Origin of the sequence: Microbulbifer elongatus (genome assembly GCF_021165935.1) — a bacterium.
Lineage (GTDB): Bacteria > Pseudomonadota > Gammaproteobacteria > Pseudomonadales > Cellvibrionaceae > Microbulbifer > Microbulbifer elongatus.
The window spans coordinates 57,672-115,342 of the sequence record NZ_CP088953.1; the positions used below are offsets into that span (position 1 = coordinate 57,672).

At 59.1% G+C, this 57,671-nt stretch carries 52 protein-coding genes (2 of these 52 cut by a window edge); 22 read left to right on the forward strand and 30 right to left on the reverse strand.

The window, feature by feature from the left end; genetic code table 11:
• On the reverse strand, positions 1–38 hold the 5' portion of the coding sequence (locus tag LRR79_RS00250) for a DUF6314 family protein (RefSeq protein WP_231758443.1). Its footprint begins 433 nt before the window's first position; 38 of the gene's 471 nt are visible here — the first part of the coding sequence; it begins with the start codon at positions 36–38; its stop codon lies beyond the left edge, outside the window.
• Positions 39–56: 18 nt separating this feature from the next.
• On the opposite strand from LRR79_RS00250, the gene LRR79_RS00255 reads away from it, so the two are divergent.
• The 3 genes from LRR79_RS00255 to LRR79_RS00265 all read left to right on the forward strand — a co-directional run bounded on the left by LRR79_RS00255 (position 57) and on the right by LRR79_RS00265 (position 3,849).
• Positions 57–917, forward strand: a complete 861-nt coding sequence (locus LRR79_RS00255) for a carboxylate/amino acid/amine transporter (protein ID WP_231758444.1) — start codon at positions 57–59, stop codon at positions 915–917.
• A 122-nt stretch (positions 918–1,039) separates the two neighbouring features.
• Positions 1,040–2,590 (forward strand): efflux transporter outer membrane subunit, encoded by a 1,551-nt coding sequence (locus LRR79_RS00260; protein ID WP_231758445.1) that lies wholly within the window; start codon positions 1,040–1,042, stop codon positions 2,588–2,590.
• Entirely contained in the window at positions 2,590–3,849 is a 1,260-nt protein-coding gene (locus LRR79_RS00265) for an HlyD family secretion protein (protein ID WP_231758446.1), read from the forward strand. Before LRR79_RS00260 ends, LRR79_RS00265 begins: the two co-directional genes overlap by 1 nt.
• 47 nt (positions 3,850–3,896) lie before the next feature.
• Here LRR79_RS00265 and LRR79_RS00270 read toward each other — a convergent pair whose 3' ends face one another.
• Entirely contained in the window at positions 3,897–4,394 is a 498-nt protein-coding gene (locus LRR79_RS00270) for a hypothetical protein (protein WP_231758447.1), read from the reverse strand.
• Positions 4,395–4,635: 241 nt separating this feature from the next.
• Here LRR79_RS00270 and guaD point away from each other — a divergent pair, with 241 nt between their 5' ends.
• The 6 genes from guaD to LRR79_RS00300 all read left to right on the forward strand — a co-directional run bounded on the left by guaD (position 4,636) and on the right by LRR79_RS00300 (position 10,937).
• Positions 4,636–5,970, forward strand: a complete 1,335-nt coding sequence (gene guaD / locus LRR79_RS00275; protein ID WP_231758448.1) for a guanine deaminase — start codon at positions 4,636–4,638, stop codon at positions 5,968–5,970.
• A gap of 47 nt (positions 5,971–6,017) precedes the next feature.
• Positions 6,018–7,043 carry a DUF2955 domain-containing protein gene (locus tag LRR79_RS00280; RefSeq protein WP_231758449.1) on the forward strand — a complete coding sequence of 342 codons (1,026 nt, stop codon included), beginning with the start codon at positions 6,018–6,020 and terminating at the stop codon, positions 7,041–7,043.
• A 215-nt stretch (positions 7,044–7,258) separates the two neighbouring features.
• Positions 7,259–8,332, forward strand: a complete 1,074-nt coding sequence (gene cax, locus LRR79_RS00285; RefSeq protein ID WP_231758450.1) for a calcium/proton exchanger — start codon at positions 7,259–7,261, stop codon at positions 8,330–8,332.
• Between the two features lie 9 nt (positions 8,333–8,341).
• Complete coding sequence (locus tag LRR79_RS00290) at positions 8,342–10,144, forward strand: DUF1538 domain-containing protein (RefSeq protein WP_231758451.1); 1,803 nt, start codon at positions 8,342–8,344, stop codon at positions 10,142–10,144.
• Entirely contained in the window at positions 10,141–10,530 is a 390-nt protein-coding gene (locus tag LRR79_RS00295; protein ID WP_231758452.1) for a P-II family nitrogen regulator, read from the forward strand. The genes LRR79_RS00290 and LRR79_RS00295 overlap by 4 nt, the downstream gene beginning before the upstream one ends.
• Positions 10,527–10,937 carry a hypothetical protein gene (locus tag LRR79_RS00300; protein WP_231758453.1) on the forward strand — a complete coding sequence of 137 codons (411 nt, stop codon included), beginning with the start codon at positions 10,527–10,529 and terminating at the stop codon, positions 10,935–10,937. Before LRR79_RS00295 ends, LRR79_RS00300 begins: the two co-directional genes overlap by 4 nt.
• A 19-nt stretch (positions 10,938–10,956) precedes the next feature.
• Here the strand turns inward: LRR79_RS00300 and LRR79_RS00305 are convergent, their stop codons facing one another.
• From LRR79_RS00305 to LRR79_RS00345, 9 genes are all read right to left on the reverse strand, one after another.
• On the reverse strand, positions 10,957–12,588 hold the full coding sequence (locus tag LRR79_RS00305; RefSeq protein WP_231758454.1) for a long-chain-fatty-acid--CoA ligase: 1,632 nt from the start codon (positions 12,586–12,588) through the stop codon (positions 10,957–10,959).
• 27 nt (positions 12,589–12,615) lie between these two features.
• Positions 12,616–13,194: an RBBP9/YdeN family alpha/beta hydrolase gene (locus LRR79_RS00310; protein ID WP_231758455.1), complete on the reverse strand. Its 579-nt coding sequence runs from the start codon at positions 13,192–13,194 to the stop codon at positions 12,616–12,618.
• Positions 13,195–13,281: 87 nt separating this feature from the next.
• The gene (locus LRR79_RS00315) at positions 13,282–15,645 is read right to left on the reverse strand and encodes a TonB-dependent receptor (protein ID WP_231758456.1); all 2,364 of its coding nucleotides are present in this window, start codon (positions 15,643–15,645) and stop codon (positions 13,282–13,284) included.
• 313 nt (positions 15,646–15,958) lie between these two features.
• Positions 15,959–16,918: a YeiH family protein gene (locus LRR79_RS00320; RefSeq protein WP_231758457.1), complete on the reverse strand. Its 960-nt coding sequence runs from the start codon at positions 16,916–16,918 to the stop codon at positions 15,959–15,961.
• A 73-nt stretch (positions 16,919–16,991) separates the two neighbouring features.
• Complete coding sequence (locus tag LRR79_RS00325; protein WP_231758458.1) at positions 16,992–17,207, reverse strand: hypothetical protein; 216 nt, start codon at positions 17,205–17,207, stop codon at positions 16,992–16,994.
• Positions 17,204–18,481 carry an MFS transporter gene (locus LRR79_RS00330; protein WP_231758459.1) on the reverse strand — a complete coding sequence of 426 codons (1,278 nt, stop codon included), beginning with the start codon at positions 18,479–18,481 and terminating at the stop codon, positions 17,204–17,206. Before LRR79_RS00330 ends, LRR79_RS00325 begins: the two co-directional genes overlap by 4 nt.
• A 109-nt stretch (positions 18,482–18,590) precedes the next feature.
• Positions 18,591–19,643: a BKACE family enzyme gene (locus LRR79_RS00335; RefSeq protein ID WP_231758460.1), complete on the reverse strand. Its 1,053-nt coding sequence runs from the start codon at positions 19,641–19,643 to the stop codon at positions 18,591–18,593.
• A gap of 45 nt (positions 19,644–19,688) precedes the next feature.
• Positions 19,689–20,537 (reverse strand): TauD/TfdA dioxygenase family protein, encoded by an 849-nt coding sequence (locus LRR79_RS00340; RefSeq protein ID WP_231758461.1) that lies wholly within the window; start codon positions 20,535–20,537, stop codon positions 19,689–19,691.
• Positions 20,538–20,547: 10 nt separating this feature from the next.
• Entirely contained in the window at positions 20,548–21,528 is a 981-nt protein-coding gene (locus LRR79_RS00345; protein WP_231758462.1) for a quinone oxidoreductase family protein, read from the reverse strand.
• A gap of 155 nt (positions 21,529–21,683) precedes the next feature.
• Between LRR79_RS00345 and LRR79_RS00350 the strand changes: the two genes are divergently transcribed.
• The 4 genes from LRR79_RS00350 to ilvD all read left to right on the forward strand — a co-directional run bounded on the left by LRR79_RS00350 (position 21,684) and on the right by ilvD (position 27,502).
• Positions 21,684–22,703, forward strand: a complete 1,020-nt coding sequence (locus LRR79_RS00350; RefSeq protein ID WP_231758463.1) for an AraC family transcriptional regulator — start codon at positions 21,684–21,686, stop codon at positions 22,701–22,703.
• A 51-nt stretch (positions 22,704–22,754) separates the two neighbouring features.
• Complete coding sequence (gene argE / locus LRR79_RS00355) at positions 22,755–23,909, forward strand: acetylornithine deacetylase (RefSeq protein WP_231758464.1); 1,155 nt, start codon at positions 22,755–22,757, stop codon at positions 23,907–23,909.
• Positions 23,910–24,159: 250 nt separating this feature from the next.
• Positions 24,160–25,473, forward strand: coding sequence for an amino-acid N-acetyltransferase (gene argA, locus LRR79_RS00360; protein WP_231758465.1), 1,314 nt, complete (start codon positions 24,160–24,162; stop codon positions 25,471–25,473).
• Positions 25,474–25,666: 193 nt separating this feature from the next.
• Positions 25,667–27,502, forward strand: a complete 1,836-nt coding sequence (ilvD, locus tag LRR79_RS00365) for a dihydroxy-acid dehydratase (protein WP_231758466.1) — start codon at positions 25,667–25,669, stop codon at positions 27,500–27,502.
• An 85-nt stretch (positions 27,503–27,587) separates the two neighbouring features.
• On the opposite strand, the gene LRR79_RS00370 is transcribed toward ilvD, so the two are convergent.
• The 10 genes from LRR79_RS00370 to lgt all read right to left on the reverse strand — a co-directional run bounded on the left by LRR79_RS00370 (position 27,588) and on the right by lgt (position 36,251).
• Positions 27,588–28,253 (reverse strand): energy transducer TonB, encoded by a 666-nt coding sequence (locus LRR79_RS00370; protein WP_231758467.1) that lies wholly within the window; start codon positions 28,251–28,253, stop codon positions 27,588–27,590.
• A 226-nt stretch (positions 28,254–28,479) separates the two neighbouring features.
• Complete coding sequence (locus LRR79_RS00375) at positions 28,480–29,817, reverse strand: tetratricopeptide repeat protein (RefSeq protein ID WP_231758468.1); 1,338 nt, start codon at positions 29,815–29,817, stop codon at positions 28,480–28,482.
• A 14-nt stretch (positions 29,818–29,831) separates the two neighbouring features.
• Entirely contained in the window at positions 29,832–30,452 is a 621-nt protein-coding gene (locus tag LRR79_RS00380) for an energy transducer TonB (RefSeq protein WP_231758469.1), read from the reverse strand.
• Positions 30,453–30,457: 5 nt separating this feature from the next.
• Positions 30,458–30,859, reverse strand: coding sequence for an ExbD/TolR family protein (locus tag LRR79_RS00385; protein WP_043319449.1), 402 nt, complete (start codon positions 30,857–30,859; stop codon positions 30,458–30,460).
• 154 nt (positions 30,860–31,013) lie between these two features.
• Entirely contained in the window at positions 31,014–31,541 is a 528-nt protein-coding gene (locus LRR79_RS00390; protein WP_231758470.1) for a MotA/TolQ/ExbB proton channel family protein, read from the reverse strand.
• Positions 31,542–31,555: 14 nt separating this feature from the next.
• Entirely contained in the window at positions 31,556–32,926 is a 1,371-nt protein-coding gene (locus LRR79_RS00395) for a MotA/TolQ/ExbB proton channel family protein (protein WP_231758471.1), read from the reverse strand.
• Positions 32,923–33,705: a DUF3450 domain-containing protein gene (locus tag LRR79_RS00400; RefSeq protein WP_231758472.1), complete on the reverse strand. Its 783-nt coding sequence runs from the start codon at positions 33,703–33,705 to the stop codon at positions 32,923–32,925. The genes LRR79_RS00395 and LRR79_RS00400 overlap by 4 nt, the downstream gene beginning before the upstream one ends.
• 272 nt (positions 33,706–33,977) lie before the next feature.
• Positions 33,978–34,496, reverse strand: coding sequence for a dihydrofolate reductase (locus LRR79_RS00405; RefSeq protein ID WP_231758473.1), 519 nt, complete (start codon positions 34,494–34,496; stop codon positions 33,978–33,980).
• The gene (locus LRR79_RS00410) at positions 34,496–35,329 is read right to left on the reverse strand and encodes a thymidylate synthase (RefSeq protein WP_231758474.1); all 834 of its coding nucleotides are present in this window, start codon (positions 35,327–35,329) and stop codon (positions 34,496–34,498) included. Before LRR79_RS00410 ends, LRR79_RS00405 begins: the two co-directional genes overlap by 1 nt.
• 37 nt (positions 35,330–35,366) lie before the next feature.
• Positions 35,367–36,251 (reverse strand): prolipoprotein diacylglyceryl transferase, encoded by an 885-nt coding sequence (gene lgt / locus LRR79_RS00415; protein ID WP_231758475.1) that lies wholly within the window; start codon positions 36,249–36,251, stop codon positions 35,367–35,369.
• A gap of 67 nt (positions 36,252–36,318) precedes the next feature.
• Here lgt and LRR79_RS00420 point away from each other — a divergent pair, with 67 nt between their 5' ends.
• From LRR79_RS00420 to LRR79_RS00440, 5 genes are all read left to right on the forward strand, one after another.
• Complete coding sequence (locus LRR79_RS00420) at positions 36,319–37,149, forward strand: NRDE family protein (RefSeq protein WP_231758476.1); 831 nt, start codon at positions 36,319–36,321, stop codon at positions 37,147–37,149.
• A 346-nt stretch (positions 37,150–37,495) separates the two neighbouring features.
• Complete coding sequence (locus LRR79_RS00425) at positions 37,496–39,493, forward strand: L,D-transpeptidase family protein (protein ID WP_231758477.1); 1,998 nt, start codon at positions 37,496–37,498, stop codon at positions 39,491–39,493.
• Positions 39,494–39,852: 359 nt separating this feature from the next.
• On the forward strand, positions 39,853–41,109 hold the full coding sequence (locus LRR79_RS00430) for a L,D-transpeptidase family protein (RefSeq protein ID WP_231758478.1): 1,257 nt from the start codon (positions 39,853–39,855) through the stop codon (positions 41,107–41,109).
• Between the two features lie 15 nt (positions 41,110–41,124).
• Positions 41,125–42,516: a L,D-transpeptidase family protein gene (locus LRR79_RS00435; RefSeq protein WP_231758479.1), complete on the forward strand. Its 1,392-nt coding sequence runs from the start codon at positions 41,125–41,127 to the stop codon at positions 42,514–42,516.
• 511 nt (positions 42,517–43,027) lie between these two features.
• Complete coding sequence (locus LRR79_RS00440; RefSeq protein WP_043319465.1) at positions 43,028–43,561, forward strand: DUF882 domain-containing protein; 534 nt, start codon at positions 43,028–43,030, stop codon at positions 43,559–43,561.
• A gap of 87 nt (positions 43,562–43,648) precedes the next feature.
• On the opposite strand, the gene LRR79_RS00445 is transcribed toward LRR79_RS00440, so the two are convergent.
• Together LRR79_RS00445 and LRR79_RS00450 are read right to left on the reverse strand one after the other, a co-directional pair.
• Positions 43,649–44,851, reverse strand: a complete 1,203-nt coding sequence (locus tag LRR79_RS00445; protein WP_231758480.1) for an imelysin family protein — start codon at positions 44,849–44,851, stop codon at positions 43,649–43,651.
• A 61-nt stretch (positions 44,852–44,912) separates the two neighbouring features.
• A complete protein-coding gene (locus tag LRR79_RS00450; protein WP_231758481.1) occupies positions 44,913–45,605 on the reverse strand; it encodes a histidinol-phosphatase in 693 nt (230 codons plus the stop codon).
• A gap of 443 nt (positions 45,606–46,048) precedes the next feature.
• On the opposite strand from LRR79_RS00450, the gene rppH reads away from it, so the two are divergent.
• Both rppH and ptsP read left to right on the forward strand, forming a co-directional pair.
• Positions 46,049–46,552: an RNA pyrophosphohydrolase gene (rppH, locus tag LRR79_RS00455; protein WP_231760057.1), complete on the forward strand. Its 504-nt coding sequence runs from the start codon at positions 46,049–46,051 to the stop codon at positions 46,550–46,552.
• Between the two features lie 105 nt (positions 46,553–46,657).
• Positions 46,658–48,937, forward strand: coding sequence for a phosphoenolpyruvate--protein phosphotransferase (ptsP, locus tag LRR79_RS00460; protein WP_231758482.1), 2,280 nt, complete (start codon positions 46,658–46,660; stop codon positions 48,935–48,937).
• 220 nt (positions 48,938–49,157) lie between these two features.
• Here ptsP and gcvH read toward each other — a convergent pair whose 3' ends face one another.
• Complete coding sequence (gene gcvH / locus LRR79_RS00465) at positions 49,158–49,544, reverse strand: glycine cleavage system protein GcvH (RefSeq protein ID WP_231758483.1); 387 nt, start codon at positions 49,542–49,544, stop codon at positions 49,158–49,160.
• 78 nt (positions 49,545–49,622) lie between these two features.
• Positions 49,623–50,711 carry a glycine cleavage system aminomethyltransferase GcvT gene (gcvT, locus tag LRR79_RS00470; protein WP_231758484.1) on the reverse strand — a complete coding sequence of 363 codons (1,089 nt, stop codon included), beginning with the start codon at positions 50,709–50,711 and terminating at the stop codon, positions 49,623–49,625.
• Positions 50,712–51,051: 340 nt separating this feature from the next.
• Here gcvT and LRR79_RS00475 point away from each other — a divergent pair, with 340 nt between their 5' ends.
• Entirely contained in the window at positions 51,052–52,830 is a 1,779-nt protein-coding gene (locus tag LRR79_RS00475; protein WP_231758485.1) for an SLC13 family permease, read from the forward strand.
• Between the two features lie 139 nt (positions 52,831–52,969).
• Positions 52,970–53,671, forward strand: coding sequence for a 2OG-Fe(II) oxygenase (locus LRR79_RS00480; protein ID WP_231758486.1), 702 nt, complete (start codon positions 52,970–52,972; stop codon positions 53,669–53,671).
• 170 nt (positions 53,672–53,841) lie between these two features.
• On the opposite strand, the gene LRR79_RS00485 is transcribed toward LRR79_RS00480, so the two are convergent.
• The 5 genes from LRR79_RS00485 to LRR79_RS00505 form a co-directional block, all read right to left on the reverse strand.
• On the reverse strand, positions 53,842–54,405 hold the full coding sequence (locus LRR79_RS00485; RefSeq protein ID WP_231758487.1) for a CBS domain-containing protein: 564 nt from the start codon (positions 54,403–54,405) through the stop codon (positions 53,842–53,844).
• Positions 54,406–54,551: 146 nt separating this feature from the next.
• Positions 54,552–54,836, reverse strand: coding sequence for a hypothetical protein (locus tag LRR79_RS00490; protein WP_231758488.1), 285 nt, complete (start codon positions 54,834–54,836; stop codon positions 54,552–54,554).
• Between the two features lie 89 nt (positions 54,837–54,925).
• Positions 54,926–56,134: a hemolysin family protein gene (locus tag LRR79_RS00495; protein WP_231758489.1), complete on the reverse strand. Its 1,209-nt coding sequence runs from the start codon at positions 56,132–56,134 to the stop codon at positions 54,926–54,928.
• Positions 56,135–56,140: 6 nt separating this feature from the next.
• Positions 56,141–57,217: a rhomboid family intramembrane serine protease gene (locus LRR79_RS00500; RefSeq protein WP_231758490.1), complete on the reverse strand. Its 1,077-nt coding sequence runs from the start codon at positions 57,215–57,217 to the stop codon at positions 56,141–56,143.
• Positions 57,218–57,318: 101 nt separating this feature from the next.
• A protein-coding gene (locus tag LRR79_RS00505; protein WP_231758491.1) for a UbiH/UbiF/VisC/COQ6 family ubiquinone biosynthesis hydroxylase crosses the window boundary here: on the reverse strand, positions 57,319–57,671 show its 3' end. The gene runs 883 nt beyond the window's last position; only the last 353 of its 1,236 coding nucleotides appear in the window; its start codon lies off the right edge, out of view — the gene reads right to left on this strand; the stop codon is at positions 57,319–57,321.

Here is a 57,671-nt window from a genome sequence, read left to right on the forward strand (position 1 = left end):
AGCGCCGACAAAGCTTTGTAATCCACCAGAGCATTCACCAGACACCACACCTATTCATGATTTTACTGATACTCGTCACCCTCCTGTGGGCCTTCTCGTTCAGCCTGATCGGCGTCTATCTCGCCGGTCAGGTAGACAGTTACTTTTCCGTACTCACCCGGGTACTGCTCGCCACCCTGGTATTTCTGCCCTTTCTCAACTGGCGTACCCCACCGCGCACCGCCCTGACATTGATGGCCATTGGCGCCATACAGCTGGGATTGATGTACCTGTTTTACTACCAGTCCTTCCTGCTGCTCAGCGTACCGGAAGTCCTGCTGTTCACCATCTTCACCCCGGTGTACATCACCCTGATCTACGACCTGATGGCGCGCCGGTTCTCTACCTGGAACCTGCTGGTGGCCGCCATCGCCGTACTCGGTGCCGCCATCATCCGCTGGAATCATCTCAGCGGGGACTACTGGACCGGCTTTCTCGTGGTACAGGGCGCCAACCTGTGCTTTGCCACCGGTCAGGTGGCCTACAAGCAGTTTATGCAATCCAGGTACAACAGCGGGTCTGCACTGGCGCCCCGGCAGACCTTCGGCTGGTTTTTTATCGGCGCCAGTCTCGTGGCTGCCTGTGCCTGGCTGATACTCGGCAAGCCACAGTACCCGAGCAGCGGTGTGCAATGGGGCATCTTGCTGTGGTTGGGTGCCATCGCCTCGGGCGTCGGATATTTTCTGTGGAACAAGGGCGCGACCCAGGTCTCCCCCGGTACCCTGGCCGCCATGAACAACGCCCTCATCCCCGCCGGGCTGCTGGTCAACCTGCTGATCTGGAATCGGGATGCAGATCTGCCACGGCTGGCGCTCGGCGGCGCCATCATTGTCGCCGCGGTGGCCCTCAGTGAGTGGCGCGGCCGGGCGCGCAAATGAGCGTGGGCACCGACTGCTATAATTGCTGCCGGATGCGCGGCGCGGGATAGCGCCGGACTTGTTCGCATCTACCGCGCACAAGGAATTGTGAATGATGGACGCAGCGGAAAGCCCTCGCAGCGATGCCACCGAGTGAATCATCCCGCCTGTGGCCCCGCTGCAACCACCTGTTACTCGCCTCTGTGCTGGCGGGAGTGACTGCCTGCGCCCCACTGGGACCGGATTTCCGCGAACCGGACATGACCTGGCTGTCTGCCTGGCAGCCGGATCTGTACGGCCAGACCTACCAGGACCCCAATGCCGCCGATATCAGCCAGTGGTGGCAACGCCTGGGCGACCCCATTCTGAACAATCTGATCGCCCTTGCCCGCAGGGAAAATCCGGGCCTGCAGCTGGCTGGCCTGAGCATTCTGGAAAGTCGCGCCGCGCTGGGAATTGCCGTGGGTCTGAAATATCCACAGGTCCAGCGCATAGACGGCGCCGGCGCTTATGTCTCCGAATACCTGCACGGGGGACCGGACGACGATCACCGGGACTACCGCACCGGCGACATCGCCTTCAATCTGCAGTGGGAGATGGATTTCTGGGGCCGTTTCCGGCGCGGTATCGAATCTGCTGACGCCGCCTTTTTTGCCTCCATCGCCAACCAGCGGGACGGTCAGGTACTGCTGGCCGCGGAAGTGGCCACGCTCTATTACGGCTACAAGACCACCCTGCAGCGTATTGATATTGCCCAGCGCAATATCGCGTTGCAGGAACGCAACGTGGAAATCACCCGCGAGCTGTTTGCCAGCGGCCAGCAATCCGAGCTGGACCTGCAGCAGGCCCGTACCCAGTATCTCGCCAGTCTCGCCACCATCCCCACACTCCGGCTGACCCAGACGCTGCAACGCAACGCGCTCTGTGCCCTGCTGGGGCGGGCACCGGGGGACCTGCCAGAACTGGCCGGCGCCGATGAGCGACTGCCGCACATTCAACAGATTCCCCTTGGGCAGATGCCGGTGAACCTGCTCCTGCGGCGGCCGGATGTGCGCGCCGCGGCGTGGGACGCCGCCGCGCAGTCAGCGCAGATCGGCGTCGCCATGAGTGACCTCTACCCGGCGATTTCCCTGTTCGGCACCCTGGGTTGGGCGGGCACCAGCCTCAAGGGACTGCCGGATGTCTCCACACTGGCCGCCGGCCCCGCGCTCACCTGGAATATTTTCAACTACGGCCGCCTGAAAAATAACGTGCGGGTGCAGGATGCGCGCCTGCAACAGCAGTTGGAAATCTTTCGCGCCACGGTACTGGAGGCCGCGCGGGAGATCGACGACGCCGCCAGTCGTATCGCCCAGACCGACGCCCGCCAGGGCATTCTCGACGAGTCCCTGGAGGCCGCACAGCGCTCCCTGGAAATTGCTAGTCGCCGCTACCAGGAGGGCTATTCCGATTTTCAGCGGGTACTGGATGCCCAGGCCGCCGTATTTGCCCAGTCGGATCTGGTGGTGATCAACCGCGGTGACCATGTAGCTGCCATTATTGAACTGTACCGATCCCTCGGCGGCGGCTGGCGCGACGCCACCGTCGACGACCTGATCCCCGCGGATACGCGCTACCAGATGCTGGAGCGCACCGACTGGGGCGAACTACTTGAGGAACCACTGCCCGCCATCGATGCGGGCACAACGCCGTAATGAATCAACGCGAACCGGCCAGTTCCAACCCACCGGGGCAACAAACCCTGGACGAGATCGCCGCGGCACAATCGGCCGGCGGGGAGCCGCCGGTGCCCACCGATACCACGGCTTCCTCCGATGAACGGCCTACCGGGACCAGCGCAGCAACTGCGTCAGAATCTTCCCCTCCGGAAAACCCCGCCCGCGCCGTGGGGCGCGGCGCAAAACTGTTGCTGGCGCTGATTCTCGCGTCCCTGTGTCTGTACCTGCTCGCCGACCGCTTCACCCCCTACACTTCGCAGGCGCGTGTGCAGGGCTATGTGGTCGGGGTTGCTCCCAAGGTCGCGGGGGTGATTACCGAGGTATGGGTGGAAAACAATCAGCAGGTCCAGCAGGGGCAAAAACTCTTCGCCATCGACGCCACCCAGTACGAACTGGCGCTGCAAACCGCGCGCGCCAATCTCGACAACGCCTGGCAGCAGGTGGCCGCCGGTGATGCCGTGGTGGAACAGGCGCGCGCCAACCTGCGTGCCGCCATTGCCGGCCGCCTGGAAGCAGAGCAGGACTACACGCGTATGCGCCACCTGCGCGCCAGTGACCCGGGTACCATTTCGGTCCGCCGCCTGGAAATATCCCGGGCCAATCTGGAAAAAGCTCGCGCCAATGTCGTCGCCGCCGAGGCAGCCATACAACAGGCCATCGAACAGAAAGGTGGCGATTCCGAGCACAGCAACTCGCTGTTGAACGTTGCGCGCGCGGCGGTGAACGAAGCACAACTCGATCTCAACAACACCACGGTAATCGCACAAAAGGATGGCATCATTACCGATCTGCGCGCCGAGGTCGGACGCTATGCCGGCACCGGTAATGCAGTACTCACCTTGATATCACGGGAAGATTTCTGGATCAGCGCGGACTACACCGAAAACAATCTGGGACATCTGCAAAAAGGCACGCCGGTAGAAATTCTGCTGGATTCCCTGCCGGGCAGGGTACTGAAGGGGCGCATCCTGGATATCGGCGCCGGCGTCAATGCCGGACGCACGCCAACGCCGGGGGCACTGCCGGAAATCCGCAACAACCGCGACTGGCTGCGACAGGCACAGCGCTTCCCGGTGCGGGTAACCTTTGACGAAACACCCCCACCGGAGGTGCTGGCGCAGTTGCGCATTGGCGGCCAGGCCTCGGTAATAGCCTACAGTGACGACCACTTTATCCTGCGCCAGCTGGGAAAACTCTATATTCGTATCATGAGCTACCTGTCGTACGCCTACTGACCCGGATTGCGTTTACAACGGACCCCTCGCACGGCAGAGTGAAGTATTTATTCCGCGCCCTCCTCCCCGCGCGGGCTGCGCAAGCGCAGCCGGCGAAAGCCGCGCACCACCAGTTCTTCCACCACCAGCATCACCACTACCACCACAATCAGGGTGACCACCCCGTGCCACGCCCCATGGAAGCGGACATCCTCGTCAAACACAAACGCGATCGCCTCCAGAATCACAAACTTGGAACCAAATAGAACCAGCCAGGCACAGAAATAGCGCAGAAAACGGGCAAATCCACTGGAGTACTGTTTGAAAAATTCCGCCACCCGGTGCTCTACCGCAATGGTCAGTTTTAGCAGCAATTGCAGCAGTACCGCAGCCAGCAGCGAGATACTGAACGACTTGATTTCAACGTTATCGGAAAACTCCGCGAACAGATTGAGCACCACCAGGTCCACAAGGACACCGTTGTAATACAGCAGAAACAGCCGCTGCGCATTGGTCGGCGTTTCCGCCAGCTCCGCACGCAGAAACGACATCGTGGATTTGGTCATTGATAGACTCCGCAGACATGCCCCGAAAATACTCGTATTGCGGCAAAGCGAACGCAATATGGCCTCAATTCGAGCCGAGGAAAGAAAATTGATGCTTAACTACTAGAGTAGCTTCTTCTTTCGCGATGCCGGGCGTGTACCCACCTCTCCAACGCGACCTGGTGACTCATGCGAGACGTCCGGTAACCTGGAAGCACAGAAAAAGTGTTCAGTTCAGGGCGAGAAAGTGGAGAAATATCAAATGCCCTCTTCCCCCCCGGTTCCGGACAACGCCATCCGTGGACCAGTACTGACATTCACCGGCGACCCATTCGCTTCCAGTGTGGAAGAGACCATGCGCTATGAGTCGGACGCCATCGTGGCATTTGGCGATGGTGTCATTACGCACTTCGGTCCCGCGGAGCAGATTCAGTCGCAGCTGCCGGAGACGGTAAACGTACGCAACTTCGGAGCGGACGCGCTGATCACCGCGGGCTTTCTCGACAGCCATGTACATTTTCCCCAGACACCAATGATTGCCGCGTTTGGCGAGCAGCTGCTGGACTGGCTGAACCGCTACACCTTTCCCACAGAACGGAAATATGCCGACAAGGCCTTTGCCGCTTCCGTGGCAAAGGTGTTTCTCAATGAGTGTCTGAAAAACGGTATCACCACCAGTTGCGTGTACTGCACCGTATTTCCTCAATCCGTCGATGCGCTGTTTCAGGAGGCGGAACGCCTCGGTATGCGTATGGCGGCGGGCAAGGTATTGATGAACCGCAACGCTCCGCACGACTTGCTGGATACCACCCAGAGTGGTTACGACGATTCCAAGGCGCTGATCAACAAGTGGCACAATCGCGGTCGCCTGATGTACGCGATTACCCCCCGCTTCGCGCCCACCAGTACCGCGGATCAACTGGATTCCGCCGGCGCACTGTGGGACGAGTTCCCGGACTGCTATATGCAGACCCATGTATCGGAGAATATGGACGAGGTGGCCTGGGTAAAAGAACTGTTTCCAGACCGCAAAGGCTATCTGGATGTGTATGACCACAGCAAGTTGTGTCGCCCACGGGCGGTGTTCGGACACGGGATTCATCTGACCGAAGACGAGCTCTGCTGTATGCATCACACCGGCTCGGCCATCTCCCACTGCCCCACGTCCAATTTTTTCCTCGGCAGCGGTTATCTCGATGTGTATCGCGCGAAAGATCCCAGACGCCCGGTGCGCGTAGGCATTGGCACCGATCTCGGTGCCGGCACGTCGTTTTCGATCCTTGCCACACTGAACGAGGCGTACAAGGCGGCGCAGCTGAATGGCAAGGCACTCACCGCGGGGCACGCCTTTTACGTGGCTACCCGCGGCACGGCACACGCCATGTATATCGACGACAAGGTGGGCAGTATCGCTCCGGGAATGGAAGCGGATCTGGTCGTGCTGAATATGAAATCCACGCCACTTATTGATTACCGTATGCAGTTTGCCGACAGCATCCACGAAGCATTATTCGTACAAATGACACTGGGTGACGATCGAGCGATCCAAGCCACCTATATCGCCGGCAAGTTACAGTATCAGCAGGCCAGCATCTGAGTCCGCCGATGTGTATTCACCACGGGAGCGACTACAGAAGTCACAACTTGCCACTGGCCGCCCGTCGTTGCTATCGGCTCGCTTTCGTCACCACGCTGTCACTGGCATTGTGCTATGGGCTCGATATTGGTATTCCCTTTGTCGCCCCGGTATTTGCCGTACTGGTAGCGTCCGCGCCTACGCCGCCTCCGGATGCGCGCGCGGCCCTCGGCCTGGTGCTGTTTATGGCCGCAGCGCTGACCATCGGTATTTTGATTGGCCCACTACTTCAGCAGGCGCCATTCACCGCGCTGCTGATCATTACCGCAGGTACCTACTTCAGTCACCGCCTTGCCATCAGCGGCGGCAAACCATTGCCCGCCACCCTGCTCGCACTGGGTTTTACGGTCATTCCCGCAGCCGACGTGGCGAGCTCGGCCCTTGCGTCGGCCCTGGTGGAGGCGCTGGTACTCGGGCTGGCGATTGCCATTTTCAGTCTTTGGATGGTGTACCCCTTTTTTCCCGAAGACACGGCTCCGGCCCGCCCGGAAAAATCGGGTACGGTTTCCGACGATCACTGGTTATGCCTGCGCGCCACCCTGGTGGTCCTGCCCGCCTTCGCCTTTACCCTCACCAACCCCACCACCAATCTGCCATTTCTGGTGAAGAGTATCCTGCTGGGGCGGGAGGCTAGTGATTTGCAGTTGCGCCACGCGGGCCGCGAACTGGTCGGGTCGACACTGGCCGGCGGTCTTCTGGCCATTGCGGTCTGGTGGTGCCTTGGCGTTGCGGTGGAGCTGTGGTTCTTCTGTGGCTGGATTCTGCTGGTGAGCCTGTTCGTGGCCGCAGGCTGCTACCAGGTATTCCGCAACCGCTTCAGTCCCGGCTTCTGGAGCAACACGCTGATGAATATGCTGATATTGCTCGGCGCCGCGGTCCAGGACAGTGTGGTGGGCAACGATGTGTACCGGGCATTTCTGGTGCGCATGTCGCTGTTTCTGCTGGTCGCGGTGTACGCACTGATTGCCATGCAACTGCTGGAATGGTGGCGAAGGCGTCGCAGGCAGGCACGCAACTTCCGCCGCAGCCAGTAACACCACAAAAAAATGAAAACGCCAAGTGGTAAAACTAAAAGTGATTCAGGAAGACGGGAATCATCAGGGTATTGGCCAAGTCATACCGGTAATGCGCGGCACCTATTCCATAAAACCGGGGTTTTCACGGACAGATAAAGAAGGTTTAACGCCGCTTGCCACCGTCGGAATTATTCCGCGTCTACGCTTGAAGGAGTCTTGCGCGAGGTTACCTTTTGCTGAATCTGCTGCTGATTTTTATTCCGGTCGCGGTCGCCCTGGAATACCTGGCACCGGGCCAGCACCTGCTGGTGTTTGCCGCTTCGGCCCTGGCGATTCTGCCCCTGGCCGGCTGGCTCGGTCGTGCCACGGAGAATCTGGCGGAGCACGCCGGCGAGGGAGTGGGTGGACTGCTGAACGCCACTTTTGGCAATGCCGCAGAATTGATCATTGCACTGGTGGCCCTGAAAGCGGGACTGCACGATGTGGTCAAGGCTTCCATCGCCGGCTCGATTATCGGCAACATTCTTCTGGTGCTTGGGGCTTCGATGCTGGCCGGCGGCATGAAGCACCACCAGCAGCAATACAGCTCCGAGGGCGCCCGCTCTCAGGCGACCATGCTTACCCTCGCCACCATCGGCCTGATATTGCCCGCGGCCTACTCCTTCTCCGTTGCCGAGCAGGTTCCCCGGGGGCTCGGCTTTATCAGCATCACCATTTCCGTGGTGCTACTGGCGGTCTATGTACTGTTTCTTCTCTACTCCCTGATCACCCACCGCGCACTGTTTGCAGGCTCGGTGGACTTTTCTGACGACGGCGCTCACAAGCAACCCTGGTCGGTAGGCAAGGCGCTGGGCGTGCTCGCCATTGCCACAGTTTTTATTGCGTGGATGAGCGAAATTCTGGTGGGTGCCGTGGAGCCCGCCGCAGAAGAGCTGGGCCTCAGCAATATTTTCGTGGGCGTGTTTATTGTTGCGATTCTTGGCAATGCGGCGGAACACGCGTCGGCGATTACCGCGGCGATAAAAAACCGGATGGATCTGTCGCTGTCGATCGCCATCGGCTCCGGTGTGCAGGTGGCACTGTTTGTGGCGCCACTGCTGGTATTGCTCAGCCTGACCATCGGCCCGCAGCCGATGGATCTCGCATTTTCCGGTGGGCTGGTATTGAGCATGCTGCTGGCGGTGCTGATCACCGGACAGATTGCCGGGGACGGACGCTCGGACTGGCTGAAAGGGGTGCAGCTACTCAGTGTGTATCTGATCCTGGGGCTCACCTATTTTGTTATTCCCGATCAGATGGCACCTTGAGGGCCGCGTATGCCACAGAATGACAAGGGCCGGAAAACATACCGCTACGGCGATCTGCTGAATGCCAGCGGCGCAGGCCGCCGCACCCTGGATATCCACGCCGTGCTCCCGGAACCCGAGCGGGACGAACAAGGGCGTATTGTGCGTCTTCCCCAACCGCCCGTCTCTCTCACATCCAGTGAAGTTTCCAGAATTCTGAAGCCGTATTTTTCCGTGCGCTTTCGCGAGCAGCTGCGCGCGGTGGTGCCCCTGGCCGCCTATCTGGCGCTGTTCCAGATTATCGTGCTGCGGCAACTGGTGGAAGACCCGTGGCTGGTCACCGGTGGCCTGCTGGCCGTGATTGTGGGCCTGATGTTTTTTATGGAAGGGCTGAAACTCGGCCTGATGCCCTTTGGTGAAGTGATCGGTGCAACCCTGCCGCGCAAGGCAGCGCTGCCGGTCGTTCTGCTGATTACCCTGCTACTGGGTATTGGCGTGACCTTTGCCGAGCCCGCCATTGGCGCACTGAAAACCGCGGGACAGAATGTCAGCGCGGACAAGGCGCCCTACCTGTATCTGGTGTTGAACCAGATGGCCGACACCCTGGTACTGGTAGTGGGGGCCAGTGTCGGGCTCGCCGCAGTGATCGGCACACTGCGTTTCCTCTATGGCTGGAGCCTGAAACCGCTGGTCTATACCGCGCTGGTACCGGTGCTCGGCCTCAGTCTCTACGCCGCCAGCCAGCCGCAGCTGGCGTCCGCGATCGGGCTGGCCTGGGATACCGGAGCGGTCACTACCGGGCCGGTCACGGTACCGCTGGTCCTTTCCCTCGGCATCGGTATTGCCACCGCTGCGGGCAAAGGCGACTCGGGGCTTTCCGGATTTGGCATCGTCACCCTGGCGTCGCTGTTCCCGATCGGCGGGGTACTACTGTTGCTGATTACCCTGTCGTTCACCACCTCACCGGCGGAAATCAGCCAGCTCGCCGCCAGTGTCAGCACCACGGAAAATCTCACTCCGCCCTGGTATGCGCGCAGCCCGGGTGTGGAAATCCTCATGGGTATCCGCGCCATTCTGCCACTGGTGATCTTTCTCTTCCTGGTGCTGCGGTGGATGCTGAAGGAGCCCCTGAAAAATCGTCGGGAAGTATTTCTCGGTATTTTCCTCACCATTGTCGGCATGTGTATTTTCAATATCGGCCTCACCTACGGACTGTCGAAACTGGGGGGCAGTGCCGGCGGCATGATGCCAATGGCATTTATGGCGATTCCCGGTCAGGAAGACTCACCACTGTACACCTATGCGGTGGGACTGGCACTGGCGCTGGTGTTTACGTGGGTGCTGGGCTTTGGCGCCACCATTGCGGAACCGGCACTGAATGCGCTGGGTATCACCGCGGAAACGCTGACCAACGGTGTATTCCGCAAACGCACATTGATTCTCTCGGTTTCCGTGGGCGTGGCCTTCGGGATCGCGCTGGGGCTCGCCAAACTGATTTTCAATCTCCCACTCCTGTGGTTGATTCTGCCCTGCTACCTGGTGGCGGTGATTCTGACCTGGCTGTCCAGCGAGGCGTTTGTGAACGTCGCCTGGGATAGTGCGGGTGTCACCACCGGGCCGATCACCGTGCCACTGGTGCTGGCACTGGGGCTGGGCTTTGGCAGCGCGGTGGATGCCGTGGAAGGTTTCGGCATTCTTTCCATGGCCTCGGTGGGACCGATTATAACGGTCATGATATCCGGGCTCTGGTCGCGCTACTGCGCCCGTGCTCAGGCCCGGGCCGCACAGAAAAAGGAGCCATCCGCTGTTTCCACACTTGAGGAAATAACATGACCGATAAAACCATCACTTACCTGACCGATGCGGTGCAGATCACCGCGGTAGTACAGAAGGGTCGCAGCGACGACATACTGCGCGCCTGCCGCGATCTCGGTGTCGCCGGCGGTGTGGTGCACCTGGCCCGCGGCACCGGTGCGCGCGAGCGCCTCGGCCTGTTGGGCATTGCGGTGGAAACGGAAAAAGAAGTGGTGACCATGGTGGTGGCCGCCGACCTGCGCGAACTGATCGCCGAGACGATCTACCACACCGGCGGCCTGGACGCACCCGGTGGCGGTTATCTGTATATCAGCCAACTGGAACGCCTGGCCACCTATATTCCACAGGAAATTCTGGCGCGCATGGACGACGCAAAAAATGTCAGCGCGGATAGTCCCTCATGACAGCGACAGCAGTGAAGACCTCACCAACACTGGAACCCGCCTTTTGCATTCGCGTGATTGTGCCCGATGACGGTACCGATCTGCGATTGATGAAAGCGCTGTTGGAGGAGAAAGGCATCACCCGTGCCCACAGTGTGTCCTTGCGGGCGGTGGGCATGTTGCGGGAGGCCCGCAGCAAGCGCGGACACCTGCCGGAATCCGCACTCGCCAGGCTGGTGGTTACGGTTGTGGGGGAAAGTGAAGCCGAGGCACTTTTCGCATTTATCTGCGAGACCGCGCACCTAAACCGCAATGGTGGCGGTCTCGCATCTATGCAGAAATTACAGGGAGCGAGTATCTATGCCCTTCCCCGGGACCTGCCCCTGGACCTGCCCAAGGAAACCGGGCATAGCGCGGAGCCTCTGTAGCGCCGACTAGTCAATACAATCAGACCTTCGGCCATGCATAACCTGCAAACTGCGCCCGCAAATCCTTTTTACTGACCTTGCCGGTGGCGGTGTGCGGAATCTCCGCGACAAATTCACAGGCTTCCGGAATCCACCAGCGCGCCACCTTGCCGGTAAAATGCGCCAGTAACTCGGCCGGATCCGGTGACTCGCCTTCTTTGGGTACCACCACCAGCAGCGGGCGCTCGGTCCATTTTTCGTGGTAAATTCCGATCACCGCCGCTTCCGCTACCTGCGGATGGGTCATGGCACAGTTTTCCAGTTCAATGGAAGAAATCCACTCGCCACCGGATTTGATCACGTCCTTGGTGCGATCGGTAATCTGCATATAGCCATCGGCATCAATGGTGGCGACGTCTCCAGTCTCAAACCAGCCTTCGGCGTCACAGGCATCGGTGTCCGCCTTGAAGTAACGCTGAATCACCCAGGCGCCGCGGACTTTTACCGCGCCGGATGCTTTGCCATCCCAGGGTAAGGCCACATCATTTTCATCGACAATTTTCATGTCCACGCCGTAAACCGGGCGCCCCTGTTTAAGTCGAACCCGGGTTTTCTCTTCTTCGTCCCAGCAATCCATATGAGGCTTCAGGGTATTGTAGGTTCCCAGCGGGCTCATCTCGGTCATTCCCCAGGCCTGCTGTACGTCCACGTTGTAGTGTTCGCGGAATTTGTCGAAGACGGGTTGCGGACAGGCGGCACCACCGGTGGTCAACCGCTGCAGGCTCGGCACCTTGTGCCCGGATTTTTCCAGATAGTCCAGCAGTGCCAGCCAAACGGTCGGCACGCCGGCGGATACCGTCACGTTTTCTTCATTGATCAGTGTACACAGGGTCTGACCGTCTCCCATTTTCGGCCCCGGCATCACCAGTTTGGCACCCACCATGGGGCCGCTGTACACCAGGCCCCAGCCATTCACATGGAACATGGGGACAATAGGCATCACTACATCCCGTCCGGACAGGCCAAACGAATCCGGTAGCGCAGAGCCGTAGCAATGCAACACGGTGGAGCGGTGGGAATAAAGAACACCTTTCGGGTTTCCCGTGGTACCCGAGGTGTAACACAGGGAGCAGGCGGTTTCCTCCTCCAGTTCAGGCCATTCGAATTCGTCATCTTCATCCTCAATCAGACTTTCGTAACAAATCAGATTGGGCAGACGGGATTTTTCCGGCATATGCGCTTGGTCGGTCAGTACCACAAAGCCTTTTACCTGGGGCAGCTTCTCAGCCAGTTTCTCCAGCACCGGTACAAACATCACATCCACAAACAGGTACTGGTCTTCGGCGTGGTTGATGATGTATTCCAGCTGCTCCGGAAAAAGCCGGGGGTTGATGGTGTGACACACCATACCCGAGCAGGAGATCCCGTAGTACAACTCCAGATGACGGTAGTCGTTTAACGCCAGGGTGCCGACGCATTCACCGCGTTTTATACCCAGTTTTTCCAGTGCATTGGCCAGTTTGCGTGCGCGCCCGAAGGCCTCGGCGTAGGTATATCGGTGGTAAGGGTTATCGGCGGTCACCGACACAATTTCGCTACCGCCATAAACCTTATCGGCAAACTGCATAATATTGGTAATGGTCAGGGGCAGGTTCATCATCTGGCCGTACATGGGGTTTCCTCTCGTCAAATTTTTTATTCACAGACAGCAGGGGGTCAAGCAGCTGTCCAGCTCTTCAATAAAAACGTCTGCCATCGGCCAGGGCCCATAGCCCGACGCCGGGTTCAGGTGGCCCACGTCACCGAGGTTGACCAGCTTGCTGCCCCATGTAGCCGCCATGTGTCCGGCAGCATTGAAGGACGCCAGATAGTCATTGGTGCTGGCGGCAAGGATGCTGGGAAATGGCAGTGGCTGTTGCGGGAGCGGTTCCCAGCCCTGTTCGCGCAGGGTATCCGGTGTCGGGTACTGGGGTGGCCAGTCTGCCTGCATATCCGGTGGCGCCGCCAGCAGTGCACCCTTGATCTCGCGGGTGTAACGGGCCGCCCAGTGGGCAACCATCAGGCACCCGGCGCTGTGGGCAACCAGGATGATGTCACCGCTGATACGTTCAATCTGTCGCTGGATATTTTCTATTCGCGCATCGCAGTCCAGCCGGTTTTCTGTGAGTGGCGGCACACTGCACACGCGCTGCAGTCTGCTCTCCAGGTGTGTCTGCCAGTGCTCTTCCACGTGATCGCGCAACCCCGGCACGATCAAAACGGTCGCTTGTGTTTCCATTGTTCACCATGCAAAAAAGTGGGGCCTCCACAAAATTTTGATCCGCCCCAAAAATGAAGATTTATTTATTTAGATAAGTGGCAAGCCTCAGAAGTGCATACGCGCAGTCAATCCGAAGGTGCGTGGCGTTCCGGTGTAGGCTTGATAGGAAGCGCCGCCATCCAGCTTCGATGCGATCGGCGAGGCGGTTTTCTGGACGAAATACACCTCGTCGTGCAGGTTGCGCACCCAGGTGGAAATATCCCAGGTATCGTTGCGCCAGCCAGCACGCAGGTTGCCCACCCAGTAGGCGTCTTCCTGGTGACGGGGATCCAGTTCCGAGCTGTAATTGGCATCACCGGTAAAGCGGTAGTCCACCCGGGAATAGAAATCCCCCCCTGCCAGAGGCTGCTCCCACTCCAGCGCGAGGTTACCGGTCAGTTTTGGCGCAAACGGCAGTAACTCGCCGCTCAGGTCACACTGGCCAAGAGCATTTTCTGGCGTGCGGCCGTAGTAACACTGTCCACCGGTGTAGGTATCGTATTTGGCCTGGATGTAGGCGAGGTTTGCCACACCAGTTAGGTTTTCACTGAACAGCCAGGTGGAGTCCAGCTCAATGCCATCCACCACCACTTTTTCCGCATTGTTTACCGCAAAGGCGAGGCCGATAAAGGTGGCATTCTGGAAATTGGTGTATTCGGTATGGAATACACTGCCGTTGATACGCGCACGGTTATCCCAGGTTTCGGTTTTCCAACCGAGTTCAACGTTGTCGATGTCTTCCTCATCGAATGGCCGCGCTTCCTCGGTGAAATCCCCCCACTGCAGGCTGTAGCCGCCCGCCTTGAAGCCGCGGGAGTAGGTGCCGTAAATCATGGTGTCGTCGTTGGCAAACCAGCTCAGGGTGACGTTTCCGGTCACGGCAGACCAGCTGTCGCTGTCTTCAAAATCGCTGGCGTCCGGGGTAAGCGAGCAGACAAGGTTGTTAAGCACACATCCCTGCGCGGTGGTAGTGTATTGCTCGACTTTGCCGTCTTTCGCATCCATCGAGTAACGCAGGCCAGTGTCCAGTTTCAGGCTGTCGTTGATGTGATACCCGAGGGTGCCGAAAATGCCGTAGCTCTCGGTATCCTGCTCGGCCAAGACATCGCCAGTATCCCCTTCACTGCCGAACAGCGTCGGGCGGAATTGCTCGGGTACCCCGAGTACCGAACCGACCACGTTGCCGAGCATGGCAATATCCGACTGCAGCTCAAATTCCGCGCCGTTGCGGTCGCCGCGGGTAAACCCGTTGTTGTAATAAAAACCACCGAGCAGCCACTCGAGGCTGCTACCGGTAACGGACATCAAGCGCAACTCCTGAGAGAAAGAGCGCCCTTCCTGCATGTCATTGAAGACCAGCAGATCCGATGGCATCTGCTCCACGCCATACATGAAGTTGCTGGAGGTATAGTCCTCGAACCCGGTAATGGCATTGAACAGATAGCCATCCCCGGAATACTCAAATTGCAGTACGCCGTCGGTCACCTGCTGATCAAAATCATTGGTGCCCATCTGTTCGATGATGCGATCGGACGGATCGTTATTGATCACCGGACTGCCAGCCCCAAACTGGGACATGGCTCCGGCCACGGTCACTACCGTGGGGCTGTACCAGGTGTCTCCCAGCATGGTGTTCATATGCCGCTCCATGCGGCTGAGGATCAGTCGGGATGTCAGGTTGTCGGAGAGGTCCGCACTCAGCTGGACCCGCAGCGCCTGTCCGTCCTGACTGTCGCCACCTTCGCCCAGGGTGTTTTCGATCATCTGGTCGCGGCGCGTACTGGAAACACTGACGCGACCATTGACGCCATCGCTGATCGCGCCATTGACGGAACCCTTGAACTGACTCAGACCCTCGGAGCCAAAACCGTATTCCGCCATACCGGCAAAGTCTGGGGATGGCGCTTCGGTATTGACGATGATGACGCCAGCGCTGGCATTTTTTCCGTACAGGGTACTCTGGGGGCCTTTCAGTACTTCCACCGACTGCACATCGACAAGTTCCCCCAGGCCCACGCCGGAACGGGAGCGGAAGGCACCGTCGATGATCAACGCAGTATCCGGTTCAAAGGTGGGAATATTGCCCTCGTTGCCAATCCGACGAATCCGGAAGGTGGCATTGAGCGGGGAAAGGTTGCTGGTCACAATCAGCGAGGGAATCTGCGCGGCCACGTCGTCGACATCGCGGAATCCCGCTTTGCTCAACTGGTCTCCGGTCAGCGCATCCACCGCAACGGGAACATCCTGCAGGCTTTCGCTGCGCTTCTGTGCCGTCACCGTGACTTCTTCTATTTTCAGGTCTCTCGTATCGCCAGTTTCAGCCAACCCACTCAGGGGGTGAATCGCCAGGCCAACAGCAAGAGCCAGCAGCGACGGCTGTACCAGTCCAGTGGAATTATCTTTACCAGGATTGGTGCGTATCGATTTCATTATTGTCTCCTCAATTTGCTTCGGTGCCTTACACCAAAGCGTGACTGACCGAAACAAAATATCGACTTCAGTCAGCGTGTGGGGTGGTCCAGAACGCTCGGCCACGAAGTCACTCTAAAAGAGGGCGTACATTCGGACTTTTCCTGAGGCGACAGGGATTTTTCATTTGATGACACAACACCATTTTTTTGCATAGTTTTTGTGCGGGACAGTCACCAGAAAACCCCGGAGAGTGCGCTGACTTTTCGGGGTAGAGAAGAGGATAGTTATCGGAAGCGTTAAGGACTCTGTGATTAAGTCGGGCAGCTTACGGTTAGCTGAAATAGAGAATTGCCAGAACCATTGCCGCAAGTATTACGGTCTCAATCAGCATCAGCAGTATTGGCTTGAAACCCACCGTGGCCAATTCTTTCAATTGGGTTTTCATACCCAGTGCACTGATCGCAATAACCAGACACCAGCGTGAAAGATCATTGCCAAACTGCTGAACCGTCTGTGGCACCCACCCAGTGCTGTTAATGGCAGCAAGCAGTACAAACACCACAGCGAACAGTGGCAGTAGCGGCGGGCGCTTGCCGCCATCCTCCGCACCCTGCGCCCGTGCAATCATCACCACGCACAGAATGACCGGCAACAGCATGGCGATCCGCATCAGCTTTACAATAGTGGCGGTATCGCCGGCTTCCTGGGAAATACTGTAGCCGGCGCCCACTACCTGAGCCACGTCGTGGATGGTCCCGCCAAGGAAAATGCCTGCCTCCACATCGTCCAGCCCAAACCACTGCACGATCATCGGATAGGCAATCATTGCCATGGTGGACAGCGCGGAGACTCCCACCACGGTAAACAGGGTCGCGCGCTCTTTTGCCGGATGCGCCGGCATCGCCGCGGACAGTGCCATCGCCGCCGATGCACCACAGATCGCGGTGGCACCGCCGGTCAATACACCGAACAGAGACTGGAAACCAAAGGCGCGAGCAAGTAGAACCGAGACACAAATGGTTGCCGTAACAATACCGACAACCAGCACCACCGGGCCCCAGCCCAGTGACGCCACCTGCTCGAAGGTGATCCGCATCCCCAGCAATGCAACACCGATACGCAATATAGAGCGTGCAGTGAACTCAATACCTTCTTTACAAGCTCCGTCCGCGGCGAGGAAGTTCATCGCCATCCCCAGCAGCAAGGCAAACAACATCACCGGCGCAGCATAATGCTCGGATAGAAAACTTGCCGCAGCGGCGACTATGGTACTGGCAATGATTCCTGGCAACAGAACCTGCGTTCGCGACCGCACAGAAATCCAGGTAGCAGCTATCATGGGACAATCTCTCGCAGTTCGCGCGTTACACAGTTACTTCGCCGATTGCCGGCAAAGCGCGGTGTAAATTTTCTTCGAGGGTTAAATGCGTGAGTAACTGAATACCCTTCCGGTTTACATTAATCTGTATCTGAGGGAACGTTTCCTGAACCGTACCGACAGAAACTTCCAGATTCCGTTTCCCGCTAAAGCACCATGGGCAGACGAGTTCAAACACAACGTCGATCTGCAGATTATTCATACCGCGACAGCCTCATCACTGGCCAGGCGTACGCCATGTACATCGCGCAGGTAGTGGCGCTTGGCAAAAAAGAAAACCAGTGCAGACGCCAGACTCATAATCGGCACCAAAGCGAGTGCGTTCTCCAGACCGATTCCATCGGCGAGCATGCCGATAATAAACGGGCCGGGTGCCAGGCCGAGCAGATTGTTCATCAGTGTCAGGGTTGCAAATGCCGTCCCGTGAATTGCCGCATGGGTAAGATTCGCTACCATGGCGCCGGCGGGCCCGGTGGTCCCCGCCACCAGAAACATACCAAGGCCAATAAATACCAGCTGTACAGCGCCGGCTTCCAGGCGGAAACCGATGGCCAGAAGCAGGCAGCACAGCAGACAGTAGATAATCGCGAGGGAAATTTTACGTTCGGCGCGGTCACGACACAGCCGATCACACAGGCTACCGCAGACCACCATACCCGCGCCGCTGATCAACACAAAGACCGCTGCGGCCATACCCGCCTTGTCGGTGCCGAGATCGTAGTAACGGTTCATGAAACTTGGAATCCAGGCCATCAGTGATGCGGCGACAAATAATTGCAGACCACTGGCAACATAGGTGCACAATACAGAAGGGTTGTTAAACAGGCCGCGCAGGGATGGGCGCTGTTTGCCGCTCGCAGGCACTGCGGGCGTCACGCGTTTTTCGCGAATAATAATGGGATAGATGAGCGCGAGGACGATACCAAAAATGGCCATGCCCGCAAATGCCCACCGCCAGCCCAGGTGCTCTGCGAGCACGCCCCCCAGGGCCATACCTAACACCGAACCCAACATGCCGCCGGCCATAAAGGCTCCTGCCAGAGTGGCGCGCAGACTCGGCGGGAAAACGGAAATCACCAAGGCGATTCCCACACTGCCATAGGCGGCTTCACCAATCCCCACCAGAAAGCGCGCCGCAAACATTTCGGCGTAGCTATCGGAGAGAGCGCACATCAAGGTGGCGAGACTCCACAGCAACGCCATCAGGGTAAGGCTTTTTACCCTGCCCCAGCGATCGGCAAGAATGGAAAGCGGTACGGTGAGCAGGCCAACCATCAGGGCGACAATGCCCGAAAGGGAACCCAACTGGGCGTCGGTCAGCTGCCACTCGAGTTTGAGCAGCGGAAATACGGCATTGAGAACCTGCCGGGACATATAGTCGGAAATCAGCAGGCCAAAGGTAAGCGCAAAAATAATCCAGGCGTAGCGGCGCGAGACCGATACTACGGGTATATCACTGTCGGCATAGTGGGCCATGGCGGTTCCTCGCAGAATGCCGGCGTACAGAATGTGCGCGGTCGGTTCGTCACTGGCGGCACAGGGCCGCCAGTGCGAGGCTCAACAGCTGCGTTGCGGGATTGTGTGATCAATACCCGGGCAGCGGGACATTCTTCTGCCCCAGTTTGCGATTGGGGGCCATGCCATGGGCCGCAAGTGTTTCATTGGTATCCTTGTACCAGGTGCCAATACGGTAAATTTCCCGTGCTTCCTGTGCGTTGGCGACTTCGCGACCCAGCTCGTGAGAGAGGCGCACCAGTTGCTGGATCTGCGCCACCGAGGTCATGCGGTTGCCGTGCTGGTCGATCAGGGTATCCTCAATACCGCAGCGTGGGTGCAGACCCAGTGCCATGGCGATGGTGTTGATTGGCAACACATTTTTCATCAGGGATTCGAGGGTCAGACAGGCGCCGTCCGGCGCACGGCGGATGAACTCCATAAAGTTGTAGGGGTTGGGGCCGTCGAAACCGCCGGCAATGCCCACCCAGGTCAGGTTCAGCGGGCCGCGGTAGACTCCACGGCGCACCAGGCGCTCCAGGGTTTCCAGCGAGTGCATACCGGTAAGCTGGAAGTGCGGCTGGATTTCTGCCGCCTGCAGACGTTTCAGGTGTTCCTCTACCCAGCCCGGACCTGCGGGCACGGTCATTTCGCGATACGCTTCCCAGTAGGCTGGCTCACAGATGCTGGTGCCGGCGACATCTTCTTCATGCATCAACTCGGTGATGTTCATCTGCACGGTGTTGATGGCCACGGTCACCTGATCCGGCTTCGGCGTCAGTTCCGCGAGCATATGGCGAGTGTCGTCGGACAACCATTTGGCCTCCTGTCCCTCTTCCGGGGCAAAAGAAATGGAGCCACCCACCTGAATAATCATGTCCGGCACCGCTTCGCGCACCCCGGCAATCAGCTCATTGAATTTGGACAGGCGCTTGGAGCCTTTGCCATCAAGTTCACGCACGTGCAGGTGCAAGACAGTGGCGCCGGCTTCATAACAGTCCACGGCTTTCTGGATCTGTTCCTCCATGGTCACCGGAATGTCTTCCGGGAAATCTTCCGGCATCCACTCCGGACCGTAGGGCGCCACGGTGATAACAACTTTGTCTTGGTTCTGCGGGTGCAGGGAATCGTCTAGAAACTGCATAATTCACTCCTCATCTTTCGCAATTTATTTTTTTCGAATAATGATTCAGTAAGGCTTATCGCCCACGATGCCGGCGCGCTCCATCTTGCGGTGGCAGGCCGGATAGTCCATCACGGCGTAATGTTGGGTACTGCGGTTGTCCCAGATGGCGACACTGTGCGGCTGCCAGCGCCAGCGCACCTGGTACTCGGGAATCATTGCCTGACTGATCAGGTAGCGCAGAAGATCCGCACCACCCGGGTTCGCATCCTGCCCGAAGCGCACCCGCTCCGGGGTATGAAAGTTGGTAAAGTGCGTGGTGAAGGCATTCACAAACAGTATTTTTTCTCCCGTATCCGGGTGCGTGCGTACCACCGGGTGTTCCGCATCGGGAAACTGCTCTTTCAACGCGAGTCGCTTGTCGATGGGCATAGCCGCACCGAAAGACGCTTCGATGGAGTGCCGTGCACGCAGACCGTCGATCTGTTGTTTCACGTGCGCGGGCAACATTTCATAGGCTTTCACCATGTCGACCCACATGGTGTCTCCACCTACCGGTGGGCACTCGATGCAACGCAATACACAACCAAACGGGGGGGCCTCGCGCCAGGTGGCATCCGTGTGCCAGGCATTTTCATAGCGGTCTGCAGGCTGGTCCGGGCTTTTATAGATTCGCACCAGTCCCGGGTGGTCGGGATCCGACCCGGCTACCGGATGATCTTCCAGCTCTCCGAATCGCTCGGCAAACGCCACATGCTCCGCGCGGGAAAAAATCTGGTCGCGCAGAAAAAGAACCTTGTGCTCGACCAGAAGCTGTCGAATTTCCGCGAACAGCCCGTCATCGCCAACGGCGTCGGCGAGATTGATTCCAGAGAGTTCGGCGCCGATACTGCAGGTAAGCGGTTCAATGCGCATGATCGACACCTCAGATAACGAAAATCGATGAGCCGGTGGTCTTGCGCGCTTCCAGATCCCGGTGCGCCTGCACCGCATCCTCCAGCGCGTAATGCTGATTGATACCGATCTTCAACCGGCCGCTGCCCACCAGGTCGAACAGCTCGCCGGCCAGTGCTTCTTTCTCCGTCGGATCTGCAATGTAGTCGGCCAGTGCCGGACGCGTCATATACAGCGATCCTTTCATCGCCAATAGCTGCGGATCGAACGGTGGAATGGTGCCCGATGCGGTACCCACACAAACCATCAGTCCGCGGCGCTTCAGCGAGTCGAGAGACGCCATAAAGGTGTCTTTGCCAACACTGTCAAACACCACATCCACGCCCACGCCACCGGTCAGGTCGCGCACACCGGTCACCACATCTTCACAGCTGTAATTGATCACGTGATCGCAGCCGTGTGCCCGCGCGACTTCTGCCTTGGCTTCCGACGATACGGTGCCAATCACATTCAGGCCGAGCAGCTTGGCCCACTGGGAAACAATAAGGCCGACACCACCAGCGGCGGCGTGCAGTAAAATGGTATCTCCGGCCTTGAAGTCATAAATACGGCGCATCAGATAGGCGGATGTCAGACCGCGCATGGTCATGGCCGCCGCCGTTTCGTAGGCGATGGTTTCCGGCAGCTTGATCAACGGTGCGGCAGGAATCAGGCGCTCCGTCGAATAGGCGCCAAGGGTGTTCAGGAAACCGGTGTAGGTGACCCGGTCACCTACAGCCACATTGGTCACACCGGCACCCACTTCCATCACCACACCGGCCGCTTCCACACCGATACCGTTGGGCATGGGGATGGGATAGGTGCCATTGCGAAAATAGGTATCCGCGTAATTCAGGCCCACCGCTACATGGCGCAGACGCACCTCGCCAGGGCCAGGGTTCCCCACTTCCACGTTTTCAAGTCGCAGGACTTCCGGCCCCCCGGTTTCATAAAATCGAACAGCCTTGACCATTCCCAGGCCTCCTCTGATGCTTTTGCGTTTCGGTTAATCTGGCTTCTGGTATCTACTGTATGGTTTCCCCCTTTCCCTATCTTCACTTCCAGCGACATATACTTTTCTTTTCATGACACACTAAAATGGAAGAAAAACCGTCCGAGGATGGATAAATGACGAGCCAAATTCGCGCCGCCACGCTCAATGACTATGCCGCGCTGTCCCAGCAACTGGGCCTGAATTATCAAAGGCTGATGCATGAGGTTGGCTTGCGGCCCACGGTACTGGGGCAGGCGGATACGCGTATTTCGGCGGATGCCGTAGTGGATTTACTGGAGCGTTCGGCGGAGGAAAGTCAGTGCCCGACATTCGGCCTGCGGCTGGCGGAGTTTCGGCAGCTTTCCGATTTCGGCGTTATCAGTCTTTTATTGCCGCATTTGCGTACTCTGCGTGATGCGTTGAATACCACCATAAAATATCGCCATTTAATGAACGATGCTCTGGTGATGCATCTGGAGGACGCGGGCAATGTGGTGATCGTGCGCGAGGAAGTCGTAACCAGCAGCGCCCGCCCGTCGCGCCAGGCTACCGAACTCGCGATCGGCGTGTTGTTTCGATTGTGCGGTGCACTATTGAGCGGCCAGTGGCATCCGATCAGCGTCAACTTCACCCACAGCGCGCCGGCGGATCTGCAGGTGCACAAACGCATTTTCAATTGCAAAATCGAGTTCGGTTCCGACTTCAACGGTATGGTCTGCCCCACGGCAGATCTCGACAGCCCCAACCCCACCGCCGACCCGGCCATGGCCAAATACGCGGAAACCTATATCGCCTCACTACCCGGCTCCAAACAACTGCCGTTTTCCCATGAAGTGCGTCAGGCAATTTATCTGTTTCTCCCCATGGGCCGGGCGAATATCGAGCAGATCTCTCACGCTCTCGGTGTCAATGTGCGCACCCTGCAGAGGAAGCTCGAAGAAAGTGGCGAAACCTTTTCCGACCTGATCAACGAGGTGCGCCGCAATCTGGTGGTGCACTATATGGCCAACCCCAACTATTCACTCGGGAGAATTGCGGATATGCTCGGGTACTCGGTGGCAAGTTCCTTTACCCGCTGGTTTTCCAGCCAGTTTGGCATGTCCCCGGCGCGCTGGCGCGCGGAACACGACACGGATGAAAGTACACCGAACTAATCGTTGAAAGCTGTAGTTCAAATAAATTGCCACTCACAAAGGACGTACACCATGAGCGCTCGCAACCTGCCGGGAATTCAGCAACAGCTGCAGCAGCTGGTGGCCAGTCCCAGCGTCAGCGCCACCAATCCCAAACTGGATATGGGGAACCGCGGCGTTATCGACCTGCTCGCTGCCTGGTTGGAAACCCTGGGCTTCAAGATTGAAATCATGCCCATGGAAGACCAGCCCCATAAAGCCAACCTGATCGCCACCCTCGGTCGGGGCGACGGCGGACTGGTGCTTGCCGGGCACACAGACACGGTGCCCTACGACGACGATCGCTGGCAATCAGACCCCTTCAAACTGAGCGAGCGCGACAATCGCTTTTACGGGTTAGGCAGTACAGATATGAAAGGCTTTTTCCCGCTGGCGATTGAAGCCGCGAAAGCCTTTGCCGACAAAACTCTGCAGCAACCGCTGATCATTCTCGCCACCGCGGACGAGGAAACCTCCATGTCCGGTGCTCGCGCCCTGGTCAAAGCCGGGCTCCCCAAAGCCCGCTACGCCATCATCGGCGAGCCCACCGGCCTCAAGCCCATCCGCATGCACAAAGGCATGATGATGGAGCGGCTGCGCATCACCGGCCAGGCAGGCCACTCCTCCAACCCCGCGTATGGCGCCAGCGCGCTGGAGGCGATGCATACCGCGATGGGAGAAATTCTGAAACTGCGCGGAGAGTGGCAGCAACGCTACACCAATCCCGGGTTCGCCGTTCAGGTGCCCACCCTCAACCTCGGCTGCATACACGGCGGCGACAACCCGAACCGTATCTGTGGGCACACGGAACTACAGTTTGACCTGCGCCCGCTGCCGGGCATGCCGATGGACGAATTGCGCGGCGAACTGCATCAACGCCTGAAAAGCGTGGTTGGCGGCGAGAAAATCCATCTGCAAATGGATTCCCTGATCGGCGGCGTGGAAGCCTTTGAAGAACCCGCGCAATCCGAGCTGGTGCAGGCGGCCGAAACGCTGACCGGACACAGCGCCGAGAGCGTGGCCTTCGCCACCGAGGCGCCCTTCCTGCAAAAGCTCGGTATGCAGACAATCGTTCTCGGCCCCGGGGATATTGATCAGGCCCACCAGCCGGATGAATACCTCGGCCTTGAGCGGATTGATCCGATGGTCGAGGTGTTGAAGGGGATGATTGGTCGATTCTGTCTGTAGTGGCCCCAAAGTAAAACGCCTTGTGGCGGCGCCGCTACCGGGTACGGGCTTGTGAGACACGCCGTGAACCCATCCCTGGGGGCTCTTCTAAAACATCCCTGTTTTAGAAGGTCTCACAAGCCCGTACCCGGCATCGACGCCTTCGCGCGAACTATTGATACTTTTTCAGCCAAGAAGTAATAGGCGGAAAACCGCATAAAATACGGTATATTGAACCGACTTACGATTAATCTGCAGAACACAAAAGCTCGTGAATACAGAAACCACCACCCTCAATTGGTTCAGAAACGCCGCGCCCTATATCAATGATCTGCGCGGGCGAACCCTGGTGGTTGCGATTCCGGGGGAAGGGTTTGAGCACGAGAACTTTCGCAACCTGGTACACGACCTCACTCTGTTTATCAGCCTGGGGGTAAAGTTGGTGCTGGTGCACGGGGCCCGCGCCCAGGTAAACCGCGCATTGACGGCCGCCGGTATCGAAAGCCGTTTTCAGGGCAACACCCGCATTACCGACCGCGAAACCCTGGAGGTGATCAAGGCGGTGGTGGGCAAACTGCGCTTCGAAATTGAAGCCGCATTTTCCCAGGGGTTGCCGGATTCCCCCATGGCGCGCTCTGCGCTGAAAGTGGTTTCCGGCAACTTCGTCACCGCGCGTCCGGTGGGCATTATCGACGGCGTGGATATGCGCTGGACCGGACAGGTGCGGCGGATGGAGGTGCAGGCAATTGGCCGCGCACTGGACGAAAACTCCCTGGTGCTGCTGTCACCCTTTGGCACATCGCTGACCGGTGAGCTGTTCAACCTCAACTATCTGGATCTCGCCGCCGAGGCGGCCAAGGCACTCCAGGCGGAGAAACTGATCCTGTTTCGCGACCTGCCTCAGCTGGAAGTCGAGGGTGACGCGGTGTATGACCTCAGCATTCACCAGGCGGAGGACGTTGCCGACAACCTCGATAGCGAGACGCTCAACTGTGCCATCAAAGCCTGCAATGCGGGCACACAGCGTGTGCACTTGCTCAGCTACGCGGATAACGGCGCCCTGTTACAGGAGCTGCTGAGCCGCGAAGGCGCCGGCACCATGATCTACCGCGACAGCTATGAGGTGATCCGGCGCGCGCGTATCAACGACGTCGGTGGCATTCTCGGCCTGATTCGACCGCTGGAAAAACAGGGCATTCTCGTGCGCCGCTCGCGGGAAAAGCTGGAGTCGGAGATCGATCACTTCACCCTGGTGGAAGTGGACGGCACGCCGGTGGCCTGTGCCGCGCTGTATCCGATCCTCGACGATCAGGGCGATACCGTCGCTGCGGAAATTGCCTGCGTGGCCATTCATCCGGAGTTTCGCGGTGGTGGCCGCGGGGCCAAACTGCTGCAGCATCTGGAGCGGCAGGCGCGGGCACTGGATCTGGCGGAAATCTACGTGCTCACCACCCAGACGGAGCACTGGTTTATCGAGCGCGGTTTTACCCAGGTGGACGTCTCGAACTTACCCACCAGCCGGGCGTCTCTGTACAACATTCAGCGGAATTCCCGCGTCTTACGCAAACCGCTGAAGACGCAATAGCTTTGCTTGAAACCCGGCGCAAGACGGACACTGCTTGCGCCGTTTTTCCGTAATTTCGACAACCGCGCAATACTGCTTCCAGTTTGCTAACCTGTCGCGCTCCCGGACAACGTTCTCAGCCCGGTCGCCCAGCCCCTGACGCGGGCGAAACACCCATTTTCGGAACCACGTTTACACGTAAGTAAGTACCGCTATGCCTCAGTACCGCTCTCGCACCTCCACCGCCGGCCGCAATATGGCCGGCGCCCGCGCCCTTTGGCGCGCCACCGGCATGAAGGATGACGATTTCCACAAGCCGATTATTGCCGTGGCCAACTCCTTTACCCAGTTCGTGCCCGGGCACGTGCACCTGAAGGATATGGGGCAACTGGTGGCCCGGGAGATTGAAAAAGCCGGCGGCGTGGCCAAAGAGTTCAACACCATCGCCGTGGACGACGGTATCGCCATGGGCCACGACGGCATGCTCTACAGCCTGCCGAGCCGCGAGATCATTGCCGACTCCGTGGAATATATGGTGAACGCCCACTGCGCCGACGCCCTGGTGTGCATCTCCAACTGCGACAAGATCACCCCGGGAATGCTGATGGCGGCACTGCGCCTGAACATTCCAGTGATTTTCGTTTCCGGTGGCCCCATGGAAGCGGGCAAGACCAAACTCGCTGATCACAAACTGGACCTGGTGGACGCGATGGTGATCGCCGCTACCGACGATGCAAGCGATGAAAAAGTCGCCGAGTACGAGCGCTCCGCCTGCCCCACCTGTGGCTCCTGCCCCGGTATGTTCACCGCCAACTCCATGAACTGCCTGACCGAGGCCCTGGGCCTGTCCCTGCCCGGTAACGGCACCATGCTCGCTACCCATGCGGATCGGGAGCAGCTGTTCCTGCGCGCCGGGCGCGAGATCGTGGCGCTCGCCAAACGTTTCTACGAAGAAGACGACTACGCCGCACTGCCACGCAGCATTGCCAACCGCGCCGCATTCAGTAATGCGATGGCACTGGATATCGCCATGGGCGGGTCCACTAATACCATCTTGCACCTGCTGGCTGCGGCTCAGGAAGGGGAGATCGACTTCGACCTGTCCGATATCGACCGCCTGTCGCGCAAGATTCCGCAGTTGTGCAAGGTGGCTCCCAACACCCAGAAATACCATATTGAAGATGTGCACCGCGCCGGCGGTGTGATGGCGATTCTCGGCGAGCTGGAAGCCGGTGGCCTGCTGGATGCCAGCCTGCCTACGGTGCACAGCCGTTCCTTCAAGGAAGCGCTGGAACAGTGGGATATCCGCCGTACCGACAACCCAGACGTTCACAAATTCTTCCGCGCCGGGCCCGCGGGCATCCCCACCCAGACCGCGTTCAGCCAGGATTGTCGCTGGAACAATCTGGACGGCGACCGCGAACAGGGCTGCATCCGCTCGGTGGAGCACGCCTACTCCTCCGAGGGTGGCCTCGCCGTACTGTTCGGCAACCTCGCCCCCAACGGCTGTGTGGTGAAAACCTCCGGTGTGGAAGAGGAGCTGTGGCACTTCGAAGGGCCAGCCCACATCGTGGAGAGCCAGGAGGATGCAGTGGCACATATTCTCGAAGGCAAGGTGCAGGAAGGCGAAGCGGTGATCGTGCGCTATGAAGGTCCCAAGGGCGGCCCGGGAATGCAGGAAATGCTTTACCCCACCAGTTATCTGAAATCCAAAGGGCTGGGCAAGTCCTGTGCACTGATCACCGACGGTCGCTTCTCCGGGGGCACTTCCGGCCTGTCCATCGGACATGTGTCTCCGGAAGCGGCCGGTGGCGGCAATATCGCGCTGGTACAGGATGGCGATCTGGTGCGTATCGATATTCCCAAGCGTCTGATCGAGATCGATGTTCCCGAAGAGGAACTACAGCGCCGGCGCGCCGCGATGGACGCAAAAGGCGGTGAAGGCTGGAAGCCGGCCAAGGTTCGCCCACGCAAGGTCAGCCGAGCACTGAAAGCCTATGCGCTCCTTGCCACCAGTGCCGACAAAGGTGCGGTGCGGGATATAGACTGATCGGCCCCCTCCCACCGACAGCAGAAAAATAGCGGGCATAGCCCGCTATTTTTTTACTTCTCCTGTCGAGTAAACACTATCCCGGCTACTCCGCCAGCTTGTAGGAAATACGGTTGCGAACACCGTGCTTTTCTATCGGCTTGCCATCGACCATTGTTGGTCGGTACTTGAATCGCGCTACCGCGTTCAATGCCGAGCGGTCAAACACACCGGTGGGCACACCGGTCACATCAAAGCCACCGACAACACGCGGGTTCTTCACGCTGCCACTTTTACTGATGGTGAACTCCACTACCACATAGCCCTCGATTCCCCGAGCCATGGCCCGGCGTGGGTAGCGCGGGGCAGGCTTGTAGATGGGCAACGGGTCCGCGCTGATAATTGCCGTATTCACCCCGGTGCGGGTAGTAATAGGCGGGGAGATATCCAGCGGGATTGTACCGGGTTCCACCACGGGCTCCACGCTGGCAGGCGCAGCAGGCGGCGGCAATTCCTGCGGCTTTTGTAGCGTCTTCTGCTGATAGACCGTCGGCTTCACATCCGGCATATGAATCGGGGCCACCTTCGGTGGCGCCTCCGTTGGAGGGGCTTCCAGGTCGGTGGCGATCAGTTGCGACATACCAAATAACAGCAGGCCGGTGACCCCAAGAGCCAGCGTCAGGCTCCGCACCGCAGCCGATGAGCGAATGGAAATAGAAGGGTTTAAGCTCGATAAAGCGGATTGGGAATTGGGCGGATAAGCCAGTTCCATAACACCTCTCCTTTTTATTTTCGGGTGTTGTCTGAAACGCACCGACACACCAGGTGGCTCGATGCGGTGGAAAAAGCTGATCAGCTACTTATATGTCTAGTTGAATACAACGAAATTGCAAATAATTCCCATTAATCGATCAAAAATACGCCACATAAAGACCACAGACAAAAAAAGGCCGCACATTGTGCGGCCTTTTCTGGAAAAACATCCGGTCGACGTACTATTACATCGCCAGCTGCTTCTCGCGCTCCTGCTCACCTTCCACGAAAGTGATCCACTGTTTAGCAAACTTCTCGGAACGTTTGTCTTCCAGTGCTTTCTTGAAGTTCTTGAGTGAAGCGTCGTACTTCTTCAGGTTGGCATTGGCCATACCCAGTACGATGTAGAGCTGATCCGGACGTTTGATATCGCCCTTGTTCAGCGCCTTGTTACCCATATCCAGAGCTTCTTTATTCTTGTCCAGGTCCAGATAGATACCGGCCAGACGGGAATAGAGGTCGCCCTTGTCAGACAGGCTTGCCGCGGCTTCCAGCTCGGGGATCGATTTCTGCAGCTCCTGAGCCATCTGGTACGCCTGAGCCAGGGTTTCCAGATTTTTGGAGTTGCGGGCAATCTTCTTCTCGCTCATGCCCTTGTCGATCACCTTGGCGCCCTTGTACGGCATTTCCGCACCCATAAAGAGATAAGCCATGTTGAGCAGCTCTTTCTCTTTCTGCAGGGCACCGGCAATGTAGGCAGCTTCCATCATGTGAAGCATATCGTCTTCACGCTTCAGCTCACCGTACATACCCGCCAGCTGCTTGTAGTACTCGCCTTTCGGATAGTACTTGACCAGCTTCTCGAGGATATTGGCAACCTGCTTGTAATCGTTTTTCTCGTAGTAGAGGAAACGTTGCAGGCCCAGCCAGTTTTCCTTGGGGGTCTTGCCTTCTTTTTCGTACATGGACACGGCCTGATTGATATCGGCCAGCGCCTTGTTGTTGTCACCCAGCTGATAGTAAGCCTGAGCGCGCAGCGCGTAGGAGTCCGCATTGATGTTGTCCGCCACCTTGAACCAGCGGTTCAGGTAGTTGACAGCCTGCTTGTAGTCTTCGGTTACGAAGTACAGCTGGGCTACGGTCAACAGGGTACCCACTTCCAGCGCCACCGGCAGGTTCTGTTCACCCTGCGCCAGCACTTTCTTGTAGTAGGTAATCGCCTGCGGGTACTTCTCCATGCTGTAGTACACAAAGCCGTAGAAGTAGTACATCTGCGCGGTTTCGTAACCGCTCAGCTTGTCTTTACCCGCTTCCATTTCCCGCAGTGCCGCCAGGGCCGCCGGCCAGTTCTGGGCATCGGCAGCCTCCTGGGCCTTACCCAGATGCTTGAATGCACTCTCGCGCATGGACGGCGTTTTGCGGGTCTTCTGCTCACTTTGGGCTTCCGCCTGAGCGAAAGAAGTGGAAACACCCACAGCCTCCAGTACGGTTACACTCACTGCCGGCGCCAGAACCAGGGGCAGCGCTACGGACGTGCGCAGGACGAGCCTGGAGAGGCCTTTCGTCACGGTCGTCATATTCATATGCGTCCCCTATCTTATTTCGCCATATTGAAGCTGATCTTGGTTTTTACACCAGGCACTTCAATCGGTTCACCGTCAACAACCCGCGGCTTGTACTTGTACTTCAACGCGGACTTCACAGCAGCGCGGTTGAAGATGGTGGTGGGGTTGCCATCTTTGGTGAAGGCTTCCACAACACGCGGATCACGTACAGAACCGTTCTTGGTTACCGTGTATTCCACAACAACCCAACCCTCGATACCACGCTGCAGTGCGCGACGCGGGTACTGAGGCTGAACCTTCACGATAGGCAGGTAGTCACCCTCGGAAGCGAAGCCACCGATACCACCCACGTTCAGGTCGGCGTTGGCCGTCGGTGCAGACATGTTCAGGGCATTGTCTACGTCCGGCTGGTCAAACTCCGGCTCCGGCATGTCGGGTGGCGGCTGCTCGGGCTCATCGGGCTTATCCGGTTTGCTGGTATCGTATTGCGTTTCGATCTTCTGCTCCGGCATGACGATGTCGGCAACCTTGATTGGCTCCTCTTCTTCAGGAGCACCCAGGTTCGCCTCAATCAGCGCATGCATGGTGAAGATCAGGGCAAAAGTCGTGGCTACCGCCAGCGCACCCGCCCCTACTAGTCTTACCGGGTTCATAGCTGTTAACTCTTCTCTGTAGCGACCGACACTTTCTCGATACCGATCTTCCTGGCCGCGTCTGCGATCAGGGCAACCTTCTCGATACTCGCCTTTTTATCGGGCTGAATAACCAACCACCCCTTGGGGTTTTCCGCGTAGAGACGCTCCAGGGTGTTTTTCACCAGGCGGTCATCTACCTGCTCTTTGGCAATCCAGATTTCGTTGTTGTCGTTAATCGCTACCAGAATAGAGGCGGCTTTGAGATCAGCGGTAGTCGCTTCCGGCTTCAGAACATCGACACCCGGCTCCTTGATAAAGGTCGCGGTGACGATGAAGAAGATCAGCATGATGAACACCACGTCCAGCATGGGCGTGAGGTCAATCGCTTGCCCTTCTTCTTCCGCCGTATTCTGTTTTCTGCTCATTGCAACTCTCTCTAGCGAAATGCTAATAGCGAGATTTGGCCCTGAAGCCTCCACCGCCACACGCGGTGATAAGTGGAAGCTTCCGTGTTGGCTAAACCTTCTTGGTTACCGCCGCGCTCTGTCGATTGCGCCGGCAACGCACACTTGTGGTGCCTTAGTGATCCATCGTCAGATGGTCTTCCAGCAGCTGGGTCTCGCGCTGAGCGGTACGGGTGATATAGGTGTTGGCAAATACACCAGACAGTGCGGTTACCATGCCCGCCATTGTCGGGATGGCCGCCATGGATACACCACTGGCCATTTGCTTGGCATCACCACCACCGGTGATCGCGAGAACCTCAAACACGTTGATCATGCCCCAAACGGTACCCAGCAGGCCGAACAACGGCGCCAGGGCTACACAGGTTTGAATCATGTCCAAGTTGCTGTCGATTTTCTCGGATACCCGGGAAATCAGCGCGTAGCGGATCTGGTGGGCACCCCAGGATTTGCGCTCGGGGCGAGCTTCCCAGGTGTCCACGGCGCCCTGAACATCACTCTTCAGGCCACCTTTGAAGTAAAAGAACCGCTCGAAAATCAGCGTCCACATAAAGAAGGTCAGGCCGGCGATCAGGAGTAGTACTGGCCCGCCCGACGCCATAAAGGCGTTGACGGCGGCCCATGCGTCATTTAATGCGTGCATGTTGCCGCCTCCTCTTATTTACGCTCAGCGTTTTCTGCAACGATACCGGCACTCTGTTCGTCCAGGATGTGCAGGATGCGCTTGGCACGGCCGTTCACGATGGTGTGCAGCAGTACAGTCGGGATAGCCACACACAGACCCAGAACGGTGGTTACCAGTGCAGAGGAGATACCGCCAGCCATTGCTTTAGGATCGCCCGCGCCGAAGATGGTGATCGCCTGGAAGGTGATGATCATACCGGTAACGGTACCCAGCAGACCCAGCAGCGGGGCTACCATGGCGATGATCTTCAGCAGGTTCAGGCCGGATTCGATGGCCGGACGCTCTTTCAGCACCGCTTCTTCCATCTTCAGTTCCAGAGTCTCGCCGTCTACGCCTTTGTTCTCTTCAGCTACAGCCAGAACACGACCCAGCGGGTTGTTGGTGTTCGGAGTAGAAGAGCGCAGCTGAGAGTTCACTTTGGCGTTCACGCCAGACAGAACCAGCAGGCGCCAGATGGCCAGCAGAACCGCGATCACACCAACGCCAGTGATGATGTAACCCACGATGCCACCCTGGTGCCAGCGCTCAACAATGCTCGGGCTCGCGATCATGGCTTTCAGGTAAGAACCGCCGCTCGGGCCAGTGGGGTCAACACCAAACGGAGTAAAACCACTGGTCGCCGCTTGCAGGTCCGCAGCCATGCTCAGGTATTTGCCATCGGGCTGACGAATCAGTTCGGCCAGCTTCTGGTTGTCGTTCATTTCCAGGTACTTGCCGTCGGAAACGATGTTGAAGTTACCAACACGAACAACTTCCTGCTCAGCCTGCTCACCGTCGGGCAGGATTACAGTGGTGTTGAATTTGACAACCTTGCCGGATTCCACGGTCTCACGCTGCAGTTCGTACCACAGGCGCTCGATTTCCTGGATGGTCGGCAGCTTGGTCGCAGAGTTCATTTTGTCGATCAGCTGATCGAGGAACTCGGCGCGGCCCGGGTATTGAGCCGAAACCAGAGAGGTTTGCAGGTTGGCGCGCAGGTCGCCAGCGGTAGAAGTCAGGTGACCAAACAGTTCTTTCAGAGAGCCGAGGCGCTCGTCCAGCTGCTGACGCTTCTGCTGAACCAGCAGTTCCTGTTCTTCGTACTTCTTCTCCAGCGCCGCGGAGCGGGCTTCTTCAGAGGCACGGGTGTTTTCCGCCTGGCTCAGCAGAGAAGCCTGATTGGCTTTCTGGCGACGGAAGTCGGCTTCGCGCTTTTTGTGCTCAGCGGACTCAGAGATTTTGGAGCTCTGAACCATCTTCAGCAGCTGGTCCAGGGAAGATGCTTTGTCCTGGGCAACAGCGGAAACGCTGAACAGGCCAGCAGCCGCTACGGCCAGTACGCTTTTGGCGATAGAGGATTTCATTGCGCAGCCTCCGGAGCCGGGATCGGCATAGTCATGATGTCGGTAGTGGCCTGTTTCTTGGCGATTTTCAGGCCCTGCATGATGGCGCGGCGGAATTCGCCGGAGTCGATCTCAACCCAGGCTTTCTGCTCTTTGTCATAGGCCAGGGAGATTTTGGAGTCGGTGGTCTGAGCAACCAGCGCGATACGCCCGATCTGCAGAACGCTCACTTCGCGATCCTGACCGTTTACGTTCAGGGTGTCGCCGTAAGTATCAATCTTGCGCGCGTATTCAGCTTCGAAGTTGTACAGTTCCAGCACCTGACGGAATTTTTCCGCTACAGTGATATCGGAACGGTCCATATTGTTCTTCACGCCTTCCAGGTTGGCCTTACGCTCGGCCAGTTTGAAGGGGGCGTCCAGTTCGATGAACTGTTCCAGGCCATCCAGCATACGCAGGATCAGCGGCTGGATCTGACGCTCGATAACGGTCACCTGATCGATGGACTCGTCGAGATCCTTGATCACGGCCAGCTGGTTGGCCAGCTGCTTTTCGAGCTGACGGTTATATACGCGCAGACCGTCAATCTCTTTGTTCACTACCTTGAACTGCTGCAGCAGATCAGAGGTTTCCTGAGCGATCTTGTCGATGCGCTTTTGAGATGCAGTGGCAGCAGCAGTTTTCTGCTCGCCAACCTTGAGTACGGTGTCGAGTGTGTCCGCAGTGGCTACGCTACCGTACAGTGCGCCGGCAGACAGCGCAGTGGTCAGCGCCACAGCCATGAATCGCTTGGTTTTCATTAGACCCCCCAGTGGGTTCAATATTTCACAACATGGTCGCGATGGATTAGCTGCCACAACGCGGTAGTTTTTGGTTTGAAGACAGCTAAGAGCCGCACATTGTAAACAGCCGATTTGATTATTCAAATGCGGATTGACTGAGTCGTTCCGCCTGTGTAGCACGGTAACACCGAGGTAACACCTTCGGGGTTCATGCACACATTTGCGGCGATCTACACTGTGCAACATTTGACCAACCCTACCCGAAAGGGCATTTTTTGGTCAAATTGTTTTTAAATAAACCTGTCGTACTGGACTAAGCAGTAGTTGTATTCATCCCGCTCCGATGCCGGGTAACAGTCCCGGGCGGCCTCCTGCCAGGTATCGTCGATTTTCGGGAAAAAGGCGTCCCCTTCCACTTCAGCATCCACTTCCGTGATATACAGGCGGGTGGCCACCGGCAGCGCCTGACGATAAATCTCAGCCCCACCGATCACCATCAACTCTTCCATTCTTTCCGCCTGGGCTCGGCGGTCCGCCAACGCCAGCGCCGCCTCGAGAGAAGATACCACCTCGACACCCTCCGCCTGCCAGTCCGGGTTACGGGTGATGACGATATTCACCCGTCCGGGCAGTGGGCGGCCGATGGATTCGAAGGTCTTGCGCCCCATGATCACCGGCTTGCCGAGAGTGGTGCGCTTGAAAAACTGGAGATCGCCGGAAATCTTCCACGGCAAGGTATTGTCCCGGCCAATCGCGCGGTTGCGCGCCATCGCCACAATCATGGCCACAGGCGTACTGGTAGCCCCCATCACACAGCCACCGGCGCGGGAATATGCGGGTGCGCTTCGTATCCGCGCAGCTCGAAGTCCTCAAAACGGAACTCAAACAGGTCTTTGACATCCGGATTGAGCAGCATCTGCGGCAGCGGTAGCGGCTCCCGGGACAACTGTTCCTCGACCTGTTCGGTGTGATTGGAATAGAGGTGCGCATCGCCAAAGGTATGCACAAAGTCACCGGGCTGGAGCCCGCAGACCTGTGCCAGCATCAGGGTAAGCAGACTGTAGGAGGCGATATTGAACGGCACGCCGAGAAAAATGTCCGCGCTGCGCTGGTACAGCTGGCAGGACAACTTGCCGTCCGCCACATAGAACTGGAACAGGGCGTGGCAGGGTGCCAGGGCCATTTTTCCCGCCCGCGCATTGTCGCTGGGCGACACGCCCTCATCCGGCAGGTCCGACGGGTTCCAGGCACTGACAATCAGACGGCGGGAGTCCGGGCGGGTCTTGAGCTGATGCACCAGCTCCTTGATCTGGTCGATATGACGGCCATCGGCGGTGGGCCAGGAGCGCCACTGATAGCCATACACCGGCCCCAGATCCCCCTCTTCCGTCGCCCACTCGTCCCAGATGCGCACACCATTCTCTTTCAGATAGGCGATATTGGTGTCACCTTTCAGAAACCACAGCAGCTCGTGAATGATGGAGCGCAGGTGGCATTTCTTGGTGGTAATCAGCGGGAACCCTTCGGAAAGGTCAAAGCGCATCTGGTAACCAAACACACTGCGGGTACCGGTGCCGGTACGGTCGCTCTTGAGGGTGCCGTTATCGCGCACATGGCGCATCAGGTCGAGGTATTGCTTCATCTATATAGGTCTTGAAATCGGGTACCTGGCGAAGCCACTACTTGGCCGCGCTCTTTTTCATGTTACCGGCGCTTTTGGCGCTTTCGGATTTGGTCTTGGACCGGGGTTCCGGCTTTTCGCCCTGGCCACGCCCTTCTGGCAGTGGTTGGGTGCGGTAACTCCAGATCAGCAGCAGAATACCACCCACAATCATCGGCAGGCTGAGTAATTGACCGCGGGTCAGCCAGCCAAACATCACGTCGATGCCCACATCCGGCTGGCGCACGAACTCCACCAGGAAGCGGAAGATACCGTATAGAAGAACGAACAGACCACCGACGGCCAGACGCGGGCGGGGCTTGCTTGAATAGATCCACAGTACCGTGAACAAGACCAGCCCCTCCAGGAAGGCCTGATAGAGCTGGGAGGGATGACGCACCAGCAGCTCCGGGTCACGGGGGAATACCATCCCCCAGGGTCCGTCGGTTTCCCGCCCCCACAGCTCCTGGCCGATAAAGTTACCGATACGGCCGAGGCCGAGGCCAATGGGTACCAGCGGTGCCACGAAATCGATCAGAGCGGGGAAAGTAGTGCCGATTTTGCGCGCATAAATGGTCGCCGCCAGCATCACGCCGATCAGCCCGCCGTGAAAGCTCATCCCCCCTTCCCAGACCTTGAACAGGCTGAGGGGGTGGGCCAACAGCTCGCTGAAATTGTAAAAGAACATATAACCGAGGCGGCCGCCCACCACCACGCCAATGGCGCAGAACAGGATCAGATCCTCGACTTCCGACTTGATCACCGGCGACCAGGGTTTCTGCGCCCGCCGCATGGCCAGCCACCAGGCGGCGGCAAATCCGGCCAGGTACATCAGGCCATACCAGTGAATTTTGAGCGGCCCAATGGCCACTGCAACGGGATCGATCTCGGGGTACGTCAGCATGCTGAAACCACGGTTATGAAAATTGGGCGTTATTATGGCACTGACAAAATGAACATTGCGAGCTGACATGTGCCTGCTGCTGATTGCCTACCGCCAACACCCCCGCTTTCCCCTGTTGATTCTGGCCAACCGGGACGAATTCTACGGGCGCGAGACGGCCGCAGCGCACCCCTGGCCCGATCACAGACTGACCGCTGGGCGGGACCTGGAGGCCGGAGGCACCTGGCTGGGCGTCGCTGTGGGCGGGCGGGTGGCCGCAGTGACCAACATGCGGGAGCCGCAGGTATCCGAGCCGGAGAATGTACTGTCACGGGGTGAGATCCCGGTGCAGTTCCTCGACAGCGATCGCACCCCCACAATCTTTGCCCGGGATATACCCGGAGAGCGCTACCGCGGCTTCAACGCCGTTCTGTTCGATGCCCGGCTCCTCGCCGACGGGGCCGCGGCCCCGCTGGTGTGCGCAGGTAACCGCCACCGCCCCTTTGCTATGACACCCGGTGTACACGGGATCTCCAACGGTGCACCCGACGCCCCCTGGCCCAAGGTCACTCACGGCTGTGCAGCGCTCACCGCACTGGTGACAACACTGCCTACCTCTCTGGATCACACCAGCTTTGTCGCGCCCGCACTGCAGCTGCTCAATGATCACCGGCGCGCACCCGCAGACCAGTTGCCAGATACCGGAGTTGGCGAGCCTCTGGAGTCGGCGCTCTCCCCCATATTTGTGCGTATCGGTGCCGACGACCCAGCGGGCGGCTCTTTGGGCCGCGGTTACGGGACCCGCGCCAGCTCACTGGTCGCTGTCAGTACGGATGGCGACGTCCAATTCTGGGAGCAGACCTATACTGACGGGCGAGTCAGCGGCCCACCCCGCTACTTTCAGACCCCACCAAACTGACCCGCTTCACATACCTCCCCCCGTGGGGCGCCCGACTGGTACCCACCCCACCGCCCATTGTCCGGCCACCTAGAGTTAAATGATTCCAACGCCAAGCAAATTTCGCATTTGTTGCCATACTTAAATTCACAGGCAGGCGGATGTTGAGATACGCGCAAGGCGACGTACTCAACGGCCGCTTTAATAAAAGGAAGGTCGCGCGGGATGCTCGGCTAAGGTGCGCCGTCGCTGGAATTCGTTCCGGCGATCAGTTGTGGATAGGTGCGCCGAAGGTTGGGAAGGTATGAACGATCGGGCCCCGGCTTCCGCACTGTAAACCGGCGCCCTGCAGTATCGCTGAGGTACCATGTCATATTTCATTCCAGAGCGTCGCAAACGCAAATCACCGCTGCCGCTGATTTTTCTCGGCAGCCTGTGCGTGTTCGCCCTCTATTACGCTTTCACTGCCAATCAGAAAACGGTCCCGGTGCTACCGGAGAACGCCGTGCGCCCACACTTGGTGAACTGGCTGGAGGACAACCCTGACGCCTGGCCCGCTCAGGACCCCATCTTCAACCCGGTGGCGGTGCGCCGTATCTATCGCCGTACCGATTACCGGCTGCTGTGGTTCGATAACTACAGCCTGAGTGACACCGCGAATGACCTGCTCAAGCAGCTCACCGCGTCGAGCTCCGGTAACCCGAGCAGTATGGTGGACTACCGTTATCACCTCGGCTACTTCGACCGCACCCTGCGCGATACCCCGCAGCGCCTGCAGATGGCCGCGGTGCTCGACGTGCTGCTGACCGATGCATTCATCTCCTATGCCCAGGACACGCAACTGGACAAGCTGCGCCCCCAGGCACCCAAGCAACAGCCGCGCCTGCGTATGCGCAAGAAGGACATCACCCCGGTCAACCTGACCGAAGGTGGCTTCCAGATGGCCAGTACGCGAGTGTCCGATAGCGGCGACGACGATAGCGGAGTGTTTGCCGGCCTGCAGATGGCAGCCAACGACTACAGCACCAGCAGTGGTCGCCAATACTTCCGCGGTTACAATCGCGGTGACCGCCGCAGCAGCCAGTCCGTGGACCGGTCGCGCTATTATACCCAGCGCTCATCTCAGGGGCGCGTGTACAGCAGCGGCTCCCGCTACGGTACCAGCCACAGCGCCCGTTACTCGACCCGGAGTTATCCACAGTCTTACCCGCGCGTCATGCCGCGTTTCCGCAACCTGTCCGAGGGCGGCTCTGGCCTCACGCCGTCGCACGGGGAAGGGATGTACGTCGAGCAGAATACGCCCTTTGGCAACGATGCCCAGGCACTGCGCGAGCAACTGGTGCGCTACCGCAACATGGCCGCTTCCGGCCAGTGGCGCCCCCTGCCGGCGGGCCCGGCCATGACACTCGGCGCCAAGCACCCCAACGTGGCTCACCTGCGCAACCTGCTGTCGGTCTACGGTGACTATTACAGCTATGGCGGTGAGAGCAACAGCAACCGCTTTGACCAACGCCTGCACGATGCGGTGGTACGCTTCCAGCGTCGCCACGGGTTAAAACCTGACGGCATCGTCGGCAAGCAGACCCGCCAGCGGATGAACCTCTCGCCATCGGCCCGCGCCGCGATCATCGAGACCAACATCCGCCGCCGGGAAAAGCTGCCGGCCAATCTGGGCGACCGCTTTATCCAAGTGAATATCCCCGGCTACACCCTTAACTATGTGGAACGCGACCGCATCAAGCTCTCCATGAATGTGGTGGTGGGTAAGAAGATCCACCAGACACCGGAGATCAATACCCGCGTCGCCCGCGTGGTGTTCAATCCCACCTGGACCGTGCCGCGCAGCATTCTGGTAAACGAGATTCTGCCCAAGGCCCGGGCCAACCCCCACGGCATGGAAAACCTGGGTTACCGGGTGGTCAACGGCAGTGGCGAGTACCTGCCCCTGAACAGCCAGAACCTGAAACGCGCGGCGGCCGGTGGCTTCCTGATGCGCCAGAAAGGCGGAGAGAAGAACATCCTCGGGCGGGTGAAGTTCGAGATCCCCAACTCGGATGAGATCTATCTGCACGACACCCGCGCCAAGAGCCTGTTCAGCCTCACCGACCGCGATTACAGCCACGGCTGTGTTCGCCTGGAAAAGCCCCGCCAGCTGGCCGAAGTACTGCTGCGGGACGAGCCCGGTGACTGGAGCCGCTTCCGCATTGAACAGCTCACCACCGGTGACGAGACCACCGAGGTGCGCATGAGCAAAAATGTGAAGGTGTATCTGACTTACTGGACAGCCTGGGTCGACGGCGAAGGTCGCATGAACTTCCGCCCGGACATCTATGGCAAAGACGGCCTCGCCGCCAACCAGTTCTAGGAACCCCTGATCAGATCCTCGATACCGCAGGCGGTGCCAGCAGGCGCCACCTGACACCAGACTTCTCTCACTGCCCACTGCCTGGCCGGGTGGAGGAACCACCCGGCACTCTTTCCCACCCCGATATTCGCCCTCCAGCCCCCGCCCAGCGGGCATATTCCGAATCAGCCCGAGAACCCACAAGCGCATACCCCAATGGTATTTGGCGCCAATCCGGTCACAAATTACCAATTAAGACACTGTGCACGCCGGCGCGTGCCGACGATTGAGTGGTGTACGGAGCGTGTCTATTGCTCCGCTAGCGACAGGGGTCAGCGATGGGTAGCAAGTTGGGACTTCCAGTCCGTCTTGGAGCGGCGATGGTTTTATCGCTTTCCATTGACACACTGGCAATGAATGACGAAAAAAAATCCGCACAGGAACAGTCTTCCGGATCATCGCAGGTGGAAACCCAGCAGGCGAAACAGCCTTCCGCCACCACACTTGCCTCTTACAGCCCCTACACCCCCTATGGACGCCAATATGCGCTGATGCGTGAGGAACTGGCGCGCTACCGCGCGCTGAGTGAGGGCGACGACTGGCAACCCCTGCCCGCAGGCCAGCCCCTGGCCCCCGGGATGCGGGACGAGCGGGTTCGCGTGCTGCGCAGTCTGCTGATGCAGTACGGGGACCTGGCACTGGTGGATGACATGGCCAAAGCCAGCCTGCAGGGGGCCGCTGACGCCGGCGACAGACCAACCAGTAAAAACCCGGCAGACCTGTACGACCAGCAGGTTCGCCACGCGGTGGAGCGCTTTCAGCGCCGCCACGGCCTGCGCGCCGATGGCATCGTCAACACGCATACCCGCAATGCACTCAACACACCACCCGCCAAGCGGCTGACCACGCTGGAAGCCAATCTTGCGCGCTGGCAGAAGATGCCCAAAGACCTGGGGCCGCGCTACCTGCTGGTGAATATTCCCGAGTACACCCTGCGTCTTGTGGAAGGCGAGGAAGAGCAGTACCGCATGCGCGTGGTGGTCGGAAAAACCAAACACCAGACACCCCAGTTGAGTACCCGCCTCACCCGGGTAGTGTTCAACCCCACCTGGACGGTACCGCGCAATATTGCGGTGCGCGAACTGTTGCCCAAAGGGACCGGCAACCTGTCCGCCGGCGGCTATCGACTGGTCAATAACCGCGGCAAATCCGTGCCCTTCAGTGGCGCCAACCTGCGCGCCCTGCGCCTTGGCAGCGTGGCGCTACAGCAGCGCGGCGGTGCCGGTAACGCACTGGGTCGCTTCAAGTTTGTGATCCCCAACCGCCAGGCGATCTTCCTCCACGATACCCAGAAAAAAAACCTGTTCGCTCGCAGCCAGCGCGCCTTCAGCCACGGCTGCGTGCGGCTGGAAAAACCCGACGAGCTGGCCCGTATTGTTCTTGCCCAGCAGGGGAATCCCGGCAAATGGGACAGCGACCGTCTGGCCCGCTACACCACCGGCAGCCGCACCCGCTCGGTGGCCCTGGATCAACCCATCCCGGTACACATCGTGTACTGGACCGCCTGGGTCGACGAAGAGGGACAGCTGAACTTCCGGCCCGATATTTACCAGCGCGACCAGCAAGCGGCCGAATGAAATCTGGGGGTAACCATGGGAATCGACATTTATACCAACCACACCAAGCGGAAACCCGAGTTCCGAAGTCACCGCTCGCAGCACTGTCACACACTGGCCGTGGTGGGCTTCTGCGCTCTGCTACCGCTGTTTGCCGCAGCGCAGATTGAGGCGCCCGCGCTTTCTCCCGCTCTTCCCGCAGCACCGAGCGAACAACCGCGCGAGCAATCTGGAGAGCAGAATGAAGAGCAGCTGGGAGCGACCACACCACGAGCGCCTGGCGCACCCGCAGAGCAAGTGACACCACCACCGGCAGCTGGAGAAAACCCCGCCCACGCAACGGAGTCCACCGGAAAAGACGGCGTAAAAGCCATCGACTTTGCCGCAACAGCGCGAGCCCTGCGCGAACAGGCCGCTCGCTATCGCCAGCTGGCGGATCGCTGGCAGCCGATTGCGGAGGGTACTCCTCTGCGACCCGGCGACCAGGGGCCCAGGGTCGCCCAGTTGCGCCGGATACTGAGCCAGTATGGGGATTACCGGGGTGCCCTGGGCCCGGTGATCGTCGAGACCGATATATCCGACCGCTATGACGCTGGGCTCCAGCGGGCGGTGGAATCCTACCAGCGCCGCCACGGTATGGAGGTCACGGGCCACGTTGATGCCGCCACCCTGCACGCACTCGCGCGCTCTCCCGTTGAACTGGCTGACACGCTGGAGATCAATGCCGAGCGCTGGGAAAAACTGCCGACAAACCCGGGCGAGCGCTACATACTGGTCAACGTACCGGACTACCAACTGCAGTTGATCGAAGGACAGCAGGTGGTCCTGTCGATGAAGACGGTGGTCGGCAAGAGCAGTAAACGCACACCCGATCTGACCACCAAAGTGGTCTCCGTGGTATTCAACCCCACCTGGACGGTACCCCGCAGCATCCTGCTGACAGACCTGCTGCCGAAAGCGCGCAACTTCCCCGAAGCCATGCACAAGCGCGGCTACCGGGTGGTCAAGTACGGCACCAATACCACCACACCGATCAACGAAGAGAGCCTCGAAAGCGCCGCTCGCGGCAAGGCCACTCTGCGCCAGATCGCCGGCCCCGGAAATACCCTCGGACGCGTCAAGTTTGTGATTCCCAACAAGCAGGCCATCTTCCTGCACGATACCCAGGCACAGAGCCTGTTCGAACTGCGTCACCGGGCGTTCAGCCACGGCTGTATTCGTCTGCAGCAGCCGGAAGAGCTCGCCTACGCTCTGCTCGGTAAACAGGGCTGGGACCGGACCCGGGTCGCGCAGGCCACCACCGGGGATGAGTCTGTCACCATCAAGGTGGACAAGCCCCCGCGCCTGTTTATCGCCTATCTGACCGCCTGGGTGGACACCCTGGGGCAGGTGCAGTTCCGCCCGGATATCTACCACCGGGACCGCTGAGGCACACCGGCACTAGCAACACCCAGTCAGTCACCATTTTCGGGGAGGTCGATATACCTCCCCTTCCCATTCACGCCACCGCCCCCACTCCCGCGAACTCGCCACCCAGGGCCGCAAACCGATGGCGAAACGCCGGGTTTCCGGCGCCAACTCCCCCTGTAGCACCGCCTTTTCGCGAGGCAAGTCGGATGTGTGTTCTCTCACCAATAGAAAACCCTATACCCGAAACCAAACAGTCACAGAAAAATAATTTCCCAATCATGACAACGCTGTCACTACATTTTCGAAACTTACCGGGAACCCGTAGGCAAAATAAAGTCGAGCCGCCTAGTGTGTTAGAAAAAAATATCCAGGTTATTTTTTGATCAATTCGTTATCAGAGGCGATCAGTTTGTAACCAAAGATTATTTTTTATACAGTGCAGACATCGCGAGAGGCACCGAAAGCATCTCGAAGACTAGAGGCTCACCAAGGGCACAACTCACTCAGACACCAAAGGCGGTAACAGGGTATGAAAGAACTTTCCAGACGCAGGTTTTTAGCAGTTTCTGCAGCTACCGCGGCGGCGGTTTCGGCCGGCCCCGCTATGGCAAAAGTGGGCAAGTCGCGCAATCTGAAGATGCGCAACCTGCACACCGGTGAACGCCTGAACACCGCCTACTGGGCGGATGGCGACTACGATAGCAGCGGCCTCAAGCAGTTCAACCGACTGCTGCGCGACCACCGCGCCAATGAGGTAACACGCATGGACCCGAAACTGTTCGACATCGTGTACAAGCTCAAGGAAAAACTGAACTACAACGGCGAGATCGAGATTATCTCCGGATACCGCTCGCCCAAGACCAACGCCAAACTGCGCGCCGCGGGCCGCGGTGTAGCACGACGCAGCTACCACACCCGTGGTATGGCACTGGACATCCGCATGCCGGGCGTCTCTCTGTCCAAGCTGCGCCAGGCGGCCATCAATCTGAAAGCCGGTGGCGTGGGTTACTATCCGAAGAGTAACTTTGTACACGTGGACACCGGTCCGGTACGCCGCTGGTAATCAGCGGCCTAGCCCGCCGCAAAACAGCGCGGCTGTTAAACCAGAAAACCCAGGCAGTGCCTGGGTTTTTTGCGCTTGTGAATAAGGTCATTCTTCGACCGGAATGGTCACACTCACCGGCGTCATCTCTTCCTCCCGGGCCGGTACCTTGGTGTCACCGGAGATCAGCCCCACCAGCTTTTCGACCTGCTGCCGGCTGCGCTGCAACTCTGCCGGCGCCGCCAGTTCAATAGGGTCTTCCATCTTCAGCAGCCGCTGTTCCAGCAGGCCAAAGGTTTCTGCCAGCGCCGCCACCTGATGACGATCCAGCAGCAAATCCGCCAGCCCGCTGCCCTCACCCGGCAGCCAGGCTACCTGCACATTGCGCAACATGGCCAACAGAGCCTGTTTGGAATTGGCCGCCAGCCCGCTTTCCACATCGCTCTCGGAGCTCTCCGGAATCCGCGGCAGTACCTGGTTGCGTAGCAGATCGATATGCGCCGCACGGATCCGCTGCACACGCGCCACCGGATCCCGTGCCAGATAGGGCTGGGAAAGGTCGTTGGCGGTCACCGGCCAGCGGTTGGCCAGTTGCGACAGATCCTCACTGATTCCCTGAGTAATCAGACGCGTCAATTCCCGGCGCCTGTTTGATGCCTGCGCCTTGGGCTCCTCGCCACCACTGGACTCACTGAACTGCTCCGCAGCGCGCTCGCTGGTGGGGCCCCACAACATGATCTCGAGGGCGTGAAAGCCGGTGCTCGCCTCCTCGTGGGCGGTAAGCCGGTGCTGCTTGCGCAGGTTGGTCAGGGTCAGTTCGATGGCGGTGTCATTGACGATACCGCTGGTGGAATAGCCCGGCACGGTATCCAGGTAACCGGCCTGAACCGGCCAGCTGTTCAGCGCCAGCAGCAGATCTTTGCCCTGCTGCTGCAGCTCTGCGGGGGCGAAGGCCACCTCGATAAACGGCATGGACGCAGAAAACTCCCGATGGGCATCCAGCCAGGCCAGCTTGGCGGACTCCAGATGGTCCTCCGTGGGCGCCATCAGCAATTGCGCCACCGCCCGCTCGAGGGCCTGGGCGGCTGCCTGGGCATCAATAATCTGAGCCTGCCCCGCCTGCCAGTACTCCGCCGAATAGGCATCCGCCGCCGAGGTGTCTACCGACTGGGCAGGTGCGGGGACAGATTCTGACTCTTCGGTGGTGGCAGTGGGCTTGCGTTCACATCCGCTGCCCAGTAATAAAAACCCGCTCAGCATGACGACTAGAGGCAGGCCGCGAGTTACGGCATTTTTTCGCTGTTCAAACAAACCCTAAGACCCTGTGTTGACACTTCTGGTTGAAATTGCGCCCGTCGTGGCTGCCCCTCGGCTACCACTCCAGTGCGCTGGCAAAATCTTCTGCATCGCCCCGCAGGCTGATCACCTTCCACCCGCGGCGCTGCGCTTCTTCGCGCAGCCGGTTATCCGGATCCACAGCAATGGGGTGTTCCACCTGCTGCAGCAACGGCAGATCGTTGATGGAGTCACTGTAAAACCATTTTTCGCCCTCGGCGTACTGCCCGTGGGCCTGCAGCCACTGGCGCAGGCGCACCACCTTGCCCTCCTGGAAGCAGGGCTCGCCCGCCACCTGACCGGTGAATTTTCCGTCGATCTCTTCCGGCTCCGTCGCCAGCAGGGTATCCACTCCCAGGCGCTGCACAATCGGCTCCACCACGAAGCGATTGGTGGCGGTGATGATCATGATGTGGTGCCCGGCATCGCGGTGCTTCCCGATCAGGGTTTCCGCATGAGGCAACCAGATTTCCCCGATCACCTCACGCATGAACTCCTGTTGTAGATTCTGCAACTGACCGCGCGAGAGCTGCGCCAGGGGCTCCAGAGCAAACGAAAGGTAGGCAAAAATATCCAGGGAGCCCTGTTGATAATCCCTGTAGAACCGGTCGTTCTCGCTGCGGAACCGCTCACCGTCCACACAATCACGCGCCACCAGAAACTCACCCCAGGCGTGGTCGCTGTCGCCACCAATCAGCGTGTTGTCCAGATCAAAAATCGCCAGTTGCACAGAAATCTCCTTAGTTGACTATAGGGCACCGGTGGCGCACAGGTTGCCCTGCCGGAAAATTTTTGCGCCGAATTCAGACCCGTTCACACCCGGGTGCGGACGGAGGTACCACTTCCGCTGGTTGCTGCCCCTGTTTCAGGGCGTGGGATTTTACCTTGCTGCCCAAGAGGTTACATCGACCACCTCACTGAATTGCCGTAAACCAGTCCCTGTGGAACAATGCAGGACATTATGGTGTGCTGGGGTTATTCCCTCCTGACGATTCGCACACCGAAAAAATTGAGGACGGTATTTTGGGCGACGGTAAGCAGACACCCGCCGGGCGCAAGCACCGCCGCAAACCCGCCAGATCTTCCGCGCGCAATGACCGCCAGGGCGGTGGCAAGCCCCAACGCAAGGCCGCCGCGGAAACCTCTGGTACCACTTCGGGCAACGACAGCAATATCGACAGCGAAGGCTTTCGCCCCAATGTCGGCATCATTGTTCTGAATGAGCGCGGCCAGGCTCTCTGGGCGCGCCGGGTAGGCGGAAAGGACGCGTGGCAATTCCCGCAGGGGGGCATCAACCCCGGCGAATCCCCGGAGCAGGCGTTGTACCGGGAACTCTATGAAGAAGTCGGGCTGACCCGAAGCCAGGTCACCTTGCTCGGCAGCACCCGCGGCTGGCTGCGCTACCGGCTGCCGCACCGGCTGGTACGGCGCCGCTCGGAGCCTTTGTGCATCGGTCAGAAGCAGAAGTGGTTTCTACTGCAGCTGAATGCCGAAGAAAGCAACATTAGTTTCAATAACGGTTACAAACCGGAATTTGATCACTGGCGGTGGGTGAGTTACTGGCACCCGCTCACCAAAGTGGTGACCTTCAAGCGGGAGGTTTACCGGCGCACCCTTACAGAGCTGGCGCCCACGCAAATACAATTGGAAAGACGCTGGCTGAAACGCGACCAGTAACCCGTACAGGCGGTGCCGCGATGAACGCCAGGCCCGCCCGGGAACGCGCCCAGCAGCGACGACGCCGGCATCAGGCCGGCACGGATTTCGGCGAGGAAAGCCATTTTGCTCGGATCACTGCGCAGTATTGTTCAGGAAGTTAACACCGCACGGGACCTGCCCTCGGCGCTGGATATCATTGTCCGGCGGGTGCGCGATGTTATGCAGACCAAGGTCTGCTCGGTCTATCTGCGCGACAAGCACTCCGGCAATTATGTATTGATGGCCACCGAAGGTCTCAACCAGGACGCCGTGGGCCAGGTACATATGGCCCCAGGGGAAGGCCTGGTGGGTAACGTGGCCACCCGCGAAGAGCCCATCAACCTGGAACACGCCGAGGCGCACCCCGCCTACCAGTACTTTCCCGCCACTGGCGAGGAACGGTTTTCTGCGTTTCTCGGCACCCCCATCATTCACCACCGCAATGTACTGGGTGTACTGGTGGTACAGCAGGCAGAGCGCCGCCGCTTTGACGAAGGCGAAGAAGCCTTCCTGGTTACCCTGTCCGCCCAGCTTGCCGGGGTCATCGCCCACGCTGAAGCCACCGGCGCCCTCGCCACCATGGGCCAACAGCGCAACGAAGCCAAATTCGCCGGCCTTGCCGCCTCGCCCGGTATCGCCATTGGCCGCGCGCATATCGTCGCGCCACCTGCCAACCTGGCCACGGTGCCTTTCGCCTGCTCCATGGACGTGGATGCGGAGCTGGCCCTGTTCCAGCAGGCCCTGGCCGCGGCGCGCAGCGAGATCCGCGAGGTGGGCGAGCGCCTCAAGAATGACCTGAACAAGGAAGAGCGCGCCCTCTTCGACGCCTATATCAGCATGCTCGACGACAGCTCCATCGCCGTCGAAGTGTGCGAGCGCATCCGCCAGAAACTCACCGCCAGCCGCGCCTGGGCGGAAGTAATGCTGGAACATGTGCGGCGCTTTGAAGCCATGTCCGACTCCTACTTCCGCGACCGCGCCGCCGATGTGCGCGACCTGGGTGCGCGGGTACTGATGCACCTGCGCCAGCAGGAACAGAGCCAGCGGGACTACCCCGCCAACACCATTCTGATCGGCGAGGAGCTGACCGCCTCGGTACTGGCCGAGGTTCCGCGGGAAAAACTGGCCGGCCTGGTCTCGGTCAAAGGCTCCTCCAACAGCCACGTCGCCATCCTCGCCCGCGCCATGGGTGTGCCCGCGGTAATGGGCGCACAGGAACTGCCCTGGGAGCAGGTCGACGGGGTCGACATGATCGTCGACGGTTACCGCGGCGACCTGCACCTGCAACCGGGCCCCGAGCTCCGGCGCCACTATGAAGCCATCGTCGCCGAAGAGCGCGAACTGGCGCGCAACCTCGACCACCTCGCCAAGCTGCCTGGGGAAACCGCCGACGGCCACCGGGTGCGTCTGTGGGTCAACACCGGCCTGATGGCAGATGTCGTGCGCTCCCTGGAACGCGGCGCCGAAGGTGTCGGCCTCTACCGCACCGAAGTCCCCTTCCTGCTGCGCGACCGCTTCCCCTCGGAGGAGGAGCAGCGGGAGATTTATCACGAACAGCTCGCCGCCTTCGCCCCGCGCCCGGTGACCATGCGCACCCTGGATATCGGCGGCGACAAAGCCCTTACCTACTTCCCCATCGAGGAAACCAATCCCTTCCTCGGCTGGCGCGGCATTCGCGTAACCCTCGACCACCCGGAAATTTTCCTCGGCCAGGTTCGCGCCATGATGAAAGCGAGCCTCGGGCTCGACAACCTGCGCATCATGCTGCCGATGATCACCGGCGTCAGCGAAGTGGAAGCCGCTCGCAAGCTGGTCAACCGCGCTTACGACGAACTGATCGACGAAGGCTACGCCATCAAGCGCCCGCCACTGGGTATCATGATTGAAGTACCCTCCGCGGTGTATCAGGCCCGCGAACTGGCCAAGCGTGTGGACTTTATATCTGTGGGCAGCAACGATCTCACCCAGTACCTGCTCGCCGTAGACCGCAACAACAGTCGCGTCGCCAGTATCTATCACAGCTTCCACCCCTCCGTGTTACAGGCGCTGCTGCAGGTGGTCACCGCCTGTCACGAAACCAGCACCAAGATCGGCATCTGCGGCGAACTGGCCGGCGACCCGGGGGGCGCACTGCTGCTGGTGGCCATGGGCTACGACGTCCTCTCCATGAATGCCACCAACCTGCCGCGGGTGAAAGCGGCCCTGCGGGAAGTCAACAAATCCGACCTGGACCGCTTGCTACAACAGATACTGACCATGGAAAGCCCGGAGCAGATTGAAGAAAAACTGCACGGGTATTTGCAGGATCTGGGGATTGGCGGGCTGGTGCAGCCGCAGAAAGCGGAAGCGAGTTCAGACTCTTAATCTTGCTTTAACAGATAAAGTCAAAAGCGCAGGGGCGGATACCGCGTACAGCCTTGCGAGACCTTCCGCGAGAGGGACCTCGCGGAAGAGCCCCCATGGATGGGTTCACGGCGTGTCTCGCAAGGCTGTACGTGGTAGCCGCGCCGCCACTAAACCAGTTCAGAACGAAAAACGCCGGGCAATTGCCCGGCGTTTTTGTATCAGAGTCGACAGCGAATGATCAGTCGTCGTTCTCTGCCTTGTACGCGTCCGCGTCCAGCAGCTTGTCCAGCTCGCTCTCATCGCTCGGCTTGATCTTGAAGAACCAACCGTCATCGTACGGGCTGGAGTTTACGGTTTCCGGCTCGTCTTCCAGAGACTCGTTTACCGCAATCACCTCACCGGAAATCGGCGCGTAGATATCGCTGGCCGCCTTCACCGACTCAACCACACCGGCCTCTTCACCGGCAGACACCGTCTGGCCCACTTCCGGTGTTTCAACGTAAACCACATCACCCAGCGCATCCTGGGCGTGATCGCTGATACCGACGGTAACCGTGCCATCCTCTTCCAGCCGTGCCCACTCATGGCTGGAGGCGTATTTCAGTTCGCTGCGAATCTCGCTCATGGGTTCTTCCCTCAAATAAGCTCAAAAAAACCTGTAAACAGTGTATTCATTCGTCGGCCAAAAAGCCCAACTCCGTGCTCACACCAACGACTTGCCGTTGCGCACAAAACTCGGTTTCACCACCCGCACCGGAATCAGCTTCTTGCGGATTTCCACCTGTGCGGTATCACCTACCGTCACCGGCACCCGGGCCATCGCAATGGAAAAACCCAGGGTCGGAGAGAAAGTGCCGCTGGTGATGATACCGCGGCGATCACTGTCGTCCACCACAACCTGCTGACCAGCGCGCAGAACACCGCGTTCTTCCAGCACCAGGCCCACCAGCTTGTTTTCCACACCCGCGGCTTTTTCCTGCTCCAACGCCTCACGGCCAATAAACTGGCGGTCTTCCGGTTCCCAGGCGATAGTCCAGGCCATATTCGCCTGCAGAGGCGAAGTATCGTCGTCCATCTCGTGGCCGTACAGGTTCATACCCGCCTCCAGCCGCAGGGTATCCCGCGCCCCCAGGCCACAGGGTGCTACCCCCGCATCCGCCAGCGCGTGCCAGAAGCCTGGGGCATCTTCATTGTTCAGCATGATTTCCAGACCGTCCTCACCGGTGTAACCGGTGCGCGCCACAAACCAGTCGCCGCGGGAGACGCTGTTAAATACCTTCAGACCGTCGATTGCCGCAGTCCATTCGATGCCCAGCACCTGTTTTACCTTACCGATGGCCTCAGGTCCCTGGATGGCCACCATCGCCAGATGCGGGCGCTCGGTCAGAGTTACATCAAATGCCTTGGCCTGCGCGTTCATCCACGCCAGGTCCTTCTCACGGGTGGCACAGTTCACCACCACGCGGTAACCGGGATCGCGCAGGTAAACAATCAGGTCGTCCACCACACCGCCTTTCTCATTCAGCATACCGGTGTACAGTGCCTTGCCCGGGTTGCCATCCAGCTTGGCCACATCATTGGCCAACAGGGTGCGCAGGTAATCGCGGGCACTTTCGCCATCCACATCCACCACGGTCATGTGGGACACATCAAACATGCCGGCGGCCTGGCGCACCTTGTGGTGCTCTTCCAGCTGTGAACCGTAGTGCAACGGCATATCCCAGCCACCAAAGTCCACCATTTTGCCACCCATGGCAACGTGGGCATCGTAGAGCGCGGTTTTATTTCCCATTCTGAGCAGAATCCCGTGTCAGTTATTGTCTATCGAGCATATGCCTGAAAGCCGCGTATTCTAACGGTCGCGTCACCGGGCTTACCAGATGCCGATACTCTGCAAAGACTAGCAGCCGCAGTGAAAAATATGCTTTGCCTGGGGTTCCGGAGCGCAATGTCAGCCGCCGCCGTCTCTCCCGCAGCTGAACAGGCAACGCCCACCGGGCTGGTAATCGAGCGCTCGCTATATAAATATGCGAAAAAAGAACTTTTGGCGCTAAAGGGTTTGCAGTAGCTTTAGCCGTCAAACGAGCCTGAAGGGCTCTGGTTTCACGCTCTCTATTAAAAAATATACCGCTATGGACTGGTCTGGCTGGTTTTCCCTGATTCTCGTTTTCGCCGTACTGGCCACCCTGATCCTCACCCGGGTACACGCTTATCTGGTAATGATGGCAGCGCTCACTCTGCTGAGTGTTACCGGGATATTGTCGCCGGAAGAGGCTCTGTCCGGCTTCAGCAACAGCGGCCTGATTACCGTCGCCGCCATGTTTGTGGTGGCCACCGGCATCCACGCCTCCGGCGGTATCGATATGATGGTGAAGCACCTGCTGGGGCGCCCCAAGACCACCCGCTCCGCCATGTTGCGGGTCTTCGCACCGGTGGTGGCCCTGTCTGGCTACCTGAACAACACCCCGGTGGTCGCCACCATGATCCCGGCGCTCAATGCCTGGGCCAAGCGCATTGATATCGCGCCCTCCAAGCTGATGATTCCGCTCAGCTACGGCGCCATCCTCGGCGGTACCCTGACCCTGATCGGCACCAGCACCAATCTGGTGGTCAATGGCCAGTATCAGTCGATCACCGGCAATGAGGGCTTCTCGCTGTTTTCCATTGCCGCGGTGGGTCTGCCGGCGGCGCTGGTGGGCGTGGCGTTTATGCTGATCTTCTTTCCCCGCTGGCTGCCGGACCGCCGCGAGAAGCAGCCGTTTGGCAACCTGCGGGAATTTACCCTGGAAGTGGCGGTGGACAGCAAGGGGCCGCTGGTGGGCCAGACCGTGGAAGACGCGGGGCTGCGGGGGTTGCGCCGGGTCTATCTGGTGGAAATCGACCGCGACAACCGGGTGATCACGCCGGTGCGGTCCGGAGAAATACTGCGCGGCGGTGATCGACTGGTGTTTGCCGGCGACACCGAGGCCATTTCCGATCTGCTGCGTATGCGCGGCATTGTGCCCTCGGATCACGATCACGACGAGGCGGCGATCAAAGGCAGTTTTGAGCAGCGCAGCCTGGTGGAGGTGGTGGTCTCCCCACACTGCGAAGTGATCGGCAGCACCATCCGCGACGCCCAGTTCCGCAAACGCTACGGCGCCGCGGTGCTGGCAGTGGCGCGCCAGGGGGAGCGGGTTTCCGGCAATCTGGGTAGCACCAGGCTGAAAGCCGGTGACACATTACTGCTGGAGGCGCGCCCGGGCTTTGTACTGCGCCAGCGCTACAGCAAGGACTTCCTGCTGATCAACGATCTGGAAGCGGAGAGTCCCCGTCACGAGAAAGGCCTCACCGCCTGGCTGATTCTGATCGCCATTGTGCTGTCCGCGGGTTCCGGTCTGATCAGTATGCTGAACGCGTCTCTGATCGGCGCCGGCGCCATGCTGGTAACACGCTGTTGCTCGGTCAACCAGGCGCAAAAGAGTCTGGACCTGCCGGTACTGATCACCATCGCCGCGTCCTTTGCCCTCGGGGTCGCCCTGCAGAAAACCGGTGTAGCAGCGATGCTGGCGGAAGGGGTAATTTCCCTGTCTGCCGGCCACCCCTGGCTGATGTTGATTCTGGTGTACCTGTGCGTTTCTCTGCTCACCGAGATGGTCACCAACAACGCGGCGGCCATCATTATGGTACCGATTGTTCTGCAGATTACTGCCAGCGCCGGGCTCAACCCGGAGCCGTTTATGTTTGCAGTGATGATGGCGGCCTCGGCCAGCTTCGCCACGCCACTCGGTTACCAGACCAACCTGATGGTATACGGCCCTGGTGGCTACCGTTTTTCCGATTACCTGAAAGTGGGTATCCCCATGAACCTGCTGGTTGGTGCCGTGACCATTACGGTATTGCTGACCAACTGGAACCTGGTTTTGGGGTGACCGTTAACGGGTCGATCCAGGCACAAATATTTCTGGCGCGGCGGCGCGAGCGGGGTTATAAAGTCCACCCTGTTCAACCCGCTGCGCCTGGCACCATGCCAACTTCCCTTCCTGCGCAGCTTTTGCGGAACCGATCTGTTTGAACGCTGCATTTTCCACTGCGGAACTACTCCCGCAGGCTGATTCCGAGCGCGAATGGCGCCGTGGCCCTGATGGCGACGATCCACTGGACCGCATTGCGTCCGCTCTGCGAGAGACCGGCTACATTGTGCTGCCGGCACCGCTGCCGCCTTCCCTCTTGGGTTCCATGTTGCGGCATTTCCGCTCCATTGACCGCACGCGCTTTCAGTCCGCGGGCATTGGCCGGGAACAGGAGCACCAGCTGAACCAGTTTGTGCGTACGGATGAGATTTTCTGGCTGGACCGTTCCAATCCGGCGGTGGCGGCGTATCTGAGCTGGGCGGAGACGTTGCGACTGGGGCTGAACCGGCGGCTGTTTCTGGGGCTGTTCGATTACGAATGCCACTATGCGCGCTACGATCGCGGCAGTTTTTACAAGAAGCATATGGATGCGTTCAAAGGCACGACCAACCGGGTGGTCAGTACGGTGCTCTACCTGACGCCGAACTGGCAGCCGCAGGATGGCGGTGAATTGCAGATCTATGCACCGGGTTCTGATGAGGTGATCGAGAAGGTGGCCCCGCGGTTCGGGCAGATGGTGATTTTCCTTTCCGAGGAATTCCCCCACGAAGTCCTCACCAGCCACCGCCCCCGCTACAGTGTTACCGGCTGGTTCCGGGTGAACAACAGTCTTGGGGAGAATATCGACCCGGCCCGATAGATCTTCGTAGCCGGTCCTGTGGCGGCGCTGCTACCACCGGCGAGCTTATGAGACACGAGCTGGGCGCCCCCCCTCAACCCATCCATGGGGGCTCTGCAAAAACATCCTGTTTTTGAAGGTCTCATAAGCTCGCCGGTGGTATCAGCGCCTTCGCATAAACCTCTGAGGCACTAATGCACCGCCACTTCCCGAACCATCGCCGCCATATTCGCCGGACGATCAATAGGGAAATCGAGGTGCAGGCGCGCGCTCACATCTTCCGCACTGATCACTCCACGCACGTGGTGGTTGTCGGTATCCACAACCAGGCAATGGCGCTGTCCACTCTGGCGCATGGCGAGCAGTACGTCGCGAATTTTTGCCCCCTGCAACTGGCCAAGCTTCATTTGCTGCAATTGGTTGCGGCGCTGCATTAGATCGCCCACGGTCAGGTCGCCGCGCACATGTCCTGCCGCCACCCGCTGCATAACTCTCTGGTAAGAGACGTCTTCGGCGGTGAGCAGCCCGATAAAATCTCCGCGATGATCCATCACCAGTACCCAGGCCAGGTGGCCGGTGCGTAACACCTGGGCCGCGTCCAGTGCGGAGACCGAGGCGGTGAGTACCGCGGGGTGGTGTTTTTTGAAGTCGGTGACAAATTTCAGTGCGGGCGAGTCCAGGCTCAGTTCGTGAAATTCTTCCGGGAATACCAGTTTGTCCAGGTCTTGCAGGGGAGCCAAATCCAGTTTTTTCATGGCAATACTTCTCTTTTTTTCGGGCGCACGCTGCCGCTGTCGGGGCGGACGAAAAAGTACGCGCGCGTAGCCCGATAATGCATAAGTCATTGAACGCACAGAAAGCGCGGTCAATACCGGTGATTTAAAGGATAAAAAAGAAAGGATTACCGGGCGGGTGGCCCGCGGATGGCGTGTGCGCCAGGGGCTACGGAAAAGATGGGAGATGCAAACACTTTCGCCGGCGCAGCCGCCGGCGTCTGCAAATCGAAAGCGGTCTGAGGGGCAACCGCAGCCGAATCTTTCTCGATCTGTGGCGGTTCGCCGTCGCGCTGCAACAGGACTCGCACGACATTGTCGGCGGAATCCAGCTGCACTCCCGCCGGCTCTGCGCGGCCTTCGGCGCAGAGCAGCAGGGATTGCATCAGTATCAGCAGGATTCCGAAACGCACGCTACAGATCTCTAAAGGGTCTTAAAATTTTCTCGGTAGTCGTTATGCGTCCTGCCCCTATGTTATTCAAGGGGCTTGCGACGAATGGTTTATTTTTTTGGTTTTTCCGACGATCCTTCCTCACCGTCTGGCGCAGGTGGTTCCTCGCCGCCAGTCGCCTGCTGTTTCAATTGATCAACCTGGGCCTTCACCTGCTGCTCCAGTTTTTCCTGTGGCCACTCGTCGTCCTGCTCCTGCTGGGCTGACTCATCCACCCGCAGCCCATGACGCTTGGCACGCAGCCGCCACAGCCGCTTGGCCACCTGCTGTCGATCCGGGGTTTTGTCGGCTTCATCGACAATCTCCTCTCCCAGCAGCGTTTCGAGAATATCCTCCAGTGCAACCAGCCCCTCCAGGCTGCCGTATTCATCGACTACAGCACTGATCTGCACACGGCGAGACAGCATTTTTTGAAACACCTGATAAATGGGTGCGGTTTCCGGCAGCATCAGCAGGTCGCGGCGCAGGTTACGCAGGGTGCCCTCAAGATCACCGCGGGCGTAGGCCTGCAGCAAATCCTGCTTGAGCACGAACCCCACCACCAGATCCGGATCATCCTGTTCGAACACCGGAATACGGGAGAAGCGGCTCTTTTCCACCTGTTCGTAGGCCTCAGCCACCGTCATATTCTGAGACAGGGAAAACACTACCGTGCGCGGCGTCATGACTTCGCGTACCGAGTGGTCGCGCAAAGTGAAGAACAGATTGTGCAGAATGCTCGACTCGCGACTCTCCAGCTGACCTTCCGCCTCGCCAATTTCCGCCATCACGGCAAATTCTTCGCGACTGAAGCCCGTCAGGGTAGTGCCGTGGGCGAGACCGCGGGTCAGCCACTCTGAAAGCCACACAAATGGCTTCAGGATCATGACCAGGTAACGCAGGGTGTAAGCAGTGGTCGGCGCCAGTTGCCGCCAGTAAACGGCCCCGAGGGTCTTCGGAATGATCTCTGAAAACACCAGAATCAGCAGGGTCAGTATGGCGGAAGCAATGCCCAGGTACTGGTTGCCAAAGACCGCCGCCGCCTGCGCACCGGCGCCCGCGGCACCCACGGTATGGGCGACCGTATTGAGAGTAAGAATCGCGGCCAGTGGCGCGTTGATATCCGCTTTCAGCTCGCTCAACAGCTTACCGGAGGCGTGTCCCTCCCGCTCCATCAGCTGAATATAGGGGCGGGTGACACTCAGGATTACCGATTCTGCGATGGAGCACAGAAAGGAAAATCCCAGGGCGACAAGGACGTAAATGATCAGTAGTAGCATTGTCTGTCAGAAAGGTTGCCGGCGATGGTGACTCGCATCATCGGTGTTTTTCGGCGGCGGCGCAAAGTATCGGCTGCCACCTACCAGGCAAAACGCCAGCCCCAGAACAACACCCGCGGCAAAACCACCCACATGCGCGGCATTGGCGATCCCCCCGGGAATAAAATAATCCACCACACCCAGCATACACACCAGCAACCAGACTACCGATAACCACAGCAGTGCCACCGGCACGTCGCGCCACCGGGGCTGCCAGCGCTGAATGACCAGGGCACAGCCGATCAGCGCATAGACCACACCGGACATACCGCCAAACAGATTCTGCGGGGAGGTGTAATACTGTGCGAGATTGGCCGCAGGTGCGCTGATCAATACCAGTACAGTAAACCAAAGAGAACCGGCCCGAGCCTCCAGTGAGCGGCCAACGATCCAGATACCCAGGCCGTTAAACAACGCATGGGGAATCGAAAAATGCACGATTGCCGGCGACCACAGCCGCCAGTACTCACCCTGGGCCAGATGCATACCCAGAGTGCTGCCGGGCAGCGCGCCATTGCCTTTCGGTTGCGGAAAAATAACCAGCGGCTCTGCCCAGCCCTGGCGCAACATAAACCAGCCGATAAAACAAAGCACAATCAGCAGAAGTGACACCGGTGTCTGACGCAGTGGCCACGGCGGAATCACACCGGCAACCGGTGCTGTTACTTCGCCGGTAGCGCCTTCCGGAGTCTGTTGTTGAGGGTGCTGTTGAGAATCTTCCGGGGTGTTTTCCCGAGTGCCCTCCGCGGTATCGCGCTCGTCAGTTGCGCCGGCTTGCGCATTCACAGCGGACGACACCGGCGGAGGCTGTGCAGCGTTATCGTGCACGTGCACACTGACCTGCGCCAGATCGACCGCACCTTCCTGCCAGCGCGCCAGCAGCTGCCGCATGGGATCGACAAGTTGCGGCGCGAGACTCGCCACAACCTGGTGATTGTTTTCTTCGGTAATACGCAGGGGCAATTGATGGCGGCGAATAAAATCTGCCACCGGTGACAGGTCCTGGCCAAGTGGAAAATCGCAAACGGTGATCCAGTGGTTCAAGCAACGCCCTTATTCATCAGTGCTCAGGTAAAAGATGTGGGAGACTCTAACAAAAAACGCGGCCATTGCGCCGCGTTTTTGAAGCTGCTTCCCCGCAGGATTCATACGGACATGGCGCGCATGATGATGCGTTTTTTCAGCATCGGACTCGCGTCTACCATGCTGAGACCCGTATTACGCAGCCAGCGCCAGTGCAGGTCGCCCGCGCCAAACAGCGATTTGAAGGTACTCATCGCCTTGAGCGTGGACGCGTTCTCGCCGCGACGACGGCGTTGATAGCGGGCCAGTACCGAAGCGTGTGCCGGTGAGATATTGCGCTCCAGTGCGCGTCCCACCTCCTCCGCCAGTACCCGGGCATCCATCATGCCCAGATTAACGCCCTGCCCGGCAAGGGGATGAATACTGTGTGCCGCATCGCCTACCAGTACCGCGCCGGGGCCGTAGTAGGCTTCCG

What these genes read in the sequence shown, in the direction of transcription:
- LRR79_RS00300 (WP_231758453.1), top strand. Translation starts at nt 10,527, where the DNA reads ATGACAGCGACAGCAGTGAAGACCTCACCAACACTGGAACCCGCCTTT.
- LRR79_RS00475 (WP_231758485.1), top strand. Translation starts at nt 51,052, where the DNA reads ATGGACTGGTCTGGCTGGTTTTCCCTGATTCTCGTTTTCGCCGTACTG.
- LRR79_RS00265 (WP_231758446.1), top strand. Translation starts at nt 2,590, where the DNA reads ATGAATCAACGCGAACCGGCCAGTTCCAACCCACCGGGGCAACAAACC.
- LRR79_RS00345 (WP_231758462.1), bottom strand. Translation starts at nt 21,528, where the DNA reads ATGGTCAAGGCTGTTCGATTTTATGAAACCGGGGGGCCGGAAGTCCTG.
- argE (WP_231758464.1), top strand. Translation starts at nt 22,755, where the DNA reads ATGAGCGCTCGCAACCTGCCGGGAATTCAGCAACAGCTGCAGCAGCTG.
- LRR79_RS00330 (WP_231758459.1), bottom strand. Translation starts at nt 18,481, where the DNA reads ATGGCCCACTATGCCGACAGTGATATACCCGTAGTATCGGTCTCGCGC.
- LRR79_RS00395 (WP_231758471.1), bottom strand. Translation starts at nt 32,926, where the DNA reads ATGAAATCCTCTATCGCCAAAAGCGTACTGGCCGTAGCGGCTGCTGGC.
- LRR79_RS00370 (WP_231758467.1), bottom strand. Translation starts at nt 28,253, where the DNA reads ATGGAACTGGCTTATCCGCCCAATTCCCAATCCGCTTTATCGAGCTTA.
- LRR79_RS00375 (WP_231758468.1), bottom strand. Translation starts at nt 29,817, where the DNA reads ATGAATATGACGACCGTGACGAAAGGCCTCTCCAGGCTCGTCCTGCGC.
- LRR79_RS00390 (WP_231758470.1), bottom strand. Translation starts at nt 31,541, where the DNA reads ATGCACGCATTAAATGACGCATGGGCCGCCGTCAACGCCTTTATGGCG.
- LRR79_RS00270 (WP_231758447.1), bottom strand. Translation starts at nt 4,394, where the DNA reads ATGACCAAATCCACGATGTCGTTTCTGCGTGCGGAGCTGGCGGAAACG.
- LRR79_RS00440 (WP_043319465.1), top strand. Translation starts at nt 43,028, where the DNA reads ATGAAAGAACTTTCCAGACGCAGGTTTTTAGCAGTTTCTGCAGCTACC.
- LRR79_RS00385 (WP_043319449.1), bottom strand. Translation starts at nt 30,859, where the DNA reads ATGAGCAGAAAACAGAATACGGCGGAAGAAGAAGGGCAAGCGATTGAC.
- LRR79_RS00420 (WP_231758476.1), top strand. Translation starts at nt 36,319, where the DNA reads ATGTGCCTGCTGCTGATTGCCTACCGCCAACACCCCCGCTTTCCCCTG.
- LRR79_RS00380 (WP_231758469.1), bottom strand. Translation starts at nt 30,452, where the DNA reads ATGAACCCGGTAAGACTAGTAGGGGCGGGTGCGCTGGCGGTAGCCACG.
- LRR79_RS00350 (WP_231758463.1), top strand. Translation starts at nt 21,684, where the DNA reads ATGACGAGCCAAATTCGCGCCGCCACGCTCAATGACTATGCCGCGCTG.
- LRR79_RS00400 (WP_231758472.1), bottom strand. Translation starts at nt 33,705, where the DNA reads ATGAAAACCAAGCGATTCATGGCTGTGGCGCTGACCACTGCGCTGTCT.
- LRR79_RS00255 (WP_231758444.1), top strand. Translation starts at nt 57, where the DNA reads ATGATTTTACTGATACTCGTCACCCTCCTGTGGGCCTTCTCGTTCAGC.
- LRR79_RS00340 (WP_231758461.1), bottom strand. Translation starts at nt 20,537, where the DNA reads ATGCGCATTGAACCGCTTACCTGCAGTATCGGCGCCGAACTCTCTGGA.
- LRR79_RS00485 (WP_231758487.1), bottom strand. Translation starts at nt 54,405, where the DNA reads ATGAAAAAACTGGATTTGGCTCCCCTGCAAGACCTGGACAAACTGGTA.
- LRR79_RS00435 (WP_231758479.1), top strand. Translation starts at nt 41,125, where the DNA reads ATGGGAATCGACATTTATACCAACCACACCAAGCGGAAACCCGAGTTC.
- LRR79_RS00335 (WP_231758460.1), bottom strand. Translation starts at nt 19,643, where the DNA reads ATGCAGTTTCTAGACGATTCCCTGCACCCGCAGAACCAAGACAAAGTT.
- LRR79_RS00410 (WP_231758474.1), bottom strand. Translation starts at nt 35,329, where the DNA reads ATGAAGCAATACCTCGACCTGATGCGCCATGTGCGCGATAACGGCACC.
- lgt (WP_231758475.1), bottom strand. Translation starts at nt 36,251, where the DNA reads ATGCTGACGTACCCCGAGATCGATCCCGTTGCAGTGGCCATTGGGCCG.
- LRR79_RS00495 (WP_231758489.1), bottom strand. Translation starts at nt 56,134, where the DNA reads ATGCTACTACTGATCATTTACGTCCTTGTCGCCCTGGGATTTTCCTTT.
- LRR79_RS00290 (WP_231758451.1), top strand. Translation starts at nt 8,342, where the DNA reads ATGCCACAGAATGACAAGGGCCGGAAAACATACCGCTACGGCGATCTG.
- LRR79_RS00260 (WP_231758445.1), top strand. Translation starts at nt 1,040, where the DNA reads ATGCCACCGAGTGAATCATCCCGCCTGTGGCCCCGCTGCAACCACCTG.
- LRR79_RS00430 (WP_231758478.1), top strand. Translation starts at nt 39,853, where the DNA reads ATGGTTTTATCGCTTTCCATTGACACACTGGCAATGAATGACGAAAAA.
- LRR79_RS00295 (WP_231758452.1), top strand. Translation starts at nt 10,141, where the DNA reads ATGACCGATAAAACCATCACTTACCTGACCGATGCGGTGCAGATCACC.
- LRR79_RS00325 (WP_231758458.1), bottom strand. Translation starts at nt 17,207, where the DNA reads ATGAATAATCTGCAGATCGACGTTGTGTTTGAACTCGTCTGCCCATGG.
- LRR79_RS00310 (WP_231758455.1), bottom strand. Translation starts at nt 13,194, where the DNA reads ATGGAAACACAAGCGACCGTTTTGATCGTGCCGGGGTTGCGCGATCAC.
- LRR79_RS00405 (WP_231758473.1), bottom strand. Translation starts at nt 34,496, where the DNA reads ATGGGGGCTACCAGTACGCCTGTGGCCATGATTGTGGCGATGGCGCGC.
- LRR79_RS00305 (WP_231758454.1), bottom strand. Translation starts at nt 12,588, where the DNA reads ATGTACGGCCAGATGATGAACCTGCCCCTGACCATTACCAATATTATG.
- gcvH (WP_231758483.1), bottom strand. Translation starts at nt 49,544, where the DNA reads ATGAGCGAGATTCGCAGCGAACTGAAATACGCCTCCAGCCATGAGTGG.
- LRR79_RS00315 (WP_231758456.1), bottom strand. Translation starts at nt 15,645, where the DNA reads ATGAAATCGATACGCACCAATCCTGGTAAAGATAATTCCACTGGACTG.
- LRR79_RS00425 (WP_231758477.1), top strand. Translation starts at nt 37,496, where the DNA reads ATGTCATATTTCATTCCAGAGCGTCGCAAACGCAAATCACCGCTGCCG.
- guaD (WP_231758448.1), top strand. Translation starts at nt 4,636, where the DNA reads ATGCCCTCTTCCCCCCCGGTTCCGGACAACGCCATCCGTGGACCAGTA.
- ilvD (WP_231758466.1), top strand. Translation starts at nt 25,667, where the DNA reads ATGCCTCAGTACCGCTCTCGCACCTCCACCGCCGGCCGCAATATGGCC.
- gcvT (WP_231758484.1), bottom strand. Translation starts at nt 50,711, where the DNA reads ATGGGAAATAAAACCGCGCTCTACGATGCCCACGTTGCCATGGGTGGC.